Here is a 56084-nt window from a genome sequence, read left to right on the forward strand (position 1 = left end):
GTACCCCTTTAAACGACCGGTCCCATCTGCGGGTTCCCGACGCCAACGGATACAGTCACGCCGAGGCAACGACGGGGACAGGAGAGGGTCATTACCGGCAACCGGCAGACGAGCTGGGCGTTCGCCGACGCCTATGTCGCCGAGGACGACGCGCTGCGCTGGGCACGCGACCGGGCCTGCGAGGCGGGCCTGCGCTCGGTGACACCCGGCACCGGGTCGGCGCTCGGGTTGCTCGCCGCCGCCGTGGACGCCAAGGCGGTCGCGGAGATCGGTACCGGCTGCGGCGTGTCGGGGATCCATCTGCTGCAGGGCATGCGGCCGGACGGGGTCCTGACCACCGTCGACCCGGAGCCGGAGCACCAGCAGTTCGCCCGGCAGGCCTTCCGGGCCGCGGGTTTCGCCAGCAACAGGGCCCGCTTCATCCCGGGCCGCGCCCTGGACGTCCTGCCCCGGCTGGCGGACGCCGGCTACGACCTCGTCTTCTGCGACGGCGACCGGCTGGAGTACCTGGACTACCTCGCCGAATCGTTGCGCCTGCTGCGTCCGGGGGGTCTCGTCGCGTTCGAGGGCGTCTTCGGGACCGGCAGGACGATCGACTCCGGACCGCAGCCCACCGAGGTGCTGCGGCTGCGAGAGGTGCTGCGCGCGGTGCGGGAGAGCCAGGAACTGGTGCCGTCATTGCTGCCGGTGGGCGACGGGCTGCTGTGCGCGGTGAAGCGGTAGCCAGGCGGGGAGAAGCAGCGCGGGACGCATGAAAACGTTATGAAACCGTCCGGGAGAAACCCGGAAAGCCGGAGAAAAACCGGGAAATCAATCGCCCCGGCACCAGGTACGGCACCGGGGCGACTGAACGGGTATGGTCGCTTGCGCGTCAGCCGACGACCTTCTTGAGGGCGTCGCCGAGCGCGTCGGCCTCGTCGGGGGTCAGCTCGACGACGAGTCGACCGCCGCCTTCGAGCGGAACGCGCATGACGATGCCCCGCCCCTCCTTGGTCACCTCGAGCGGGCCATCGCCCGTCCGCGGCTTCATGGCCGCCATGCTCGTTCCCCTTCCTGATACCAGCTCACCGTCACCGCCGACGGCCCGTGAGGGCACGCGCAGTCCGGCTTGGACGCGCGACACCGGCATCGAACACATTGCTTCCCAGCCATTATCCCGCATCCCAGGACCCGATGACCAACATCGGTCGGCATCGCTTGGGCAACGCGCGCGAGCAAAACCACTCAATTCGGCGATGTGACTGCGATACTGCGCGCCCCGACCCACTCCCGCCGAATGGATACGGACCGGAATTCTTTGACGGAGGTCACACCCCTGCGGCGGTCCGCCGCCGGTGATCTCCGTCATGCTGTCCTGCAGACACAAGCCGCGACGCGGAGGGGATATCCATGGCCGACACCGTGCTCTACGAGGTGAGCGACGGGCTCGCGACGATCACGCTGAACCGCCCCGAGGCGATGAACGCGCTGAACATCGAGACCAAGGTCGCGCTCCGGGACGTGGTGCGGTCCGCCGCGGCGGACGACGCCGTGCGGGCGGTGCTGCTGACGGCGGCCGGGGAGCGGGCGTTCTGCGTCGGCCAGGACCTCAAGGAGCACATCGGGCTGCTGGCCGCCGACCGGGAGACCGGCGAGGGCCGGACCATGAGCACGGTCCGCGAGCACTACAACCCGATCGTGCGGGCGCTGGCCGAGGCGCCCAAACCGGTGGTCGCCGCCGTGAACGGGGTGGCGGCCGGGGCGGGCTTCGGTTTCGCGCTCGCCGCGGACTACCGGATCGTCGCGGAGACGGCGGCGTTCAACACGTCGTTCGCGGGCGTCGCGCTGACCGCCGACTCGGGCGTCTCCTGGACGCTGCCGCGCGTCGTCGGCCCCGGGCGCGCCGCCGACCTGCTGCTGTTCCCGCGCAGCGTCAAGGCCCAGGAGGCGTACGAGCTCGGCATCGCCAACCGGGTCGTCCCGGCCGCCGACCTGCGCGCCGAGGCCGAGCGGACGGCACGGGCCCTGGCCGAGGGGCCGACGGTGGCCTACGCGGCGCTGAAGGAGGCGATGGCCTACGGGCTGACGCACTCGCTCTCCGAGACGCTGGAGAAGGAGGACGAGCTGCAGGCGCGGGCGGGGTCGTCGCAGGACCACGGGATCGCGGTGCAGGCGTTCGTCGACAAGGAGAAGCCGGTCTACCTGGGGCGCTGAGCCGGGCGCGGCGGGCGGTGCGGTCGCGGGCCGCGCCGCTCACGCCCGCCGGGCCACGCAGGCCGCCAGGTGGTCGTCGACCAGTCCGCACGCCTGCATCAGCGCGTACGCCGTCGTGGGGCCGACGAAGCGCAGGCCCCGCTTCTTCAGGGCCTTCGACAGGGCCGTCGACTCCGGGGTGACGGCCGGGACGTCGGCGAGGGTCTTGGGCACCGGGCGGCCGTCCGGGTCGGGGGCGTGGGACCAGATCAGCTCGTCCAGCTCTCCGGGGGCCCATGCGGTCAGCACGCGCGCGTTGGCGAGGGTCGCGTCGATCTTGGCGCGGTTGCGGATGATGCCCGGGTCGGCGAGCAGCCGCTCGCGGTCCTCGTCGGTGAACTCCGCGACCTCGGCGATCCGGAAGTCCGCGAAGGCGGCACGGAAGCCGGGGCGGCGGCGCAGGATGGTGATCCAGGACAGGCCGGACTGGAAGGCCTCCAGGCTGAGCCGCTCGAACAGGGCGTCGTCGCCGTGGACCGGGCGGCCCCACTCCTCGTCGTGGTACGTCACGTAGTCCGCGGTGGACAGGGCCCAGGGGCAGCGCGGCGCACCGTCCGGACCGGCGACGGCCTCACCGGCGCTCACTGCTGCTCCTCCTGGGCCGGCTTCTCCATGGTGACGTGGTGGGCGGCGGCCCGGGCGCCCGCGAGCGCGGACTCCAGGTCGGCGATGCGGGCGTCGCGCTCGGAGAGCTCGGCGCCGAGCCGGCCGAGGGCGTCGTCGACGTCCGCCATGCGGTAGCCCCGGACGACGAGCGGGAAGCGGAGCCGCTCCACGTCCGCGCGGGCCACCGGACGGTCCGGGGGCAGGGAGTCCCGCAGCTGCTCGGGCGCGGCCTCGGGCAGCGGCCCGCTGTCGCCGCCGCTCACCACGGCGAGCGTCACCGCGGTGACCACGACGGCGAGCGCGACGACGAGGAAGAGGAACATGACCACCGCTGGGCCCCCATGGTCGGCTGGTTGGATCGGAGTCGTTGTGTCGGGTCCGATCGTGCCATGCGAGTCTGACAGTCGGGATCGCAGGCGGACGATCGCAGGCGGTCGAAGGACGCGGCGGACGCCGAAGAGCGGGACGTCGGAGCCGGAGCGGGACGTGAGGGACGGTATGGACGAGGAGATGTCACAGGGGATGCTCAGGCTGGGCACACGTGAGTTCGCGCCGCACGAGCCGGTGATCATGGCGATCGTGAACCGGACCCCGGACTCCTTCTACGACCAGGGCGCCACCTTCCGCGACGAGCCGGCGCTCGCGCGCGTGGAGCAGGCCGTGGCCGAAGGGGCCGCGATCATCGACGTCGGCGGGGTGAAGGCCGGGCCCGGCGACGAGGTGTCGGCGGCGGAGGAGGCGCGGCGGACCGTGGGCTTCGTCGCGGAGGTGCGGCGGCGGTTCCCGGACGTCGTGATCAGCGTGGACACCTGGCGGCACGAGGTCGGCGAGGCCGTGTGCGAGGCGGGGGCGGACCTGCTGAACGACGCGTGGGGCGGGGTCGACCCGAAGCTCGCCGAGGTCGCGGCGCGGTACGGGGTGGGGCTGGTGTGCACGCACGCCGGTGGCGCCGAGCCGCGGACGCGGCCGCACCGGGTGACGTACGACGACGTCATGGCCGACATCCTCGACGTGACGGTGGGGCTGGCCGAGCGGGCGGTGGCGCTGGGGGTGCCGCGGGAGTCGGTGCTGATCGATCCCGGGCACGACTTCGGGAAGAACACGCGGCACAGCCTGGAGGCGACGCGGCGGCTCGGGGAGATGGTGGAGACGGGGTGGCCGGTGCTGGTGTCCCTGTCCAACAAGGACTTCGTCGGGGAGACGCTGGACCGGCCGGTGAAGGAACGGGTGCTGGGGACGCTGGCGACGACGGCGGTGTCGGCGTGGCTGGGGGCGCGGGTGTACCGGGTGCACGAGGTGGCGGAGACGCGGCAGGTGCTGGACATGGTGGCGACGATCGCCGGCCACCGGGCACCCGCGGTGGCTCGGCGGGGGTTGGCGTAGGGGCGTAGGCGGCGCGTGGGGCGGCGTGGGGGTTTTCTCGCCCCCGCCGCCCTTACCCGTTCCCGTCCCCAGGGGCTTCGCCCCTGGACCCCGGCGGGTACTGCGTCGCACCCCTGCCGTGCGCGCGTCCGCTGCACCCCTGCGGGCGGCACCCTCGGTTCAGCGGCCTGCCTCCTTGGAGACCAGGGCGACGGCCTCGTCCACGTCGTCCGTGACGTGGAACAGGAGCAGGTCCTTCTCCGCCGCCTTGCCCTGGGCGACCAGGGTGCCCCGGAGCCAGTCGACCAGGCCGCCCCAGTACTCGGAGCCGAAGAGGACGATGGGGAAGCGGGTGACCTTCTGGGTCTGCACCAGGGTGAGCGCCTCGAAGAGTTCGTCGAGGGTGCCGAGGCCGCCGGGCAGGACCACGAAGCCCTGGGCGTACTTCACGAACATCATCTTGCGGACGAAGAAGTAACGGAAGTTCAGCCCGATGTCGACGTACGGGTTGAGGCCCTGCTCGAAGGGCAGCTCGATGCCGAGGCCGACCGAGATGCCCTTCGCCTCCAGCGCGCCCTTGTTGGCCGCCTCCATCGCCCCGGGACCGCCGCCGGTGATGACCGCGAAGCCCGCGTCGACCAGGCCGCGGCCCAGCCGGACGCCGGCGTCGTACTCCGGCGAGTCGACCGGTGTGCGGGCGGAGCCGAAGACGCTGATCGCGGGCGGGAGTTCGGCGAGCGTGCCGAAGCCCTCGATGAACTCCGACTGGATCCGCAGGACGCGCCAGGGGTCGGTGTGGACCCAGTCCGTGGGGGCACGCTCGTCCAGCAGGCGCTGGTCCGTGGTGCTCCCCTGGACCTGGTCGCGCCGTCGGAGGACCGGGCCCAGGCGCTGTTCCTCCGGCGGCTGCTTCTTGCCCTCGGGGTTGCCTGTAGGCATGTGCGCTCCCTCCGTTTGCAGGTGGTTCCACCTCAGCGTAGATCGACGCGGGTTACGTACGGGGGACCTCAGCATGTCCGGCACGCAGCGGCGTAAACCCGGACCGGATCATGCCGTCAGCCAGGACCGCAGCCGCTCCTCCCCCGCGAGGATCTTCGCCGTCTCGACCCGTTCGTCCCGCTTGTGCGCCAAGTGGGGGTTGCCCGGGCCGTAGTTGACCGCCGGGACGCCGAGCGCGGAGAAGCGCGACACGTCCGTCCAGCCGTACTTGGGCTGCGGGGTGCCGCCGACCGCCTCGATGAAGGCCGCCGCGGCGGGGTGGGACAGTCCCGGCAGGGCCGCGCCGCTGTGGTCGTCGACCACGAACTCCGCGACCCCGCAGTCCGCGAAGACCTCGCGGACATGGGCGAGGGCGTCCTCGGGGCTGCGGTCCGGGGCGTAGCGGAAGTTGACGGTGACCACGCACTCGTCGGGGATGACGTTGCCCGCCACCCCGCCCGTGATGCCGACCGCGTTCAGGCCCTCGCGGTACTCCAGGCCGTCGATCACCGGGTAGCGCGGCTCGTACGCGGCCAGGCGCGCGAGGATCGGGGCGGCCGCGTGGATCGCGTTGGAGCCCATCCAGCTCCGTGCGGAGTGCGCGCGCTCCCCCGTCGTCCTCAGCAGGACCCGCAGGGTGCCCTGACAGCCGCCCTCCACCTGGCCGTCCGACGGCTCCAGGAGCACCGCGAAGTCGCCCTCCAGCCACTCGGGGTGCGCCTCGGCCACGTGCTTCAGGCCGTTCAGCTCGGCGGCGACCTCCTCGTTGTCGTAGAAGACGAAGGTCAGGTCGCGGTTGGGGGCCGGGACCGTGGCGGCGATGCGCAGCTGCACGGCGACGCCCGCCTTCATGTCGCAGGTGCCGCAGCCCCACAGGACGCCGTTTTCGTCCAGCCGGGAGGGGACGTTGTCGGCGATCGGCACGGTGTCGATGTGCCCGGCGAGGATCACGCGCTCCGCCCGGCCCAGGTCCGTGCGGGCCACGACGTTGTTGCCGTACCGGTCGACCGTCAGGTGCGGCAGGGCGCGCAGTGCGCTCTCGATCGCATCCGCCAAGGGCTTCTCGGAGCCGCTCTCGGAGGGGAAGTCGACGAGCCGCGCGGTGAGCTCCGCGGCGTCCAGCGTGAGGTCAAGCGGGGTATCGGCCATGCCGTCGACCCTACCCGCCGGGTCGTGGACGGCGTCCTCGCGCATCATCCGCACCCGGCACACCAGGAGCCCTACTCTCCAGTACCTTGTACGCGTGTCTGAGCCGTCCCCCACCCGCAAACGCCGCGGCCGCCTCCTCCGTGCCGGGGCTGCCTTCGTGGTCCTGCTCGCGGTCGCCGGTTACCTCACGGTCCAGTACGTCACCGGCGGCGCGCCGGGCTGCAAGGTCGTCTCGGGCGACGACGACCGTACGGTCTACGAGTTCACGCCGGAGCAGGCGGTGAACGCGGCGACGATCACCGCCGTGGGCACCGCACGCGACCTGCCCGAACGGGCGGTGACGATCGCCCTGGCGACCGCGCTGCAGGAGTCCGCGCTGCGCAACATCGACTACGGCGACCGTGACTCGCTCGGCCTGTTCCAGCAGCGGCCCTCGCAGGGCTGGGGCACCCCGAAGGAGATCATGGACCCGGCGTACTCGGCGGGCATGTTCTACGACCACCTGGTCGAGGTGCCCGGATACACGCGCCTGCCCCTGACGGTCGCCGCGCAGCGCGTGCAGCGCAGCGGCTTCCCCGACGCGTACGCCAAGCACGAGCCGGACGCGACGCTGCTGGCGGCGGCCCTGACCGGCCGGTCCGCGGCGACGCTGACCTGCGAAGGGCGCCCCGGCGCGCACCGGGCCGAGGGGCCGGACGCGGTACGTGCGGCGCTGGTACGGGACTTCGGACGCGATGTGCTCCAGCCGGCCGGCGCGGAGGTGGGCACCTCGACGGAGCCCGGTCGCGCGGCGTCCCCGGGCGCCCGCGGCGGCTCCGACGGACGGACCGTGACCCTGCCCGTGGACGGCGGCCACGGCTCGGGCGCGGGCCGGAGCGCCGAGCGGCGCGGCTGGCAGCTGGCGCACTGGGCGGTGGCCAACGCGTCCGCGCTGCGCATCGAGCGGGTCACCTACGCCGGCCGGCAGTGGACCGCCGGGAACACGGACAGCAAGTGGCACGCGACGGGCAAGGCCGGCACCCACGGTGCGGAGCAGGGCACGGGTTCGGTCCGGATCACGTCCGCGCGGTAGTACGAGCCGTCACCCGCGAGAGGGAGTCGCACCGGCACGAAGTCGACGGGGTGCGCAGGTTTTCGCGTCGTCACCCCCGAATCTCCCGGAACCCGGGAAAACAAAGCGCTGTAAGGATTCAGCAGGCTTTCCGGCGGGAGCCTTTTTGCCCGCTTTTCTGTGCAACCGATAATGCGACGCATTGCCAACTCTTTACGTCGCGCCGCCGCAACCTTCGTGGGCTTCGAGCGGTAGTCACTGCGTCCGAGCCCGGCGATCACCCGCCGGGCGAGGTCGGAACCTCATCGTTGACTTCCGTCGAAGGAGCATCATGTCCCTCCCCCTGACCCGCCGGATCGCCCGTGCCGCGCTGCTCGTCGCTGCGGGAGCGGCTGCCGGGGTCGGTGCGGCCGGCTCCGCCAGTGCGGCTCCCGAACTGCCGGCCACCCCGAACCTCGGCGGGCTGACCGCGCTGGACGGGGCGAACGTCGGCAAGGCCGTCGACGGCGCCGCGAAGGACGCCACCAAGGTCGCGGGCGACACCGGCGGCAAGGCCGTCAAGAAGTCCGTGCCGGCCGCGGGCAAGACCGGTGGTTCGCTCGTCAAGAAGGCCACGCCCGTGGCGCAGAAGGCCGCCGGCGACGCGACGGGCGTCGTCGGCGAGACCGCCTCGACGGCCACGAAGGGTGGACTGCCGGCGGGTGACGCGCTGCCGGTGAAGGGGCTGCCGGTGCGCTGACGGCCGGCCGACGCCGGCTGCTGCGGCGACGGGGTCCGGGTTCGCTCCCGGGCCCCGTCGCTTCGTTGCGCTACAGGCGGGAGACCGCCGCTGCCACGCGGGCGTCCGTGGCGGTGAAGGCGACGCGGACGAAGTTCTCGCCGGCCGGGCCGTAGAAGTCGCCCGGGGCCACGAGGATGCCGCGTTCGGCCAGGTGGGCGACCGTGTCCCAGCAGGACTCGTCGCGGGTGGCCCACAGGTAGAGGCTGGCCTCGCTGTGCTCGATGCGGAAGCCGTGGCCGAGGAGCGCCTCGCGCAGGGCCGCGCGGCGGGCCGCATACCGCTCGCGCTGGACGCGGACGTGCTCGTCGTCGCCGAGGGCCGCCACCACGGCCGCCTGCGTCGGCGCCGAGGTCATCATGCCGCCGTGCTTGCGGATCTCCAGGAGCGGGCCCAGGACGGACGGGTCGCCGGCCAGGAAGGCCGCGCGGTAGCCCGCGAGGTTGGAGCGCTTGGAGAGGGAGTGGACGGCGACGAGGCCGTCGTAGGAGCCGCCGTTGACGTCCGGGTGCAGTACCGAGACCGGGTCGGCCTCCCAGCCCAGCTCGAGGTAGCACTCGTCGGAGACGACGAGGATGCCGTGCTCGCGGGCCCAGGCGACGATCCGGGCCAGCTCGGCCTGCGAGAGGACCTTGCCGGTCGGGTTGGACGGGGAGTTGAGCCAGAGGAGCTTCAGCCCCGCCGGGTCCAGCTCGGTCGGATCGTCGTACGCCTCGTACTCCGCGCGGGCCAGGCGCGCGCCGACCTCGTACGTCGGGTACGCGAGGCGCGGGAAGGCCACGCGGTCGCCGGGGCCGAGGCCCAGCTGGGTCGGGAGCCAGGCGACGAGTTCCTTGGAGCCGACGATCGGCAGGACGTGGCGGTGGGTGACGTCACGGGCGCCGAGGCGGCGCTCGACCCAGCCGGTGATCGCGTCGCGCAGTGCCGGGGTGCCCCAGACGGTCGGGTAGCCCGGGGAGTCCGCCGCGTCGATCAGGGCCTTCTGGATCAGCTCGGGGACCGGGTCGACCGGAGTGCCGACGGAGAGGTCGACGATGCCGTCCGGGTGCGCGGCGGCCGTCCTCTTGTACGGCTCCAGCTTGTCCCAGGGGAAGGTGGGCAAGCGGTCGGAGACTGCGGACACGTTACTGGCTCACTTTCGTCGGGGCGCCCGGTACGGCAAACGCCTCGGTCCCGTGCGGCGCCGATCGGGGTGACCGGGCCGTACGGGACCGAGGCGGCGCGCGTGCGGGCCGCCGTTACTGGTTCTGCGGCGGCAGCGCGGCGACGAAGGGGTGGTCGCGCTCGATCAGACCCAGCTTGCTGGCGCCGCCGGGCGAGCCGAGCTCGTCGAAGAACTCGACGTTCGCCTTGTAGTAGTCCTTCCACTCCTCCGGAGTGTCGTCCTCGTAGAAGATCGCCTCGACCGGGCAGACCGGCTCACAGGCACCACAGTCGACGCATTCGTCCGGGTGGATGTACAAGGACCGCTGGCCCTCGTAGATGCAGTCGACCGGGCACTCCTCGATGCACGCCTTGTCCTTCACGTCGACACAAGGCTGCGCGATGACGTAGGTCACGCTGTCGTTCCTCCTCGATAGGGCGCTGGCGGGCCTCCTCAGGCTCCGCCGCCTGGCGCGCGGGAGCGCGGCGTCGTCGATGCCCGCCCCTAGTATCTCCGTTCTTGGGCATGATCCGAACAGGAGGGGTGGACCGACCCGTGGAAATCTCTGCCGCCGGCCGACTCGAGGTCCGCATTACGGCCGCTGACGTGGGCAAACGAGTCTCCGTTCGGCGCTTGAGCGAACCTGGTGTCGCAGGTGAGAAGTTCACCGACACGGTCGGTGTTCTCACATCATGGGACAACGGTGTGCTGCTGATCACACGCAAGAGTGGCGAGTCGGTCCGGATCCCGGAATCCACCCTGGTCGCGGCCAAGGTCGTACCGTCCGCCCCGGCGCGTCGGCGCGGTCCCGCCGCGTCCTACGAGGAACTGGCGCGGGTCGCGGCGAGGGCCTGGCGGCCGGTGGAGAGCGAGTGGCTCGGCGAGTGGGAGCTGCGGGCCGCCGCCGGGTTCACGCGGCGGGCCAACTCCGTGCTGCCGCTCGGCGATCCGGGGATGCCCCTCGACGACGCGCTGACCGCCGTACGCCGCTGGTACGGCGCGCGTGGACTGCCCGCGTACGTCCAGACCGCCACCGGCGCCGAGGGCACGCAGGAGCTGCTGTGCGCGGAGCTGGAGCGGCGGGGCTGGGTGCGGGAGGTGACGGCCGAGGTGTGGACCGGCGGGCTGGCGCCGGTCGCCGACCGGGCCGAGGGGGCCGGTGTGGTGCTGTCCCGGGAGGCCGACGAGGCGTGGCTGTCGCGGTACCAGCGCAAGGGGGTGAGCGAGGTGGCGCTGCGGGTGCTGGGCGGGGGGCCGTCGGTGTGGTTCGCGACGGTGCCCGGTGCGGAGGCGCCGGCCGCGATCGGGCGGTGTGTCGTGGACGGACGGTGGGCCTCCTTCGCGGCCGTCGAGGTCGATCCCGGGCAGCGGCGACGGGGGCTCGCCACCGAGGTCATGGCCGCGCTGGCCCGGCGGGCGCTCGACGAGGGCGCCTCGGCGGCGTGGCTGCAGGTCGAGGCGGACAACGCGGGGGCGCGGGCGCTGTACGCCGGGATGGGGTTCTCGGCGCACCACGCGTACCACCACTACCGCGCGCCCGAAGGCGCCGCCGGGGCGGGGCAGGGCTGAGTGCCGGCCGCCTGGTGTCGTTCGCCGTTCGCTGACCGCCGTGAGAGGGCACGAGCCTGATATGCGTCACCTCCCCCATCCGCCGTCGCCCGAGCGTTCCGCCGAGGTACGGCGTCGGTTCGCCGAAGAGGCGCGGTCCGAGCGGCCCGATCTGTCGACGCTGTGCCTCCTGGTGGGCGCCGTGGCGGACGAAGGGCTGGACGAGGCGGGTCTGGACGCCGCGCAGATGGAATTCGACCGGCTGGCCGGGCAGGTGCCGTTCCGGCCGGGCTCGCCGCGGGCCTGGGCGGTCGCGCTGCGGGACCTGCTGGGCGAGCGGTACGGGTTCCACGGGGTCGCGGCGGACTACCGGCGCCTGGAGTCGTCGCTGTTGCACGAGGTGCTGCGGCGCCGGCGGGGGCTGCCGATCCTGCTGTCGGTGGTGTGGCTGGAGGTGGCCAGGCGTGCGGGGGCTCCGGTGTACGGGGTCGCGCTGCCGGGGCATTTCGTGGTCGGCTTCGGGCCGGAGGGGGACCGGGTGCTCGCCGATCCGTTCGACGGCGGGCGGGTGCTCAGCGGGAACGACGCGGAGATGCTGGTCGCCGGGGCGACGGGGGCGGGGCTGCATCCGTCGATGCTGGAGCCTGCGGCGCCGTTGGACGTGGTGTCGCGGATTCTGAACAACGTCCGGGCGTGGGCGGCGGCTCGTCCGGAGCGGTCCGACGTGGGGCTGTGGGCGATCGACCTGGCGTTGCTGTTGCCGTCGCATGCGGCGCGGTTGCGGTACGAGCGGGCGCAGTTGCTGGTGCAGCGGGGGGAGTTCGTGGCGGGGGCGGTGGAGTTGGACGCGTATGCCGACGTGGTCGGGGCGGTGGATGAGGGGGCGGCGGAGAGGGTGCGGGGGGAGGCGCGGGCGGCTCGGGCGCTGTTGAACTGAACGCCGGTGCGGCGCGGGGCAGGTGGGTGCGCGGCCCTGAGGTGCGGGGTGCCAGGCCGTTCAGGCACTGGGGGAGGCACGGCCGCCCGCAGGCTGGTGGGCTGGTGGGCTGCGTTACAGCCAGCCCTTGTCCCTCGCTGTGCGGACCGGCTCCGCCCTGTCGCAGGCCGTCAGTTTCTGGACGGCTGGGGAGAGGTAGTTGCGGACCCTGCCCTGGGACAGGTGCAGGGCCTTGGCGAGTTCCGCGTTGGTGGGCCGTCGGACGCGGCGCGCAGGATCTCGCGTTCGCGGTCGGTGAGGGGGTTGGCGCCCTCGGCGAGTGCCGTTGCCGCCAGGGTGGGGTCGATGCCCCGCTCGCCCGCCAGGACCTTCCGTACCGCCTGCGCCAGTTGGGCCGCCGGGGCGTCCTTGACCAGGAAGGCGTCCGCGCCGAACTCCATGGCGCTGCGCAGATGGCCGGGCCGGCCGAAGGTGGTGAGGACGATCACCGGCGAGGACGGCGGGATCCTGTGCGTGCGGGGCGTGACTCGGTTCGATCGCCTGCCCCGGGGCAGCGTACGCGCGCGTGGGCAGCCATGGGGCGATGTTCCGGAGCCGGCCCGGGAAGGTGGTCGTGGGCATCCACAGGCCGCCGAGCATGGACAGGCCGAAGTACACGATCACCGTGACGGGCGGACCCCGTACCCGGCCGCCAGGTGTCCGATGGCGACGCCGAGGACGGCGAAGACCAGGCTGCCCGCTCAGAGGCGCCGGTCAGGGCGAGCCACGACGAGGGGGCACCCGGTGTCCGCCGGGTGCCCCCTCGTCGTGTCGGCCGTGCGTCAGCTGGGGTTGGTGTCGATGACCCCGACCCGGTTGCCGGTGCTCTTCAGCGCCGGGCGCAGGGCGCCGATCACGTCCTGGACGGTGACCGGGGTCTTCTGGCCGGTGGCGCGGGTGATGAGCACGCCGTCGAAGGTGTCGCCGTACAGCTCCTTCAGGGCGGCCAGGTCGTAGTACTCGACCAGCTTGCCGTTCTGCGGCTTGACGGCGAGGAACTTCCACAGCGACTTGCCGGGGCTGAAGGAGACCGAGTGCGCGGCGTCGGTGCGGACCGTCACCAGGCCGGACATCGCCGGCTCGGCGAACTCCTTCATCATCCGGTCGACCTCGGCGTTGGAGACCGTAGGCCGGCGGTCGGTCGTCGGCACGTTCACCGCGGTGGAGGCGCCGGTCTCCACCTGGGCGCGGTACGCCTTCTCCACCGCGTCGGTCGACTTGGCGACGTCGATGCCCTTGCCCGCCTTGCCGTACACCGGGACGGCCTTGCCGGACTCGAACCTGATCGTGCCCTCGGTCGCCGAGCCGGCGCCGCCCGCCGCGTCCTGGAGGGCGGCGTGCAGCTTCTCCTCGTCGACGGGCATCACCGGATCGACGACACGGTGGTTGCCGAAGAGCGAGCCGATCACGGAGACCGGGTTGTAGTCGCTGGTCGCCGCCGCGCTGGCCGTGGCCTGGGTGTCGAACTGGAGCCCCGCCTGATCCGGCTTGAGGGAGACGGTGTCGCCGCCCACGGTGAGCTTCAGCGGCTTGTTCACCCGGGCGCCGAGGGCGTCGTCCAGCTTCTCGACGGCGTCGTCGCGCGTGCCGCCGCCGATGTCGACGCCGAGCACGGTGGTGCCCTTGGGCACGTCGGAGTGGTTCATCAGCAGGCCGGCGCCGTAGGCACCGCCGGCGAGGACGATCAGGCCGCCGACGAGCAGCGGGAGCTTCTTGCGGCCCTTCTTCTTGGCGGCCGGCTTGGCGGAACCCGCCGGGGGCACGGGGGCCGGGGCGGGCGCCTTCGGGGGCGTGTGCGGGCGCGGGCCGTCGGGGGACGCGCCGGGGAACGGGGTGTTGCGGTCGCCGGGTACGACGGGGATGCCGCTGGTGACGGTGTTGCCGGAGACGTTGTCCGGGTTGCCGTAGCGGGCGCCGCCCGGCGGTTCCGGGGCGGGCCGCTGCGGGGTGAGGATCGCGGTGTCGTCGCTCAGCCCGCCACCGGGGCCGGGACGGGCGGTGCCGGGGCCGTTGCCGGGCCCCTGGGGTCCGCCCGGAACGCCCGGTACGCCGAGGGCGCCGGGGGCGCGCGGGCCGGTGGGTGCGGGGCCGCGCTGGGCGTCGGTCCGGCCCGGTGCGCCCAGCCCGTCGAGCGGGGGCACCGGCGGGGGGCCGTCCCCGGTGACCGGCCCGGTCGTCGGGCCCGCGGGCGCCTTGGGACCGCCGGAAGCGGGCTGCCCGTTCCGGCGGTTCTGGCCGCTCTGCTGGTTCTGCCCGTCCAGTCCGTCGAAGACGCTCCGCGCGCCGCGCCCGTCCTCCGGGGAGAACGGCAGGCCGTCACGGCCGCGTTCGGCGGTGCCGTTGCCGCCCGGGCGCGTCCCGTTGCCGCCGAGCGGTCCGGCCGCCAGCGCCTCGGTCACGTCGAAGGAACCGGTGCCGCCGCCGTGTCCGGGCGCCACGGGTCCGCCGGTCGCGCCGGGCAGGCCGGCGCCGTTGGTGGAACCGGGCCGGGAACCACCCGGCACGCTCATGGAGCCGACCACGCCACCGGGGCGGCCACTCCCGCCGCCCGGGCGCGCACCGCCGGCCGTACCGGCACCCGAGGACGCTCGGCCCGGACCGGTGCCCGGGCCGGCGCTGCCGGCCCCGGAACCACCGGGCAGACCCGCACCGTTGGTGGAGCCGCCGCCCTGACCGGGTGTGCCCGGCGCGGACTTGCGGGGCGCGAACCAGTCGCTGGTCGGCTTGTCCTCGGCCGGCTGGGCGGGCTCGGCGGGAGGCTCGACCGCGCCCGCGGGCGCGGTGGCGCCCGGCTCGGGCTGCTCGGCCGTCTCCGTGTCGGCGGCGGCGCTCTCGGCGTCCGCGACGGGCTTGCGCACGACGACCGGCGGAATGGGCCGCGACCCGGGGATGTTGATCCGGATCCGGGTCGTCAGCGTCGTCTCGGTCTTGCGCTCCTCCGGCCGCGTGGCCGAACGGCCCGCGTCCGCACCGGCGCCGGAAGCCACGGGGGTCCCGTAGGGCGGGGTGCCCGACGGGTACGCGGCTCCACCGCGCCCGTGGGGCCCGGAGGACGGACTGTCAGTTTCACGACTCAAGGCAGGTTCTCCCGGTTGGCTCCGCCGCCCGGCACACCAGAAAGCGGGCGGCTCGGCGGCGCGCACCACCATACTGGCCACTTCTCACGCGTATCCCATGACTGCCGGGGAAACCCGCACCGGACTCGCACGTCCGTGCCACGGCGAAGTAGTACGTCATTTGCCAAGTCGGGCGCCGCCGCCGTCCGGTTGCCGCACCGGCGCGAGGGTGGCACACATCACAGCGATGGCGATGCCGCCGAGCAGGAAGAGATAGGAGCCGGCGCCCGCGGCGAAGACGAAGTCGCCCTCCGGGCGGCTGGCGGTGAGCAGCACCACGGCGACCGCCCAGCCGACGGCGGGGGCCACGGCCCCGCCGCGACGGCCCATGGCGCGGCCGGCACCGAGGCACAGTCCCGCCTCGGCGGCCAGCGCGAGCAGCAGCCCGCCCGGGAACCAGGCCGGCTGCACGAGCGCTCCCGCGACGCCGGTCACCGCGCCGAGGACGAAGAGCCCGAGGTAGAGGGCTGCCCGCCCGGGGGACGGCGGCCGCAGCGGCTGGGCCAGGGCGGAGGCCGGCGGTTCGGTACGCCCGCTCACGACGCCTCCTCGATCCGGATCCCGGCGAACAGGTCGCTCTCGCGCCCGCCCCCGTCACCGGCCCGCTCGCCGCGCACCAGTTCGTAGTACTCGGTGGTGAAGATCGGCTGGGCCAGTTCGTTGGAGAGGACGAAGTACGGCTCGGCCACGGTGATCTGGGTGGCGTGCGCGCGCATGGCCGCGGCCTTGGCGGCGGCGTACGGGGTGCCCTCGGCGCGGATCTCGGTGGTGATCCGCTCGTCGTCCACGACGCCCGGTACGTCCTCGACTCCGGCCGCCTTCTCGAACGCCAGGCCGGGCAGGTCGTCGCGGAGCCGGGCGAAGGCGCCCTCGGCGACGGTGCGCGGCACGCGGTTCCAGTAGACCTTGGCGACCGGGCAGCCCGCCTCGGCCGCCAGCTCCACCGCGCGCATGGCGATGCGGTGGGCCTGGATGTGGTCGGGGTGGCCGTAGCCGCCGTCGGGGTCGTAGGTGACGAGGACCTGGGGCCGTACCTCGCGGATCACCTCGGCGAGGAGGGCCGCGGCCTCGTCGAGTTCGGCCTGCCAGAGGCAGCCAGGGTCGTCGTTGTCGGGCAGGCCCATCATCCCGGAGTCGGCGTACCGGCCGGGCCCGCCGAGCAGCCGGAAGTCGTCCACGCCGAGCGCGCGCATCGCCTCCGCCAGCTCGCCCCTGCGGTGTCCGCCCAGGGCGGCCCCGGTCAGGTGCGCGAGTGCGGGCGGGATGACCTCGCCCCGCTCGCCGAGGGTGCAGGTCACCAGCGTCACGTGGGCGCCCTCGGCCGCGTACCTGGCCATGGTGGCGCCGTTGTTGATCGACTCGTCGTCCGGGTGCGCGTGCACCAGCAGCAGACGCCGGGCGGGGAGTTCCGTCATGGGGCCACCCTATGAGGCCGCGCGCTCGTCCTCGTAACGCGGGAGACGTCCGTGGGGACGGTCCGGCGCCGGTGCCGTTGCGGGGCGCGCTCCACAGCGGCCCATCAAGGTCTCTGCCGGATAATCCGTCACGGATCGAATTGCCCTACGCTGGCGGACATGACCGCCATGACCCCCTCGCGCACCGAACCGGACCTGTCGTTCCTGCTCGACCACACCAGCCACGTCCTGCGCAGCAAGATGGCCGCCGCTCTCGCCGAGATCGGCCTGACCGCCCGCATGCACTGCGTGCTCGTGCACGCCCTGGAGGAGGAGCGCACCCAGATCCAGCTCGCCGAGATCGGTGACATGGACAAAACCACCATGGTGGTGACGGTGGACGCCCTGGAGAAGGCGGGCCTGGCCGAGCGCCGCCCCTCCAGTACGGACCGGCGGGCCCGGATCATCGCCGTCACCGAGGAGGGCGCCCGTGTCGCCGGACGGAGTCAGCAGATCGTCGACCGCGTGCACCGCGAAGCCCTGGCCTCGCTCCCCGAGGGGGACGCGCAGGCCCTTCTGCGGATCCTCAACCGCCTGGTCGACGACGGCCTGGCGACCCCGGTCGAGACTCCCCGCCCGGCCCGCCGGGCACGCCAGGCCAAGTAGGACCGAGAAAAATAGTCTGCAACAAAACCATCTGCTACGGTCTCTCCTGTCGCCCCGACTGACAGGAGAGCGCCATGTCTGCCGTATCCGGTCCCGCACCGTCGCCCGCTCCTCCCGCTCCTCCCCCCGACCCGCGTACACGCCGGCTCGCCCTCGGAGTCATCGCCACCGGGATGCTGATGATCATCCTCGACGGCTCCATCGTCACCGTGGCGATGCCGGTCATCCAGAACGACCTCGACTTCACCCCCGCCGGCCTCAGCTGGGTCGTCAACGCCTACCTCATCGCGTTCGGCAGCCTGCTCCTCCTGGCCGGCCGGCTCGGCGACATGATCGGCCGCAGGCGCATGTTCCTGGCCGGCGTCGCCGTCTTCACCGCCGCCTCGCTGCTGGCCGGCGTGGCCACCTCGCCCGCCGCGCTGATCGCCGCCCGCTTCCTCCAGGGCATCGGCAGCGCGATGGCCTCCGCCGTCAGCCTGGGCATCCTCGTGACCCTGTTCACCGAACCCGGGGAGCGCTCCAGGGCCATCGCGGTGTTCAGCTTCACCGGCGCGGCGGGCGCGTCCATCGGACAGGTCCTCGGCGGGGTCCTCACCGACGCGCTGACCTGGCACTGGATCTTCTTCATCAACCTGCCGATCGGCATCGCCGCCCTCGCGATCGCCGTACGCGTCCTGCCCCGTGACCGCGGCCTGGGTCTCGGAGCGGGCGCGGACGTTCTCGGCGCGGTGCTGGTCACCGCCGGCCTGATGCTCGGCATCTCCACCGTCGTCAAGGCCGAGGAGTACGGCTGGGCCTCGGGGCGCACCCTCGGCCTCGGCGCCCTCGCCGCCGTACTGCTCGCCGCGTTCCTCGTCCGTCAGGCCACCGCGAAGAACCCGCTCATGCCGCTGCGGGTCTTCCGCTCACGCAGCGTCTCCGGTGCCAACCTGGTCCAGGTCCTGATGGTCGCCGCGCTCTTCTCCTTCCAGATCCTCGTCGCCCTCTACCTGCAGAAGGTGCTCGGGTACGGCGCCGCCGAGACCGGTCTCGCGATGCTCCCGGCAGCCGCCGTCATCGGCGCGGTCTCCCTGGGAGCCTCGGCCCGCCTCAACGCCCGTTTCGGTGAGCGCAACGTCCTGCTGGCGGGCATCGTGCTCCTCATAGGCGTCCTCGGCCTCCTCGCCCGCGTCCCCGTCCGGGCCGATTACGCCGTCGACCTGCTCCCGGTCATGCTGCTCGCCGCGGGCTTCGGCCTCGCGCTGCCGGCGCTGACCACGCTCGGCATGTCCGGCGCGAACGAGGAGGACGCCGGTCTCGTGTCCGGCCTGTTCAACACCACCCAGCAGATCGGCATGGCCCTGGGCGTCGCGGTCCTGTCCACCCTGGCCGCCTCCCGCACCGAGAGCCTGACGGCACACGGCCGGACCGCCGCCGAGGCGCTGACCGGCGGCTACCGCCTCGCCTTCGCGGTGGGCGCGGGACTCCTGATCACCGCGTTCGCCGTCGCCTTCACGATGCTGCGCCGCCCCGGGCGGCAGGCTCCCCAGGAGCCGGCTGCCGGCGCACCGCGGCCCGGCCGCTCCGCCGCCGTGTGACCCGCCCCCTCACCCCGCCCCGCACCGACGAAAGGCCGATCCCCATGAGCGAGAACACCGCCACCGAGGCCCCCGCCGGCACCACCAGGAACGACGGCCCGGCCCCCCGGGCGCTCACCGACCAGGAGCTCTCCCGGTTGCTGCGCGGGCAGCGGTTCGGCGTGCTGGCGAGCGTCAGGAGCAGCGGCCACCCGCACCTGTCGACCGTCCTCTACGACTGGGACGCCGAGGAACGCGTCCTGCGCGTGTCCTCCACCGCGGACCGCCTCAAGGTCCGCCAACTGCGCCGCGACCCGCACGCCTCACTGCACGTCAACGGCCCGGACGTCTGGTCGTTCGCCGTGGCGGAGGGCGAGGCGGAGATCGTGGACCCGGCGGACGGAGCGGCCCCCGGCGAGCAGCCGCTGCCCGACCGCCGTGTGGTGATCCTCCTGAGGGTCTCCCGGCTGTACGGGACCGCCCTGGACGTCGCCGCCCAGGGCTGAGCCGGCCGTCAGAAGTTGATGCTCCCGATCATCCCCGCGATGTTCGACGTCACCTCACTGATCGTGGGGGCGACGGTCGACGAGGCCAGGTAGAAGCCGAGCAGCATGCAGACGACTGCGTGCCCTGCCTTCAGTCCTGACTTCTTGACCAGCAGGAAGACGATGATCGCCAGCAGCACCACCGCCGAAATCGAGAGTGCCACGGCGGCTCACCTCCAAAGAACCCAGGGACATGGGAAGGTCGGACGCGGTCGGACTATCGGAACGCTTCGGTACGCAGGAGCAGATAAATCCACGCAGCGGGCACCCAGTTGATACCCACTATGCGCTAGTGATCATAACTATCCGTACGCGCGCATCGATCGGCGCACGGCCGCACAAGGGGGCGCATGGCCAATATGGTCAGGGCATGACGACCGAGTCCGACTCCTTCCCCAAACGGCACGCCCGCACCCAGCGGTTCACGCTCGGCGCGCCGCGTTCGTTCACCGTGGCACCCGACGGTTCACGGGTCGCCTTCCTGCGCTCCGGCTCCGGTACGGACCGGGCCAACTCCCTGTGGGTCCTCGACGTCGCGGACGGCGGGGAGCGCGTCGCCGCCGACCCGCGCGCCCTCCTGGGCGGCGCCGAGGAACGCCTGTCGGCCGAGGAGCGAGCGCGGCGGGAGCGCAGCCGCGAGGGCGGCGCCGGCATCGTCGGGTACGCCACCGACGCGGCCGTCGAACTGGCCTCCTTCGCCCTGTCGGGGCGGCTCTTCACGGCCGAGCTGCGCGCGGGGACGGCACGTGAACTCCCCACCCCCGGCCCGGTGATCGACCCGCGCCCCTCCCCCGACGGACGGCACGTCGCCTACGTAGCCCGGGGCGCCCTGCGGGTGGTGGGCGCCGAGGGGGACGGGGACAGGGCGCTGGCCGAGCCGGACGCCGAGGGCGTCTCCTACGGGCTCGCCGAGTTCATCGCCGCCGAGGAGATGGGGCGGGCGCGGGGCTTCTGGTGGGGCCCGGAGTCCGACCGGCTGCTGGTCGCGCGGGTGGACGACACGCCGGTCAGGCGGTGGTGGATCTCCGACCCGGCCCACCCCGGGCGTGATCCACAACACGTCCCGTACCCGGCGGCGGGCACCGCCAACGCGGACGTACGGCTGTTCGTGATCGGGCTGGACGGGGGGCGCACGGAGGTCCTCTGGGACCGGGCGCGGTACCCGTATCTGGCGCGAGTGCACTGGTCAGCGGCGGGCGCGCCACTGATCCTCGTACAGGCGCGCGACCAGCGCAGCCAGCTGTTCCTGGCCGTGGACACCGCGTCCGGGACGACCCGGATGGTGCACGCGGACGAAGATCCGATTTGGCTGGAACTCTTCCCCGGTGTGCCCTGCTGGAGCCCGTCCGGGCAGCTGGTGCGGATCGCCGACGAGGGCGGGGCGCGGGTGCTGGCGGTCGGCGAACGGCCGCTCACCGGACCGCAGTTGCACCTGCGTGCGGTGCTGGACGTCTCCGGCGACGACGTGCTGGTCTCCGCCTCCGCGGGCGAGGACGCGGCCGACGCGGAGACCGGCGAGGTCCACGTGTACCGGGTGAACGAGCTCGGCGTGGAGCGCGTCTCGCAGGAGCCCGGCGTGCACTCGGCGGTGCGCGCCGGGGGCGTGACCGTTCTCGTCTCCGCGACGCTCGACCGGCCGGGGGCCCGTGCGCAGGTTCTGCGGGACGGGAAGCAGGTGGCGACCGTCGCCTCGCACGCCGAACACCCCGTTTTGTCCCCGCGCGTGACACTCACCCAAGGGGGCGCACGCCGTGTCCCGTGCGCCGTGCTTATGCCGACGGACTACCACGGTGACACCTCCCTCCCGGTGCTCCTGGACCCGTACGGCGGTCCGCACGGCCAGCGCGTGGTGGCCGCGCACAACGCCCACCTCACGTCCCAGTGGTTCGCCGACCAGGGCTTCGCGGTGGTCGTCGCCGACGGGCGGGGCACGCCGGGGCGCTCGCCGGCCTGGGAGAAGGCCATCAAGGACGACGTGGCCGCGGTCGTCCTCCAGGACCAGGTGGACGCGCTCCAGGCCCTCGCCGCCGACTTCCCGCTCGATCTGAACCGGGTGGCCGTGCGCGGCTGGTCCTTCGGCGGCTATCTGGCGGCGCTGGCGGCACTGCGCCGACCGGACGTCTTCCACGCGGCGATCGTGGGCGCCCCCGTGACGGACCTGCGGCTGTACGACACCCACTACCAGGAGCGCTACGTCGGCCACCCGGACGAGCAGCCGGAGGTCTACCGCCGCAACTCGGTGATCGACGACGCGGGCCTGGTCGACGCCGCCGAGCCGCACCGCCCCATGATGATCATCCACGGGCTGGCGGACGACAACGTGGTGGTCGCGCACTCCCTGCGCCTGTCCTCGGCCCTGCTGGCGGCCGGACGCCCGCACGAGGTGCTCCCGCTCTCCGGCGTCACGCACATGACCCCGCAGGAGGAGGTCGCCGAGAACCTGCTGCGGCTCCAGGTGGACTTCCTGAAGCGGTCGCTGGCCTGACCTCACCCGAAGGCAGCAACCGCCGTAACACGCGGGCAACTTCGGCGAAGCGGTACCGATATACGGACGCGTCACGCTGATCGGCGTACGGCCGTGCGGGTGCCGTAAGCGGGCCGGGGAGCGCCATGTCACCCCGGCCCGCTGCCGTTGCCGTCGCCTTCCGTCTCGGACGGGACCACCTGTTTCTCCTCCGCGAAGTGGCACGCCGAGTCGTGGGCGGCGGGGCCCGGGACGTCCCGGAACTCGGCGGGCACGGCCAGCGCGGGCACCTCCAGGGCGCACCGCTCCCGGGCCTTCCAGCAGCGGGTGCGGAAGCGGCAGCCGGAGGGGATGTTGGTGGGAGAGGGCACGTCACCGGCCAGGATGATCCGTTCGCGGTGTTCCCGGGCCTCCGGGTCGGGCACGGGCACGGCGGACAGCAGCGCCTGGGTGTAGGGGTGCGTGGGATGGTCGTAGATCTCGGCGTCGCGCCCGGTCTCCACGATGCGGCCGAGGTACATCACACCGACCCGGTCCGAGATGTGCCGGACGATCGACAGGTCGTGGGCGATGAAGATGTACGAGAGCTCGAACTCGTCCTGGAGCCGGCCCATCAGGTTGATCACCTGGGCCTGTACGGAGACGTCGAGGGCGGAGACCGGTTCGTCCGCGACGATGATCTCCGGGCGCAGGGCGAGTCCGCGCGCGATGCCGATGCGCTGGCGCTGGCCCCCGGAGAACTGGTGCGGATAGCGGTTGATGTACTCCGGGTTGAGGCCGACCACGTCCAGCAGGTGCTGGACCCGTTTGCGCCGGTCCCCCTTCGGGGCCACCTCCGGGTGGATGTCGTAGGCCTCCCCGATGATGTCGCCCACCGTCATCCGGGGGTTGAGGGAGGTGTACGGGTCCTGGAAGACCATCTGGATGTTGCGGCGTACGGCCTTGAGGGCCTTGCCCGACAGGCGGGTGATGTCCTCGCCCTTGTAGCGGATCTCCCCCGCCGTCGGCTTCTCCAGGTTGACCAGCATCTTGGCGACCGTGGACTTGCCGCACCCGGACTCGCCGACGATGCCGAGGGTCTCGCCCCGGGCCAGCTCGAAGTCCACGCCGTCGACCGCCTTGACCGCACCGACGTGCTTCCTGAAGAGGATGCCGGAGGTGAGCGGGTAGTGCTTGACCAGACCGCGGACCTCGAGGATCGGTTCGGTGGCCTCAGCCATGCAGGCACTCCCTCCAGTAGTGGCAGGCGCTCCCGCGTTCCGCGCCGCTCCACTCCGGCTCCGTCACGTCGTACAGCGGCGGCACGTCGGTGCGGCAGACGTCCTGGACCATCGGGCAGCGCGGGTGGAAGGCGCAGCCGGGCGGGATGCGGGTGAGGTTGGGCGGCAGGCCCTTGATGGCGTACAGCTCCCGGCCCTTCTGGTCCAGGCGCGGGATCGACTCCAGCAGGCCGCGGGTGTACGGGTGCGCCGGGGCCTTGTAGATGTCGTGGACCGGGGCCGTCTCCACGATCCGGCCCGCGTACATCACCGCGATCTTGTCGGCGACGTCGGCGACCACCCCGAGGTCGTGCGTGATGAGGATCAGGCCCATGTGCAGCTCGCGCTGGAGTTCCGCGAGCAGGTCCATGACCTGGGCCTGGACCGTGACGTCGAGGGCGGTGGTGGGCTCGTCGGCGATGATCAGCTTGGGTTCGAGGGCCATCGCCATGGCGATCATGATGCGCTGGCGCATGCCGCCGGAGAACTGGTGGGGGTACTGCCTCACCCGCTCCCTGGCGGCGGGGATGCGCACCCGGTCCATCAGCTCGACGGCCTTGGCGCGGGCGTCCTTGCGGGACATGCCCCGGTGCACGGTGAACATCTCGCCGAGCTGGTCGCCGACGGTGAGGACGGGGTTCAGCGACGACAGCGCGTCCTGGAAGATCATCGCCATCTCGGCGCCGCGGACCTTCCGGCGTTCCTCCTCCTTCAGCTTCAGCAGGTCCCGGCCCTCGAAGAGCACCTCGCCCGCGGTGACCCGGCCGGGCGGGACATCGAGGATGCCCATGATCGTCTGGGCGGTGACGGACTTGCCGGAGCCGGACTCGCCGAGCACGGCCAGGGTCTCGCCCGCGTCCACGCCGTAGCTGACGCCGTTGACGGCCTTGGCGACGCCGTCCCGGGTGTGGAACTCCACGTGCAGGTCGCGCACTTCGAGCAGCATGGCGGCGGCTCACCTCAGCTTCGGGTCGAGGGCGTCGCGCACCGCGTCGCCGAGCATGATGAACGCGAGGACGGTGATGGCCAGGGCTCCGGACGGCCAGAGCAGCGCGTGCGGGGCGTTGCGGACGTAGGGGGCGGCGGCGGAGATGTCGATGCCCCAGGAGACGCTGGGCGGCTTCAGGCCGACGCCGAGGAAGGACAGGGTCGCCTCCAGGGAGATGTAGGTGCCGAGCGCGATGGTCGCCACGACGATGACGGGGGCGACGGCGTTGGGCGCGATGTGCCGCAGCAGGAGACGGGAGTTGGAGGCGCCGAGGGCGCGGGCGGCCTGCACGTAGTCGTTCTGCTTGGCCGTGATGACGGAGCCGCGGGCGATGCGGGAGATCTGCGGCCAGCCGAGCAGCACGATGAAGCCGATGACGGGCCAGACGGTGTTGCTGGTGATGACGGAGAGCAGCACCAGGCCGCCGAGGACGACCGGGATCGCGAAGAAGACGTCGGTGATCCGGGACAGGACCGCGTCCCCCGCTCCGCCGAAGAACCCGGCGAGTCCGCCGAGGACGCTGCCGAGGACGGCGACCCCGAGCGTGGCGAGGACGCCGACCTCCACCGACGTACGGGCGCCGTAGACGGTGCGGGTGTAGACGTCGCAGCCCTGGCCGTTGAAGCCGAAGGGGTGGCCTGGCTGGGAGCCCTCCTGGGCCTTGGCCAGGTCGCACTTGAGCGGGTTGCCGGAGGCGATCAGGGACGGCCAGACGGAGATGACGATCAGGAAGAGGATCACCAGGCCCGAGATGATGAAGACGGGGTTGCGGCGCAGGTCGTGCCAGGCGTCGGACCAGAGGCTGCGCGGCTTGTCCTGGGGTTCGCCGCCGTCAGGGCCGCCGGGGGGCTTCTCCAGGGTGACCGCCTCGCTGGACGCGAGGTCCATCGTCCCGCCCGTGCCGGTGGCCGCGATGGCGCGCTTGGGCTCGTAGGGGTCGTCAGACATAGCGGATCCTCGGGTCGAGTACGGCGTACAGGAGGTCGACGACGAGGTTGGCGACGAGGAAGACGAGGACCAGGACGGTGACGAAGCCGACGACGGTCTGCGTGTTCTGGCGCAGGATGCCCTGGTAGAGCTGGTAGCCGACGCCGTGGATGTTGAAGATCCGCTCGGTGACGATGGCGCCGCCCATCAGGGCGCCGATGTCGGTGCCGATGAAGGTGACGACCGGGATGAGGGAGTTGCGCAGCAGGTGCCGGGTGATGACCCGGTGGCGGGGCAGGCCCTTGGCGATGGCCGTGCGGACGTAGTCGGAGCGCCGGTTCTCCGCGATCGAGGTGCGGGTCAGCCGGGTGACGTACGCCAGGGAGACGGAGGCGAGGACGAGGCCGGGGACGATCAGCTCGTCGAAGGGTGCCGCGGTGGAGACGGCCGGGTCGATCCAGCCCCATTTCACGCCGAGCAGGAGCTGGAGCAGCAGGCCGGTGACGAAGGTGGGGACCGAGATGACGACGAGGGTGAGCAGCAGCACCCCGGTGTCCACGGGGCGTCCGCGACGCAGGCCGGTGACGACGCCGAGCACGATGCCGACGACGATCTCGAAGAGGATCGCCACGATGGTCAGCCGGATGGTCACCGGGAACGCCGTCCCCATCAGCTCGGTGACCGGCTGGCCGTTGAAGGCGGTGCCGAAGTCGCCGGTGAAGACGTTGCCCATGTAGGTGAGGTATTGCTGCCACACGGGCTTGTCGAGGCCGAACTCCCTTCTCAGCTGGGCCGCGGTGGCCGGGTCGCACTCCCGGTCGCCGCACAGGCCCGCGATGGGGTCGCCCATCACGTTGACCATCAGGAAGATCAGCAGCGTGGCCCCGATGAAGACCGGGATCATCTGGAGCAGCCGCCGGACGACGTACCGTCCCATGGCGCCTCCTCAGCTGACCTTGATCTCGTTGTAGACGGGGACGCTGAAGGGGTTGAGCTTCACGTTGGACAGCCGCTGCGAGTAGCCGGCGCTGCCGTTCTGGTACCAGAGCGGGATGGCGGCCATGTTGTCCCGTACGACCTCCTCGGCCTGCTGGAAGGTCTGGACGGCCTTGGCGGTGTCGGACTCGCCGTTCGCCTGGTCGACGAGGCCGTCGAACTTCTTGTCGGACCACTTGCCGTCGTTGGAGGAGGCGTTGGTGTAGTAGAGCGGCTGGAGGAAGTTCTGGATGAGCGGGTAGTCCATCTGCCAGCCGGCGCGGAAGGGGCCGCTCATCTTCTTGCCGGTGATCTGGTTGCGGAAGTCGGCGAAGGTGCCGACCGGGTTGCCGACGCAGGCACGGTCGTTGTCCAGGGCGTTGTTGATGGAGTTGCAGACGGCGTCGACCCACTGTCCGTGGGAGCCGGTGTCGGCGTTGTACGTGATCTTGACCTGGCCGCCGGGCAGGCCGCCGCCCTCCTTGATCAGCTTCTTGGCCTGGTCGGGGTTGTACTCGCAGGCCTCCCCGCACAGCCCGGCCTTGTAGCCGCCGTCCTCGCCGAGGACGGGCGAGGTCCAGTCGGTGGCCGGGGTGCGGGTCTGCTGGAAGATCGTGTCGGTGATCTGCTTGCGGTCGATCGCCATCGACAGGCCCGTGCGGACCTTGTCGGAGCCGGGCTTGTTCCAGTCCTTGTCGTAGTACGGGAAGGCGAGGGTCTGGATGATGCCGGCGGGGGTGTTGATGTACCGGTCGCCGAGGTCGTTCTTGACGTTCTTGAGCTGGGCGGCGGGGACGTCGTCGACGAGGTCGAGGTTGCCGGCCATCAGGTCGGTGTAGGCGGTGTTGTTGTCGGTGTAGACCTTCAGGTCGACGCCGCCGTTGTCGGCCTTGTCCGGACCGGGGTACTGCTCCCACGTGCGCAGGGACATCTGGGAGCCGCGGGCGTAGTTGTCGACCTGGTACGGGCCGTTGCCGACCGGCTTCTTCAGCCAGGCGTCGTGGTCGTCGAAGAACGCCCTGGGCAGCGGGGCGAAGGCGGGGTAGCCGAGGGTGTCGGGGAAGGTCGAGAACTTCTGGCTGAGCTTGACCGTGAAGGTGCGGGGGCCGGTGACCTTCAGCCCGGAGAGGGTGTCGGCGCTCTGCTTGCTCCCGTCCTCGGGGTGCACCTTGTCGTAGCCGTCGATGTACGCGAAGAAGTACGCGTTGCGCTGGTTGTTCTTCAGGCTCGCGCCGTAGTTCCAGGCGTCCACGAAGGACTGGGCGGTGACCTTCTCGCCGTTGCTGAAGGTCCAGCCGTCCTTGACCGTGACGGTGAAGTTCCGCGAGTCGGAGGTGTCGATCTTCTCGGCGAGCATGTCCTTCGCCTCGCCGGTCTCCGGGTCGTACTTCTTCAGCCCCCGGAAGATCATGTCGAGGACCTTGCCGCCCTGCACCTCGTTGGTGTTGGCCGGCTCCAGCGGGTTCTGCGGGTCGCCCCAGGAGGAGCTGAGCACGGCACCACTGTCCGACCCGCTGTCGCCGCCCCCGCCCCCGCAGGCCGTCACCGCGAGGGCTACCGCCGCCGCGCATGCGGCCCGTTTGGCGTGCGTGGCTCCGCGCATGGAGTGCCTCCCAGTGCCTGACTCGTCCGCTGGTCCCTTGTCGGCCAGCATCGGGGGGCGAATCCTGTGGCGCACATTCGTCCGGTCCGTACGGGTTCGGGGGTCCTCCGGACGGACGTACGGCGGAAGGGCGGCGGTCCGGCGGCATGCGAAGGACCGGGGGCGGGAGAGATCTCCTCCCGCCCCCGGTCCATGGGCCGTCAGGTCCCCGGCCGCCGGGGCCGGACCTGCCGGGTCAGCTCTTCGAGGCTCCCGCCCCGCCGTCGGTGCCCTCCTCCAGCGCCGCGAGAGCCGGGTCGAGGACGATGTCCTCGGCGCGGGCCTCGACGGTCGGCTCCTCCGGGAAGTGGCAGGCCGTCAGGTGGCCGGCCTTGCTGCCCTCGATGCGGACGAGCGGCGGCTCCTCGGTCGCGCACTTGTCCTGGGCCTTCCAGCACCGCGTGCGGAAGCGGCAGCCGGACGGCGGGGAGATCGGCGACGGCACGTCACCCTGGAGGCGGATGCGCTCCTTCTTCTCCGCGTCGATGTCCGCGTCCGGCACGGCCGACAGCAGCGCGTGCGTGTACGGGTGGCGGGGCCGGTTGTAGAGGGAGTCGCGGTCGGCGATCTCCACGATCTTGCCCAGGTACATCACCGCGACGCGCTGCGAGAAGTGCCGCACGATCGACAGGTCGTGGGCGATGAAGACGAAGGCGATGCCCATCTCCCGCTGCACCTCCTGCAGCAGGTTCACCACCTGGGCCTGGATCGACACGTCGAGGGCCGAGACCGGCTCGTCGGCGATGATCAGCTTCGGCTGGAGGGCGACGGCACGCGCCACACCGATGCGCTGGCGCTGGCCGCCGGAGAACTCGTGCGGGAAGCGGTTGTAGTGCTCCGGGTTGAGCCCGACGATCTCCAGGAGCTCCCGGACCCGCTTCTCCCGGCCGCCGGGCGGGTTGATGCCGTTGATCTCCATCGGGCCCGAGATGATCGTGCCCACGGTCTGCCGCGGGTTCAGCGACGCGTACGGGTCCTGGAAGATCATCTGGATCTCGGACCTGATCGGCGCCAGCTGCGCCCGGTTCGCCTTGGTGATGTCCTGCCCGTTGTACTCGATGGTGCCCTCGGTGGGCTCGTACAGACGGGTGATCAGCCGGCCGGTCGTCGACTTGCCGCAGCCGGACTCGCCGACCAGGCCGAGGCTCTCCCCCGCGAAGACCTCGAAGTCGACGCCGTCGACGGCCTTGACCGCGCCGACGGTGCGCCGGATCGGGAAGCCGCCCTTGATCGGGAAGTGCTTCTTCAGGCCCTTGACCCGCATGAGGGGTGCGCTGCCGCCGTCCCGCTGCTGCGGGATCGAGTCGGCGACCGCCGTGTTCGTCTTGCTGTTGTCGCTCATGGTGATGCCCCAGTCGCCGGTTTCCGCTCAGCCCAGCCGGGGCTGAATCGTCTCGATGAACACCTGCTGCCGCTGTTCCCCTGTCAGGTGACAGGCGGCCGCGCGGCCCGGGGCGAGCGTCGGGCGCTCACCCGAGCAACGGCCGCCGGAGACCTTGTCGGTGAACGCGCACCGCGGGTGGAACGCGCAGCCCGAGGGCGGGTTCAGCAGCGAGGGCGGCGATCCGGGGATCGGCATCAGCGGCTCGTCGACGTCGGAGGCGAGCCTCGGCATCGATCCCAGCAGGCCCCAGGTGTACGGGTGCTGAGGCGACTTGAGCACCTCGCGCACCGTGCCGCGCTCGACGGCCCGGCCGGCGTACATCACCATGATGTCGTCGGCCATGTTGGCGACCACGCCCAGGTCGTGGGTGATCATGATGATCGCGGAGCCGAACTCCTGCTGCAGGTCCTTGAGCAGGTCGAGGATCTGCGCCTGCACCGTCACGTCGAGCGCCGTGGTCGGCTCGTCGGCGATCAGCAGGTCCGGGTCGCACGCGAGCGCCATGGCGATCATCGCGCGCTGCCGCATGCCGCCGGAGAACTGGTGGGGGTAGTCGTCCACCCGCTGCTGCGGGTGCGGGATGCCCACCTTCTCCAACAGGTCGATGGCGCGCACCCGGGCGTCCTTCTTGGAGGCGCCGGTGTGCTTCATGAACGGCTCGCCGATCTGGCGGCCGATCGTGTAGTACGGCGACAGCGCGGTCAGCGCGTCCTGGAAGATCATCGCCATCTTCTTGCCGCGCAGCTTTTCCATCTGCTTCTCACTGGCGTCGGTCAGCTCCTGACCGTCCAGTGTGATCGACCCGTCGATGGCGGTCTTCTTGCGGTTGTGCAGGCCGAGGACGGCCAGGTTGGTCACCGACTTGCCGGAGCCGGACTCGCCCACGATGCCGAGGGTCCTGCCGCGTTCCAGATCGAAGGAGAGCCCGTCCACCGCCTTGACGATGCCGCCCTCGGTGGAGAAGTGGACCTTGAGGTCGCGCACCGACAGGAAGGCGTCCCCCGCGGCGGCGGGCGCGGCCTCTTCGGGCTTGGTCTGAGTGGTCACGGTGGTTCTCCTAGGACAGGCGCACGCGCGGGTCGATGACGGCGTACAGGGCGTCCACGATCAGGTTGAAGACGATGATGAGCGCGGCGCTGATCAGCATGACGCCCATCAGCATCGGCAGGTCCTTGTTGGTGACGGAGTCCAGCGCCAGCCGGCCGAGACCGGCGAGGCCGAACGTCAGCTCGGTCACCATGCCTCCGGACAGCAGCGCGGACAGGTCGATGCCGAGGATGGTGACGATGGGGATGAGAGAGCCGCGCCAGGCGTAGCGGAAGAAGACGTAGTTGCCCGACATGCCCTTGGCGCGGGCCGCCTTCACGTGCTCTTCCTGGAGCTGCTCGATCATCGACGAGCGGCTCATGCGGGTGTAGTTGGCGGTGAAGATCGTCGCCATGACGAGCCAGGGGATCAGCAGACCCATGAACCAGCCGCCGAGGTCCTCGGAGAACGGCACGTACTTCGGCTTGTCCAGCCAGCCGGTGTTGTAGACGAACAGCAGCAGGACCAGCGGACCGAGGAAGTAGATCTGCATGGAGCTGATGACCAGAGAGCCGGAGCTGAACGTCTTGTCCAGCCACGTACCGCGGTTCTTCGCCGCCAGCATGCCGGCGCCGAGACCGACGATGAGGAAGACCAGGAGGCTGCCGACGGTCAGCGAGAGCGTCAGCGGGAAGCGGTCGACGATCGTGTCCCAGACGTTCTGGTTGTTCGCGAACGAGACACCGAAGCAGGGGGCGGAGCAGTGACCGACGGCGAAGTCACGGCCGGCGAAGATGCCGACGATGAAGTTCCAGTACTGGACGGGGACCGGCGAGTCGAGGCCGAGGTTCTTGTGGATGATCGCCAGCGCGTCCGGCGTGCAGTTCTTGCCACAGGCCAGCATGGCCGGGTCCTGCGGGATCGCGAAGAACATGAAGAACGTGAACGCACTGATCAACAGCAGAATCAGCGCCGCGCCGAACGTCCGGCGAATGAGGAATTGAAGCATGGCAGGCAGCTGCTCTCAGGACGGCGGCAATCGGTTGGGAGGTCTAAAAGGGGATCCGGGCCCCGGTGGTGGGCGCTCCGCCGCGCACCCACCACCGGTTTCCCGACAGGGCGGATTACTTCTTGAGGAAGATCCGGGTGACGTCCACGTAGCTCGAGTCGGAGCTGTAGCGGATGCCGCCGATGTTCGAACCGAAGATCTGGAAGACCTTGGTGTAGTAGATCGGCGCGGCCGGGTTGATCTTCTCGGTGATGTAGGTGCTCAGCTCACCCCACGCCTTGGTGGCCTCGGCGGTGTCGGTGATCTTCTGGATGCGGGCGATCTCCGAGTTGACGTGCTTGTCGTTGATGTGCGAGTAGTTCGACGCGCCGTCCTGGATCTGCGTGCCGTCGTACACCGGCGGGAAGACGGTGGACGCGGACGGCCAGTCCTGGCCCCAGCCGGTCATGTACAGGTCCAGACCGTTGTTGACCTTGCCGACCTGCTCGTACCAGGTAGCGGCGTCGATCTCCTTCTTCTGAATGTCGAGGCCGATCTTGCCCAGCGCGTCGGCGATCAGGACGGCCTGCTGCTGACGGGTCGGCGTGTTGCCGTAGGCGTAGACGAGCTTCTTGCCCTCGAAGCCGCCTTCCTTGATCAGCTTCTTGGCGGCCTCGATGTCACCGTTGGGCTTCTTGGCGCGGTTGAACGGGTCGTAGCTCTCGTCGTAGCCCGGAGTGGTGGGCGACATCAGCGAGTTGGCGACCTCACCACCGTAGGCGCCACCATCGGCCTTGAAGACCGAGGAGGCCGGCAGGGCCAGGGCGATGGCGTCACGGAGCTTCTTGTCCTTGACGCGGTCCATGTTGAAGTTGAGCTGCCACACGTAGGGCGCGTAGCCCTGGATCGTGCGGTTCTTCATGGCGTTCTTGTCGCTGACGACCTTCTGCAGCTGCGTGGTCGCGACCTGGCCCGTGAACATCATCGCGTTCTTGGCCTCGCCCTGGTCGGCGAGCAGGGTCTTGGTCTGGTCTTCGTCATCGTGGTTCATCTCGATGTTGAAGCCGTCCACGTACTGGTGGCGCACCGAGTCGGACTTCGCGTCCCACTGGGTGTTCTTGACCAGCTTCATCGACTTGCCCGGCTTGAAGTCCGCGATCTTGTACGGACCGGTGGCGACCGGGTCGGTGTCGTACTTCTCCTTGGTGTCCGTCTCCTCCGGGACGACGCTGTAACCGGGCATGGTCAGCATCTGCGGAAGGTCGGGCTGCGCGTCCTTGAAGTGGAAGACGATCGTCTTGTCGTCCGGCGTCTCCAGGACGTTGTCGGGCAGGTGCTTGCCCTTGTCCGGGCCCTCGTACGCCTTGCGGTACGTGGTGCCGGCACCGGACAGCCACTGCTGGAGGTAGACCGGACCGTCCGTGATGTAGGACGCGTACAGGCGCTCGACCGTGTGGCGGATGTCCGCCGAGTTGATCGGGTTGCCGTTCTCGTCCTTCAGGTTGTCCTTGAGGGTGTACGTCCAGGTCTTGCCGCCGTCGGACGCCTTGCCCGCGTCGGTGGCGAGGTCGCCCACGACGGTCAGGTTGCCCTTGTCGTCCTCGGAGTACTGGGTCAGGCCGCGGTAGATGAGGCGGCTGAGCAGCTTGCCGTCCGAGACGTAGATCTGGCCCGGGTCCAGGTGGGAGAAGTCGTCCTCCTGGTACACGGTCGCGACGCCACCGGGCTTGGCACCGGGAACCTCGGCCGCCGGACCGGTCGACGCCGCCGCGTCACCGATCTGCACCGGCTTGGACTGCGACGCGGCGTCCTTCTTGCTCTTGCTGTTGTCCTTGGACGAGTTGCCGCTGTCGCCGCCGCCGCAGGCGGTGAGGGTCAGGGCGCCCGCCGCCACCGCGACGAGCGCGGCCGTAGCGGTGCGGTTTCGGAAGATGCTCATGGAGTCGAATCCACCTGCCTGTGAGTAGTGAGCACTGCTGTTACGCGGCCGGAGACGGGCTGTGTGGCACCGGGCCCGACCTGGGGCAGAGCGAGGAGTCCCCGTGGGGGCTCAGCGGCCCGTCTTGGGATCGAAGGCATCCCGTACCGAGTCGCCGAGGAGGTTGAAGGCCACGACGAAGATCACCATGGCGATGCCGGGGAAGAGCATGTAGTACGGGTCCTGCTCCACGATGTTCGCGCCGATGGCGAACATCCGTCCCCAGTCCGGCGTGGGTTCGACGTATCCCACACCCACGAAGGAGAGGAAGGCGATGCTCAGGATGGTGCTCGGCAGCGTGAGGGTCGCCTGCACGAGCGTCGGCGTGACGATGTTGGGCAGCAGCTCCTTGCGGATGATCCGCCAGGACGAGGCGCCGGAGATGCGCGCCGCCTCGACGAACTCCCGGTCACGCAGGGACAGCGTGGCGGCCCGGACGATCCGCGCCATGCTCATCCATCCCAGGAAGGCCATCACGATGATGATCGCGCAGGTGCGCACGTAGGTGGGCGTCTCCTCGTCGGGGGCGACGAACACCGTGGTGATCACGGGCATCGCGGCGACGAAGAACAGCTGGCTGGGCAGGGCCATGAAGAAGTCGGTCACCCGGCCGAGCCAGTAGTCGGTCTTGCCGCCGAAGTAGCCTCCGGCGAGGCCGATCAGCACACCCACGATCGTCATGATGATCGTCGCGGCCAGTGCCGTGGCGATCGAGGTCCGCATGCCGTACAGCAGCTGGGTGAAGACATCGCGGCCCAGGCCGGGTTCGATGCCGAACCAGAACTCGCCGTCGATGCCGCCGGCCGGCTTCGCCGGCATGGTGAACATGTCCAGGAGGTCGGGGTTGTCCTGACCGTAGAGCGTATACGGGTTCTTGCCGTACACCTTCGAGATCAGCGGCGCCGCTGCCGCGACCACGAAGAAGAACAGGACGACGCAGGCAGAGACGACACCGGCGCGGTCGCGCTTGAAGCGACCCCACATCAACTGCCCCGGGCTGCGCCCCTCAGACTTCTTCGACTCCTGGGCGTCACCCTGCGGTGCGCTCTCTTTGTCCAAGACGGAAGAGGCTTCAGCACCCTCAATCTCGATTGGACTCGTCATGATTCGTCCATTTCACAGGTGTTGGAGACCGTCGGTAGTGCACGAGTGGTCCGACGGCCTTCGCACGGCGTATGTCATTCGAAGCGCGCGAGGGGAACAACGACTGGGCGGCGGACCCGCCCTCGGGGAACCCTGGCTCGCGGCCGGCACCGGCCGGCCGCGGGAACGAGCCGTCAAGGAAGTTCGCGCCACCGGATCGCCACTGCGGCGAAGGCAACGGAACTGAACCCACCCACGGGACCTGCACCTGCCACCGGGGACGACGCGACCCATATGGCGCTTGTGGCACCTCGCATGGGTTCCTCCTCATGAATCCGCTGGTTCACCGCAAAGAGGAGCACACGACAGCTTCCGGCCCCGTCACCGGTGCCCGATATCCGTCAAGTGCCCCCGCGCTCGCGAGTCTGCGCCGTCAGCGCGTGACCCGTTCATACGAGCTCTACGCGCCTAACTATCTGCCATTCGCCAGGGACCGAACCACACTCTCGAGGTCTCGGTTCGATCACAGATAGGGGCTAGATCTTCCAAAATCCGGACAAAGGGTTTGGTGAGAGATCACTGCGAAACGGACTTGTTACACATCTATCGGGAGGCGGCGCCCGAATAGCGGACACCTGTGTCAGGAAAAGAGATTGCGAGTAACGTGCCCGCCGTGCAGGGTGCCCCACAGGCATGCCCCGCGCTCAGCACGCTCCGTGTGCAAGGCCGTTGACCTCGGTGACGCGGACCCCGGCCCCACCGGCCCGTGCCGCCGCGTGACTTGCGGGCAGGGTAGTGCGAGCCGGCGCCCCGGACGGCGTCTCCCCACGAAATCGAGGGTTTTCCCTACGCTTTCGCGAGCCCCTCTCCAGATGGTCGCACCACGAACGCGAAAACGGCGCCGGGCACCCCTCTCGTCGAGGGGTGCCCGGCGCCGTCGCGGCGGTGCGATCAGCCGTGCTTGGCGCGGCTCGCGGCGCGGGCGCGCTCACGGGCGTCCAGGTTCACCTTGCGGATGCGGACGGCCTCGGGAGTCACCTCGACGCACTCGTCGTCGCGGCAGAACTCCAGCGACTGCTCCAGCGAGAGCTTGCGCGGCGGGACGATCGCCTCGAACGAGTCGGCCGAGGACGACCGCATGTTGGTGAGCTTCTTCTCCTTGGTGATGTTCACGTCCATGTCGTCGGCACGGGAGTTCTCGCCGACGATCATGCCCTCGTACACCTCGGTGCCGGGCTCCGTGAAGAGCACGCCGCGCTCCTGGAGGTTCGTCATCGCGAACGCGGTGACGGCGCCGGAGCGGTCGGCGACCAGCGAGCCGTTGTTACGGGTCGTGAGGGTGCCGAACCACGGCTCGTGGCCCTCGTGGATGGAGTGGGCGATGCCGGTGCCGCGGGTCTGGGTCAGGAACTCCGTGCGGAAGCCGATCAGGCCGCGGGAGGGGACCACGAACTCCATGCGGACCCAGCCGGAGCCGTGGTTGGACATGTTGTCCATCCGGCCCTTGCGCACGCCCATGAGCTGCGTGACGGCGCCCATGTGCTCCTCGGGCACGTCGATCGTCATGCGCTCGACGGGCTCGTACGTCTTGCCGTCGACCTCCTTGGTGACGACCTGCGGCTTGCCGATGGTCAGCTCGAAGCCCTCGCGGCGCATCTGCTCGACCAGGATGGCCAGCGCCAGCTCACCGCGGCCCTGCACCTCCCAGGCGTCCGGGCGCTCGGTGTCCAGGACGCGGAGCGAGACGTTGCCGATCAGCTCGCGGTCCAGGCGGTCCTTGACCTGGCGGGCGGTGACCTTGCGGTCCTTGACGACCGCCTTGTTGTCGGCGCCCTTGCCGGTGGCGCCGCGGCCGACCAGCGGGGAGGTGTTGGTGCCGATGGTCATGGAAATCGCCGGCTCGTCCACCGTGATCAGCGGCAGCGGGACCGGGTTCTCCGGGTCGGCCAGGGTCTCGCCGATCATGATCTCCGGGATGCCGGCGACCGCGCAGATGTCACCGGGGCCGGCCTTCTCGGCGGGCTTGCGGGTGAGCGCCTCGGTCATCATCAGCTCGGAGATCCGCACGTTCTGCACGGACCCGTCGCGCTTCATCCACGCGACCGTCTGGCCCTTCTTCAGCTCGCCCTGGTGGACGCGCAGCAGCGCGATGCGGCCGAGGAAGTTGTCGGCGTCCAGGTTGGTGACGTGGGCCTGGAGCGGGGCGTCCTCGTCGTAGGTCGGGGCCGGGATGTAGTCCAGGATCGTCGAGAAGAACGGCTCCAGGCTGGTGGAGTCCGACGGGACCGTGCCGTCCTCGGGCTTGGTGAGGGAGGCGACGCCGTCCCGGCCGCAGGCGTAGACGATCGGGAACTCGATCTGCTCCTCGTCGGCGTCCAGGTCGAGGAAGAGGTCGTACGTCTCGTTGACGACCTCGTCGATCCGGGCGTCCGGACGGTCCGTCTTGTTGATGCAGAGGATGATCGGCAGCCGCTGCTGGAGCGCCTTGCGCAGCACGAAGCGGGTCTGCGGCAGCGGGCCCTCGGAGGCGTCCACGAGCAGGACGACGCCGTCGACCATCGACAGACCGCGCTCGACCTCGCCACCGAAGTCGGCGTGGCCCGGGGTGTCGATGATGTTGATGGTGATGACGTCGCCGCCATCCTTCGGGTGGTACTTCACCGCCGTGTTCTTGGCCAGGATCGTGATGCCCTTCTCACGCTCCAGGTCGTTCGAGTCCATCATGCGGTCGTCGACGGAGTCGAGCTGGTGCGCGGCGAAGGCACCGGCCTGCTTGAGCATCCCGTCGACGATGGTGGTCTTGCCGTGGTCGACGTGGGCGACGATGGCGACGTTGCGGATGTTGTGACGCGTAACAGACACAGCCATGTGTGGCGTACTCCCGGAGGGTGTGAGGACGGCCCTCGCGGACGTCCGTGTCACGCGGGCCTGCCGGGCGATACATGCCACGGCCTCACCCAATGGTACGGGGCCGCGAGGGCGGGGGCTTGCCGGGCCGTGTCCGGGGGCCGGGGAACCCGGTCAGGAGGACGGGCTCGCCGACCGCGGCGCGCCCTCGGCGCCCTTCTTCAGGAAGCCCATGTCCTCGTAGACCGGGGTGGCGAAGCCGAAGGCTCCCGCGTTGACGAGGTTGTCGCGGGCGGCGGTCAGCTGGGGGCGCTGATAGAGGGGAATGGAGCCCGCCGCCGCCCAGATCCGCGAGTCGGCCTTGCGCAGCAGGTCGCGGGCCTCCTTCTCGTCCAGCGTCGCCAGGGCCTGGTCGAAGAGCTGGTCGACCTGGTCGGTGCCGACCCGGGTGTAGTTCTGCGCGACGTTCAGGGAGCCGTCGGCGGCCGGGACGGGCTTGGCGTAGATGGGGCGGGCGTCGGTGGCGGGGAAGGCGGTGGTCGGCCAGGAGTAGAGCGCCAGGTCGTACTCGCCGGAGGCGATGTGGTCCTTGAAGTAGCTCTCGTCGGAGACCTTGGTGATGTCGGTGCCGATGCCGACCTTCTTCAGCATGCCGGAGATGCGGTCGGCCACGGTGCGCAGCGCCCCGGAGCCGGGGCCGGAGGGGAGCACGAAGCGCAGGGTGAGGGCCTCGCCGTCCTTGGCCAGCGGCTTCACCGCCGAGCCCACCGGGGCGGCGGTGCCCTTGGGGGCGTAGGCGCCGGGGGCACCGCCCTGGGCCGTGTTCTTCCCGCTCCGGTGCTTCTCGCCGCTCTCCTGGTCGGTGTCGTCGTTCTTGTTGTCCTCGCCGACGATGTAGGTGCCGTCGTCGCCGCCCTCGGACTTCTCCGTCTCCTGGTCGTCCTTGTCGTCCTTGGTCTTCTCGCCCTCGGAGCCGGCTGCCTCCTCCCCCTTCTCCCGCTTGTCCACGGGACCGCCGGACACCCACCCGGCGTCCGCGAGGAGGGCGCGGGCCTCCTTGGCGTCCTGGCCGCCGAGCGCTCCGCTGTTGTCGGCGTACACGGGCTGGCCGGCCAGGGCGAGGTGGCTGCCCACGGGCTCCGCGGGCAGGCCCAGCGGCCCCAGCACCGCCTCGGCCAGCGCCTCCCGGTCCAGGGCGCGGGCGACGGCGCGGCGCACGCGCTCGTCGGCGAGGGGGCCGTCGGCGCCGTTGAGGGCGAGCTGGGTGTAGGCGGGCTCCAGCGACTTGCGGAGCTCGAATCCGCGCAGGGCCTGCTGCCGGCGCCGGTGCTTCTCGACGGCCTCGCGGCGCTTCTCACGGGCGAGGGTCTCGTCGTCGGCGGCGTCCTCGTCGGAGCCGTTGGCGACGGCCCAGGAGCGCAGGTCGTCGGCGGCGGACCGCTTGCCGTCCGGGCCGGGCAGCGGCGCACCGCCCGCTCCCGGGGCCGGGCTGCCGCTCGCGCCCATGACCGGAGCGCCGGTACCCGCGTCCCGGGGCCCGGCGGCGAGCGCGACCTGCTCGGCGGTGTCCGGGTCGATCTCGGCCAGGTCGACCTCGCCGCCGGCCAGCGCGGAGACCCGCTTGTCGCGCGGCACGGCGCGCAGCACGATCTCGGAGAGCTTGGGCTGGTCCCCCCACCAGCGGGGGTTGCGGGTGAGGACGACCTCGTCGTCCTTGGTGTCGACCTTCTTCAGGGCGAAGGGCCCCGCGGTGACCTTGACCTTGCGCCGGGCTCCGTCGTTGAAGGCGTCCGGGGTGCCCATGACGTCCTTCGGGTACAGCGGTGTGAACAGCGACTTCCAGTCGGCGTAGGGCCGGCTGAAGGTGACCTTGACCTCCAGGTCGTTGTCGCCGCGCTCGATCTTCTGGATGCGGTCGTAGCCGGCGTTGCGGGCGGTCCAGTAGGCGCTGTCCCGGCCGGACAGGGCGCGCCACTGGGCGGCGAAGTCGGCGGCACCGATCTCCCGGCCGTCGCTCCAGACGGCCTGCTGGTTGAGCTTGTACAGGACGACCTGCTTGGGCTCGGTGTCGACGACCTTCGCGGATTCCAGGTAGTCGGGGTTGCGCACCGGGCGCCCGGTCGCGTCCGTCCGGTACATCGAGGGCAGCACGGCCTGCGCGACGCGGGTCGTGGTGGCGTCGGCGTCCGACTGGAAGGTGTTCAGGGTGTCCGGCACGGAGTCCACGGCCCAGTGCAGGGTGCCGCCGTCGGCGATCCGGGCGCGGGCCGCGGGGGCGATGTCCTGCCCGGCGAGCGGCTTCCCGGACGGGTCCTCGGAGCTGCAGCCGGCCAGCGCGGGGAGCGCGAGCACACCCGAGGTGAGGAAGGCGACCGAGCGCATGACCGCGCGGGGTCCGACGCCGACGTGGGACATCTCTGCTACCTCCGGTAGGCCGCGGGAGTGGTGATCACGTCCGTGGTGATCGCTTTTGCGGTATATGGAGTTGATCATTTGTATTGGTGCGCTATGCGGCCACTGAAGAGGAAACGGTTCGGCGACACGGGGAGACACGGCGGTGACGGTGCGCAAGCCCACCCGTGCGGCGCAACGCACCGCATCGCGCACCTGTACGCCCCGGCCAATCGGTGCACGTCCCTTCCCAGCGGCAGGTGTGACGCGCGACACTCGCAGGCGCATGAACGTCGCCATCCAGGGCCGGCCGCGTGCCGGGTCCTACGGAAGTGAGGTCACGTCATGTCCGTGCACGACGACCTGTCATCCCTCCAGCGCTGCCTCGACGACCTGTCCCGGTCGGTGAGCCGTCTGGCACAGCAGCTCGGCGGCGACGGCCTGGAGATGCGCCGGGTCCGCACCGACGCCGACCATCTGCGGGAGAGCGTCGCGCTGCTGCGGGCGGCGGCGGTCTCCCCCGACGCGGCCAAGCGGCCCGACCTCGTCCCGATCCCCGACACGCCGTACGACGGCTCCCTGTGGACGGACTCGGACGACGAGGGCCTCGGCGCCCGCGATCGCCGCGCCCCCTGACACCGACCCGGAGCCGACCCGTGGCCACTGGAACGGAACCATCCGACACGGAACCCCGTCCCCGCGGCGGTGTGCACGCCCCGACGCGCGCCGCCATCCGCGCCCCGCACCTGCGCACCGACCGCTGGTGGCTGGCACCGGCCGCCACCGCCGCCGGGCTGCTGGCCTTCGTCGTCTACTCGACCTGGCGGGCCTTCGCGAACGCCGACTACTACGCGGCCCCGTACGTCTCGCCCTTCTACTCCCCGTGTCTGGCGGAGAACTGCGAGCCGATGCGCGCCGGCCCGAACTGGGAGCTCTTCGGCCCCTGGTGGGGCGTCTCCCCCGCGATCATCATCCTGATCTTCCCGCTCGGCTTCCGCCTGACCTGCTACTACTACCGCAAGGCCTACTACCGGGGCTTCTGGGCGTCCCCGCCGGCCTGCGCGGTGGCCGAGCCGCACCAGAAGTACACCGGCGAGACCCGCTTCCCGCTGATCCTGCAGAACGTCCACCGGTACTTCTTCTATGCGGCGCTGCTGGTCGCCGGCATCCTCACCTACGACACCGTGCTCGCCTTCCGCGACGAGCACTACGCCTGGGGACACATGGGTCTGGGCAGCCTGGTGTTCCTGGCGAACATCGTGCTGATCTGGGCGTACACCCTCTCCTGCCACTCCTGCCGGCACATCGTCGGCGGCAAGCTCAGGCACTTCTCCCGGCACCCCGTGCGCTACCGGATGTGGCGGCTGGTCGGGAAGCTCAACGCCCGGCACATGGCCCTCGCCTGGGCGTCGCTGGTGAGCGTGGCGCTCGCCGACTTCTACGTGTACCTCGTCGCGTCCGGTGTCTTCGACGATCCGCGCTTCTTCTGATGAGTGAGGGCTACTGATGTCCGTGGTCGACCGGCAGGAGTGGGACGTCGTCGTGGTGGGCGCGGGCGGCGCCGGACTGCGCGCCGCGATCGAGGCCCGCGAGCGGGGCGCCCGTACGGCCGTCGTCTGCAAGTCGCTGTTCGGCAAAGCGCACACCGTGATGGCCGAGGGCGGCATCGCCGCGGCCATGGGCAACGTCAACTCCGGCGACAACTGGCAGGTCCACTTCCGCGACACCATGCGCGGCGGCAAGTTCCTCAACCAGTGGCGGATGGCCGAGCTGCACGCCCAGGAGGCCCCGCAGCGGGTGTGGGAGCTGGAGACCTGGGGCGCGCTGTTCGACCGGACCGGGGACGGCCGGATCTCGCAGCGCAACTTCGGCGGCCACGAGTACCCGCGCCTCGCGCACGTCGGCGACCGCACCGGCCTGGAACTGATCCGCACGCTCCAGCAGAAGATCGTCTCCCTCCAGCAGGAGGACGCCCGGGAGACCGGGGACTACGAGTCCCGCCTCAAGGTCTTCCAGGAGTGCACGGTGACGCGGGTGCTGAAGGAGGCCAACCGGGTCTCCGGGGTCTTCGGCTACGAGCGCGAGTCGGGGCGCTTCTTCGTCCTGGAGGCGTCCTCGGTGGTGATCGCCACGGGCGGCATCGGCAAGTCCTTCAAGGTGACGTCGAACTCGTGGGAGTACACCGGCGACGGCCACGCCCTGGCGCTGCTGGCCGGTGCGCCGCTGCTGAACATGGAGTTCGTGCAGTTCCACCCGACGGGCATGGTCTGGCCGCCGTCGGTCAAGGGCATCCTCGTCACCGAGTCGGTGCGCGGCGACGGCGGGGTGCTCCGGAACTCCGACGGCGAGCGGTTCATGTTCGACTACGTCCCCGACGTGTTCAAGGAGAAGTACGCCGAGTCGGAGGAGGAGGCCGACCGCTGGTACGACGACCCGGACCACAACCGGCGTCCGCCCGAACTCCTCCCCCGCGACGAGGTGGCGCGCGCGATCAACGCCGAGGTGAAGGAGGGCCGGGGCTCACCGCACGGCGGGGTCTTCCTCGACGTGTCCACCCGGATGCCGGCCGAGGTGATCAAGCGCCGGCTGCCCTCGATGTACCACCAGTTCAAGGAGCTGGCCGACGTCGACATCACGGCCGAGCCGATGGAGGTCGGGCCCACCTGCCACTACGTGATGGGCGGTGTCGCCGTCGACTCCGACACGGCCGCCGCGCGCGGGGTGCCGGGGCTGTACGCGGCCGGTGAGGTGGCCGGCGGCATGCACGGCTCCAACCGGCTCGGCGGCAACTCGCTGTCCGACCTGCTGGTGTTCGGGCGCCGGGCGGGCCGGCACGCGGCCGAGTACGCGGCGGCCCGGGAGGCCGGTGACCGGCCCCGGGTGGACGACGACCAGGTCGCCGCCGCCGCCGCGGAGGCGCTGCGGCCGTTCTCCGCCGAGACGGAGCGGCCCGACGAGGGGCCGCCGGAGAACCCGTACACCCTCCACCAGGAACTCCAGCAGGCGATGAACGACCTGGTCGGCATCATCCGCCGCGAGCCGGAGATGAAGCAGGCCCTGGAGAAGCTCGCGGAGCTGCGGCTGCGGGCCCGCCGGGCCGGAGTGGAGGGGCACCGGCAGTTCAACCCGGGCTGGCACCTCGCCCTGGACCTGCGCAACATGCTGCTGGTCAGCGAGTGCGTGGCGCGGGCCGCGCTGGAACGCACCGAGTCGCGCGGCGGGCACACCCGCGAGGACCATTCGTCGATGGAACCCCGGTGGCGTCCGGTCAACCTGCTGTGCACCCTGGCCGACCCGACCGGCGGCCTGGCGGCGACGGACCCGGAGCGCGGCCAGATCAGCCTGGAGCGGCAGACCACCGAGCCCATCCGCCCCGACCTGCTCGCCCTCTTCGAGAAGGACGAGCTGGTCAAGTACCTCGCCGAGGAGGAGTTGTCCGAATGAGCGGCTACGAGGCCGGCTTCAGGGTGTGGCGGGGCGACGTGGAGGGCGGTGGGCTGGAGGACTTCCGCGTCGAGGTGAACGAGGGCGAGGTGGTCCTGGACATCATCCACCGCATCCAGGCGACCCAGGCCCCCGATCTCGCCGTGCGCTGGAACTGCAAGGCCGGCAAGTGCGGTTCGTGCTCGGCGGAGATCAACGGGCGTCCCCGGCTGATGTGCATGACCCGCATGTCGGTCTTCGGCCGCGAGGAGACGGTCACCGTCACCCCGCTGCGGGCCTTCCCGGTCGTCCGGGACCTGGTGACGGACGTCGGCTTCAACTACACCAAGGGCCGGGAGGTCCCGGCGTTCGTCCCGCCCGCCGACCTCGGGCCGGGTGAGTACCGGATGATGCAGGAGGACGTGGACCGCTCGCAGGAGTTCCGCAAGTGCATCGAGTGCTTCCTGTGCCAGGACACCTGCCATGTCGTCCGCGACCACGAGGAGAACAAGCCGGCCTTCGCCGGTCCGCGTTTCCTCATGCGGGTCGCCGAGCTGGACATGCACCCGCTGGACGCGGCAGCGGAGACCGGCCTGGACCGCAAACGCACGGCCCAGGACGAACACGGCCTCGGCTACTGCAACATCACCAAGTGCTGCACGGAGGTCTGCCCCGAGGGCATCAGGATCACCGACAACGCGCTGATCCCGCTGAAGGAGCGGGCCGTGGACCGCAAGTACGACCCGCTGGTGTGGCTGGGCTCCAAGATCAGGCGCCGCTCCTAGCGCCTCGCGGCCCGCTCAGCGCACCCAGCCCTCGCGGTACGCCGTCCAGTCCTCCTCCGTCGCCGCGAAGTCGATGTACGCGGCGACACCGAAGCGGGCCCGGTCGGCGTCCGTGCGGGACAGGCCCAGGCGGACGCCGCGGACGGCGGCGGCGACGGTCTCGGCGTGATTCCAGTGGCCGAAGCGGTTCTCGTGGTAGAAGGGCAGGCCCATCAGCAGGTGGGTGGTGGGCGGCGTGACCTCCAGGGCGAGGGAGGTCTGCTGGGCGACGTAACCGCCGTACAGGCTCTCCAGGGGCTGCATGGTGTCGTACGACATGACGGCGATCTGGTCGACCCGGCGGGCGACCTGGCCGAAGAACTCCTGCGACCACCACTTGGGGTGCCCGGCGACCGTGCCCCAGAAGGAGTGGAAGGCGGGGAGCGGGTCGATCTGGTGGGCGGCCACCGAGAGCTGCGCGCCCTCGGCGCGGGTCACGGCGCGCACGTCGTCCAGGAGGGACAGGTAGTTCCGGTCGCCGGAGTGCAGCGGCTCCAGGTCGAGGTGGACACCGTCGTAGCCGGCGTGCAGGACCTGGCGGGCCGAGCGGACGACCGCGGCCCGGGTGGCCGCCCTCTCCAGGCGCATGCCGTGGGGGCTCTCGGTGGCGAGGACGTCGCCGAGGAAGGCCTGGACGCGGACGCCGGGCATCTCCCGGTGCACGGCGTCGGTGAGCCAGCGCGCCTTCGGGTACAGCGACTTCGGCAGGGTGCCGTCGTGCTCCATCGGGCCGGTGTGGACGTACAGGTCGCGGATGCCGGTCGTCTTCAGGCGGCGGGCGAGCGCGGTGACGTCCGCGTCGTCCTTGCGGCCGTCGACCCAGGCGTGGCCGAGCCAGATCGCGTCGCGGTTCCTGGTGTAGGTGCCGTCGGCGGGGTCGCCCATGTAGTTGACGCGCAGGGCGGCCTCGGCGGTGAGCAGGGGGACGAGCAGGACGAGGAGAACGACGAGGGCGGTGCGGCGGATGCGACGGAGCCGTCGTTTCCCCGCGGGTGGCTTCTGTGGGGTCCGATCGCCGTCGGCGGCAGCCGGTTCGGTGCGTGCCGGATCGGTCGTTGCCGGTTCGGTGGCTGTCGGCTCCGTGTCCTCCACGGTGTCCCCTCCCTGTGGCCGTCCCCGGTCGCGGTGGCCGGTTCCGGCGCATACGCTCCGAGCGTGTTGCCACCGGGGACGACTCGAACCGGTGTTCCGGTTGCGGTCAGGGGTGCGTCGCGATGATCTCCGCCGACCTGGTGCCGCCCCTGGTCACGGCCGGGGCGGTGCTGCTGCTGGCCGGGTACGCCCGGATGCGCCGCACCCGGCGCGCCCGGTCCCGGACGACACCGGGGCGCGTCAGAAGAGGCTGAGCAGGGCCTCCGCCGGGTCGGTCAGCTGGGTGTCGCCGCCCGGCAGGGGCAGCTCGAACCACACCGTCTTCCCGCGCGGCGTACGGCGTGAGCCCCAGGCGGCGCTGAGCAGGCCGACCAGTTGCAGGCCGCGGCCGCCCTCGTCGGTGTCGCGGGCGCGGCGCCGGCGGGGCTGGACCAGGCCGGAGTCCCAGACCTCGCAGACCAGGGTGCGGTCGAGCAGGAGGCGGAGCCTGATCTCGCCCTCGCCGTACCGCAGCGCGTTGGTGACCAGTTCGCTGACCAGCAGCTCCGTGGTGTCGACCAGGGGTTCCAGGTCCCAGCTGAGCAGCTGTGCGCGGGCGTACTCGCGGGCCCGGCCCACGCTGCGCGGCTCGCGCGGCAGGGTCCAGTCGCCGACGGACTCGGCGGGCAGTCCCTGGACGCGGGCCATCAGCAGGGCGATGTCGTCCTCGCCGTGGTGGCTGTCGAGGGTGTTGAGGACCTGGTCGCAGACGTCCTCGAGGGGACGCGTGGGATCGGTGAGCGCACCGACGAAGGCCTGGAGGCCCTCGTCCAGGGGGTGATCGCGGCTTTCGACCAGTCCATCCGTGTAGAGCGCGAGCAGGGCGCCCTCGGGCAGTTCGACCTCCACCTCCTCGAAGGGCTCGCCGCCGACGCCGAGCGGCAGGCCCGGCGGGACGTCCAGCATCAGCGCGGACTCGCCGGGCTCGACCAGGACGGGCGGCAGATGGCCCGCGTTGGCGAAGGTGCAGCGCCGGGTCACCGAGTCGTAGACGGCGTAGACGCACGTCGCGAGGTAGACCTCGGACAGGTCGGCCTCGCGGGGGCGGCGGGCCGCCCGCGTCGCCTGCTGCACCCCGCCGGGGGCGCCGAGGCCCCGGGCGATCTCGTCCAGGTGGGAGAGCACCTCGGCCGGTTCGAGGTCGAGCTGCGCCAGCGTCCTCACGGCGGTGCGCAGTTCGCCCATCGCGACGGCGGCGCGCAGTCCGCGTCCCATGACGTCGCCGACGACCAGGGCGGTGCGGTGGCCGGGAAGTTCGATGACGTCGAACCAGTCGCCGCCGACCTCGCTGGGCCGGCCGGTGGCCGCGTTGCCCGGCAGGTAGCGGCAGGCGATGTCGAGTCCGGAGGCCTCCGGGTCGCCGGGCGGGAGCAGGGAGCGCTGGAGGATCAGCGCGCGTTCGTGCTCGCGCCGGTAGAGGCGGGCGTTGTCGATGCAGACGGCGGCCCGCGCCGCCAGTTCCACGGCGAGGTCGCGGTCGCGGTCCCCGAACGGCTCACTGCCCTTGGTCCGGGCGAACTGCGCGAGTCCCACGACCGTGTCGTGGGCGACCATGGGGACGGCGAGCGTGGACTGCACGAGACCGCCGTCCTCGGCGGGCACGGTGCGCGGGCGGGCCGTGCGCAGGGCGTCCGCGCAGGGCGAGTTGAACGGGTAGTGGTGGACGGCTCCGAGCTTGACCCGCTCGCCGGCGCCGTGGAAGGGCGCGTCGGAGACGGCGCTGGAGAAGGCGACGCGGCGCAGTTCGGCGCTGCCGTCGGCGAGCCCGGGCGGCGTCTCGTCGCCGGCCAGCATCCCCTGGTAGAGGTCGACGGTGGCCAGGTCGCAGAAGCCGGGGACGACGACGTCGAGGAGCTCGCGGGCGGTGGTCTCCAGGTCGAGGGAGTTGCCGATGCGGGCGCCGGCGTCGTTGAGGAGTGCGAGGTTGCGCCGGGCGGCGGCGGCCTCGCGGGCGGCGGCGCGGCGGGCGGTGATGTCGGTGCCGAGCCAGGCGATGCCGATGGGCCGGCCCGAACCGCTGTGCACCCGGTAGAGGTTGACGGACCAGTGGCGGCGCTCGTCGGAGCCGGGCACGAAGCCCGTGACGTGCATGTCGGTGATGGACTCGCCGGTTTCCAGCACCCGGCGCAGGGTGGCGGAGACCCGGTCGGCCTCGGCGCGCGACAGGTAGTCGTGGACACCCTTGCCCCGGTGGGTGTCGGGGGTGCCGCCGAAGATGGAGGCGAACCGCTGGTTGGCGCGGCGCACCCGCAGCTCGGGGTCGATCAGCAGGAACCCGAACGGGGACTGGCCGAAAATGGCCTGCGAGGCGGCGAGGTCGGTCTCGATGCTGCGCAGGGTGCGGACGTCGACGACGATGCAGACGGCGGCCTTCTCGCCGTCCTCCGTCCGCGTCGGCATGACGTACACCTCGGCGAGGCCTCGCGGCCCGCGGCGCTCGTGCTTCCCGTCCTCGGTCACCACGGCCGGTGCGCGGAAGGGGACCACGCCGGTCCACTCGCGTCCGTCGAGGATCTCGGCCATCTTGCGCTGGCCCCGTTCCCGCAGGTCGGGGTCGATGAACGTTTCGATGGGGTCGGTGCCGACGGCGTGTTCGGCGGGGATGCCGAGCAGTTGCTCGGCGCGCAGGCTCCACTGGTCGACGAGGCCGTCGGGGCCGATGGAGAAGGACGCGACCTTGATGTAGTCGTACATGGAGCCGGGCGGGCTGCTCTGCCACACGGCGTCACCGGACGGCGCGTCTCCGTGGGGGCCACCGCCGGGACCGGTGCCCGCCGGGACCCCGGCAGCGCCCGCGGCGCCGGCCCCGGCAACGGCCGACGGACCCTCGGACCCCGTGGCCCTCGCTGGTATCTCGCTCACGCGAACCGTCCCCTCCAGCTCACCGCACCCGGCACCGGTCACCGGGGGCGGCTGCCCGCAGTATCCAGCACTACGGCGCCGCACGACACGGTGTTCACGATCACAGCACGGTCCCGATGCTTTTCGGTCCGGACCGTGACAACACTTCCAGTCTTCTAACCAGCGGACACGGCATCGAATCACGTACTTCGACAACTGCCACTGGCCTGAACCGGTCGGCCGACGGGACGGTACCGGATGTCGGGACATTTCGGCGCGGCCCTCGCCCGTCACTCCGGCACCGCGAGTTCGAACCAGACGGTCTTGCCGGTCCCACCTGGGCGGGTACCCCAGCGGCGGGCGGAGGAGGCCACCAGTTGCAGCCCGCGGCCGCCCTCGTCCTCGGGCCGGGCGGCACGCTCGCGGGGCGGGTCCGGGAGCGGGTCGGAGACCTCCACGAGCAGGACGCCGTCCAGGCCGTCGGGGCGGAGCACGAGACGGACGCCGATGGGGCCGGTGGCGTGCCGCAGGGCGTTGGTGACCAGCTCGCTGACCAGCAGGGCGGTGATGTCGCCGACACTGTCGAGGTCCCAGCCGCGCAGCCGGTCGCGGACGAGGGAGCGCGCGGTCCGCACGGCGCCCGGCTCCCCGGGAAAAACCCATTCGACGCAGTCGCCTTCGGTCCCGATCACGCCGATCACTTCCCCGGCCGGCAACCCCACTCTGTCCGGTTTCATGGGGTTAATGGGCCCATACCCGATATGAGGGGCCCGTTACCGTCCACGAGGACACCTGAGGACCCGCGGGCGCATGGAAGCACCGGCGGCGTACGGGGGCGCCCGCACCGGCTCCCCCTACGCGCCCCGCGCGTCGTTCGCCTCCGGTGTCAGGTGTGCGAGCGCCCGCTCGACGGCCGGCACGTCCTGGTCGAGCCAGGGCACGTCCCAGATCTCGCCGGGGGTGAGCCAGCGCAGGGCGTCGTGGTCCTCGAGGGGTTCAGGGGCGGCGGAGCCGGGCAGCAGGCGGGCGGTCCACACCTGGAGGACGTACGGGGGCCTCAGCGGCCACTGGCCCGGGACCCGCTCGCCGGTTTCGGCCGCCACGCCGAGTTCCTCGCGCAGTTCGCGCACGAGGGCCGCCTCGGGCGTCTCGCCCGGTTCGACCTTGCCGCCGGGCAGCTCCCAGCGTCCGGCCAGCTCGGCCGGCGCGCTGCGCCGTGCGGCGAGCAGACGCCCGCCGTCGACCAGCGCGGCGCCCACCACGATCCGTTCCGTCATACGGCGGAGCCTAGTTGCCCCGCGGGGCCCGACGACGCGGCGGTACGCCGGATCAGTCGGCCGGGCCGGTGGTGTTCGGGCCGAGTTTCTCGACCCAGTAGAGCTGTTTGTGACCGCGACCGTCGAGCGCGTCCGCGACGTTCTGGGCCTCGGCCCGGGTCGCGTACCGGCCCACGCGATAGCGATTGCCGTTGTCGTCCTGGCGGAAGACCAGCCAGGGAAGAGTGACCGTGCTGTCGTTCATCGCGCCCCTCCGCTTCCCACCGCGGCCCTCGTCACGCCCCGCCCGTCGAGGAAACCGCAATCCGCATATGCCCGACCCTACGCCTAACCTTCACGCAGCGAATACGGCTTTTCACAAAGAGGGACGCAACCAGCCAGAACGCAGGGGGCGCACGATGCCCGATGCGCCGTCCTGGGCCACCGATGCTTCCGGTCAGGGGCGTACGCGGCACGAGGAGGCGACCTGCGAGAACGACCGGAATTCCGCGGTGCGGGACGGTGCCGCGGAACAGGGAAGGGGCCCCGGACGCGGTGCCGACGCGGATGAGGGGGCGCGAGAGGCGCACGGAGGCGTGCGCCATCTCACAGAGCGGCGGGGCCCGTTGACGGCGGACGTCCGCCGCCGACGGGCCCCGGCCCTACTTGACGGGCAGGTGGTACGCCACCCGGTACCGGTCGGCCGGGACGACCACGTCGGCCGTCTCGACCGCGCGGCCCGAGGCGTAGAAGGTGCGCCGGACGACCAGCACCACGTGCCCGGGGACACCGCCCAGGGCGAGCAGCTCCTCGGCGAGGCCGGGGCGGGCGCCGACCTCCTCGGTGACGTTGTCCACGACGACGTCGATGGCGGCCATCCGCTCGACGACGCCCATGCCGCCGAGCGGGCCCTCCTCGGGCAGCATCACGGGCGTGCGGCCGGTGAGATCGAGCGGCTCCCAGGAGGTGGAGAGCATCATGGCCTCGCCGCCCTCCCGGAAGACGTACCGCGTGCACATCACCCGGTCCCCGGGCTTGATCCCGAGCCGCTCGGCGACGGCACCGCTCGCCTCGGCCTGTTCGCTGCGGGACTCCCACGTGCCGCGGGCCCCGGCGTCGGCCTGCTCCTGCCGGAAGGGCGTGGCACCGCCGGCCGGACGGTACCCGGAGCGGGCGATGCGCCGGGGCTCGGGCCGCTCGCGCACATAGGTTCCGGATCCCGAGCGTCCTTCGACCAGTCCTTCGGCCATGAGCACCTTGCGCGCCTCCAGGGCGACGGTGTCCGAGACGCCGTACTCCTCGCGGATCCGGGCCTGGGAGGGGAGGCGGGTGTGCGGCGCCAGCAGGCCGTCGACGATCTTCTTGCGGAGATCACCCGCGACACGCAGGTACGCCGGCTGCTCACCGAATGTCACTGGCCGCTCCCATCAGGTTGTACAGACAGCAACAGCGTGGCAACCGTAGGTTGTGCCAGGCAAGCGAAGGCCAGAGATTCACTCGAAGTGATGACGTGTGCCGTCGAGGGCTTCACGCAGGCACTTTCTCCCCACTGGGGACGCCGTCACACCTCCATGCCGGTGCCGTCTCCCCCGTCGGCGCCGCCCTCCTCGTAGTACGGCGGCGTCGTGGGCAGTCCCAGGGCCTTGCGTGCGGTGACCGTCGTGTCGGCCTCGATGAGGTCGAACCCCTTGTCGTAGTGCTCGTAGTACGTGTCGACGTCGGTGGCCCTGGCCGCCTCGCCCCACTCCTTCTGCGCCGTGTCCAGGTCCTCGATCAGGGCGGCGACCTGCCGCTCGGACCCGGCGGGCCAGTCGTGCCGGCGCAGGAGCCCCAGCTCGTGGCGCAGCGCCTCCGACACCTGCCCCGCCCAGACCCCGTACGCCGGGAAGTCGTCCTCGACGGCTTCCGCCTCGGGCATCTCGTCCATGGCCCGGTTGAGGGCGCCTTCCCCCGTCAGATAGGTGACCTGGTGCGGGTCGAGCGTCCTGGCGTCATTGCGCAGCGAGCCGGTGAGCGTGCCCTGCTCGTCCGTGTTGCCGAACAGGCAGGTGATCTCCCGGTCGCCCGCGCGCCAGCTCTGCCGGGTCGGCGTCAGGTAGTACACGTCGACGTCGGCGGGCAGGGCCCAGCGGTCCATGGCGTAGGTGTCCTGGAACGCGTAGCACCGGTCGTCGGCGGACCGGGTGATCTCGTCGTCGCCGGGGTAGGAGCCGCCGGGCAGATCGAAGACGGCGAACACCTCGCCGTCGTGTTCGTCCTGGCAGGGCACCACGTCGACGTCGTAGGTGACCCCTTGCAGGGATCCGCTGGGCGTGGTGAAGCACTGGCCCTCGGAGAGCGCGTACGCGGTGCCCTCGCCCCGTGCGGCGTCCCTGAAGCCCTGCCAGAAGTCGGCGGCGGCACCCGTGGAGAGCGACACCACCCACAGGGCGAGACCCACGGAGGAGAGCACGGAACCGGCCACGGCGAGCCCCTTGCCCCGCTCGCCCTTCCTCCTGATCTGACGCAGGGCGACCAGCCCCAGCACGAGCCCGACCGCAGGGAGGAAGCAGAGCACGCCGAGGACGAGCGCGGCGATGGCCACACCGTTGACGGGTGCCTGCCGCGGGTACGCCCCGTAGGGACCGCCCCAGACCGGCGGAGGCTGCTGCGGGGCGTACGGTCCCTGCGGGTAAGGCCCTTGGGGACCGGGGGGCGGCGGTATGGACACGGGTGCCGTGCTCCTGATCCGTGCGGCGACGCGAAGGCTCCGCGGGGTGAGGGCGACCGCCCGGAACGCACGGCCGCGTGACTGAGCGCATGGTATGCGCGCGCGGGGCGGGGGCGGTACGCGAGATCAGGTACGACGGCCCGGGGACGACGCTTCCCGGCCCGCGTGCGTCTCAGTCGTCGAAGCCCGTGGCCCGGGTGCGCTTCTCCCACGCCGTCACATCCGCCCGGACCTGGTCCAGGTGGCCGAGAACCGCGCTGACGCCGTCGTCGCCGAGCGGCAGCCGCAGCGGGGTGTCGTCGGCCGCCAGCGCGGCGAGCACGAGTGCCGCCGCCTTGGCCGGATCGCCGGGCTGGCTGCCGTCGCCGCCGGTGACGAGCCCACGGGTCTCGCTCACCTTGGCGTACACACCGCTGTCGGCGCTGAGCCCGGCCGCACCGCTCGCGAACAGGCCGGTGCGGAAGGCCCCCGGCTCCACGATCAGCACCTTGATCCCGAACTCCCGCACCTCGTCCGCGAGCCCCTCGCTCATGCCCTCCAGCGCGAACTTCGTCCCGCTGTACGCCGAGAAGCCCGCGAAGGACATCTGCCCGCCCATGCTGCTCATCTGCACGATCGCGCCCGAGCGCCGCTCCCGCATGTGCGGCAGCACGGCCCGCGTCAGTGCAGCCGGCCCGAAGACGTGCACGTCGAACAGGGCACGCAGCTCGTCCTCGCCCGTCTCCTCGAAGGCGCCGACGTGTGTACGGCCCGCGTTGTTGACCAGCACGTCGATCCGCCCGTGCCGCGCCACCACGTCCTGTACGGCGGCCTCGGCGGCGGCCGTGTCGGCGACGTCCAGGCGCACCGCCTCCATCTGGTCGGGGTGGGCGGCCACCAGGTCGTCGAGCCCCTCGGGCCGCCGTGCCGCACCGACGACCACATCACCCTCGGCGAGGGCCGCCTCGGCGATCGCCCGCCCGAAGCCGCTGCTCGCGCCCGTGATCAGCCACACCTTGTTCATACCGTCTCCCTGGCCGTTCGTCCGTCTGCAACCGCCAACCACCCTGCCGGGAAAGCCGGTTGCCCGTCCAAGACCCACAGTGATAGCCAACGGTCATGACGACGGACGTGCATGTGCGGGAGCTGCGTTACTTCGCGGCGGTGGCCGAGGAACTGCACTTCACCCGGGCGGCCGAGCGGCTGTACGTGTCCCAGCCGGCGCTGAGCAAGCAGATCCGGGCGCTGGAGCGGCAGTTGGGCGCCGAACTGTTCCGGCGCGAGCCGCGCGGTGTGACGCTGACCGAGGCGGGCACGGCTCTGCTGCCGCATGCCCGGCGAGTGCTGGCCGACTGGACCGAGGGCGCGGCGGCGGTGCGGGCGTCACAGGCCGCACGGCGCGGCACCCTGGTCGTCGGCATGAGCACCAGCCCAGGACGCGGCGGTCTGCTGCCGGCGATCCGCTCCCGGTTCACGGCCGCCCACCCGGAGGCATTACCCCGGCTGCGGCAGCTGAGCTGGCACGACCCGACGGCGGGCCTGGCCGACGGCACGGCCGACGTCGCCTATGTGTGGCTGCCGCTGCCCGACGCCGACCGCTACGCGTGGACCACGGTCGCCGAGGAACCCCGCCTGGTCGCCCTCCCCGACACCCACCCGCTCGCGGCCCGCACCGAGGTCGACTTCGCGGACCTGGCCGACGAGCCGTTCCTCGCCCTGCCGCCGGAGGCGGGCGTCCTGCGCGACTTCTGGCTGGCGCTGGACGAACGGCGTGCGCTGCCCGGAAACACCCCCCGCCCACCGCGCATCGGCGCGGAGATCGCCGGCACCGAAGAGACGTACGAGGCCCTCGTCGCCGGCCTCGGCATCTGCCTCGTCGCCACGGGCAACGCCCCGCTGATCACCCTGGGCGGCGTCACCACCCGCCCGGTCCGCGGGCTGAGCCCCAGCCGTTACGCGCTCGCCTGGCGCCGGGAGGACGAGGACCACCCGCTGGTACGGGGGTACGTGGAGGCGTGCCGACAGGTGATCGGGCGTGGCTGACGGCCGCCGGACGGACGTTCACACGCGCCTGCCCGAGCGGCCGTTGCGCCACCAGGTGACGAGCCACAGGACTCTGACGCCGCCCAGGACGGCCAGCACCGCCACCGAGTCGGCGTTGCCCGCGAGGCCGTGCTCCGGGCCCAGTCCCCGGGCGGCACCGACCAGCAGGGCGATGTCGACGGGAAGGGTGACGGTGGCCATGAACGCCAGGCAGGCAGCCGTACCTACGACGAGCACGACGCTGTACAGGCGCACGGCCCGGCGTTCGTGCGGGGGGAGCCGGGTGCTCGGGTCGGCCGCCCCTGCGGATTTTCCGTCGCGCGACGGCCGTCGCACCGTCCGCCGAAACCTGTACCGGGCGTAGGCGAGACCGTACGGGCCACGCTCAGCCCCTCGCCGAGGAGTTCCACCGCGCGCGCTCCGACGGCCGGCAGGGCGACGGAGGTCCGGGTGGCCATGCGGCCCACGATCCACTCGTCCCGGTCACGCCGTACCGCGAGGTCGTGCAGGAGGACGCGGGCCTGGAAGGGCTGTTCACCACATGGTGCGCGGACTTCGAGCAGGCCCTGCGTCTGCGCTGGGTACCGGTAGGGCGCCAGGTGGAACACCAGACACACACGGTGCTGGCAGCCGCCTCGAGCGCGCTGCTGAGCTGAGCCGACCGGGACAGCTGCCAGAAAGTGCGGCTGCGCCCCTCGGGCATCGCCCCCGGTCTCGGCGAGGGCTGGCCTCGCCGGTCGCGGCAGCAGAACGGGTGCCGTGCCTGACAGCGTCGTGCGACCGGACGCCCCGCCCGGGGACCTCTCCGGGGCGGGGCGTCCTCGCGTCCGTCGGTCAGCGGTCCGCGGCGCTGCCCCGGACGACGCAGGAGCGGCTGTTCTCCCAGCCCCACCCGTCACCGTCGGGGTCCGAGGCGCTGCCCTTCACGCAGTACGGGTAACCGTTGGGAGCGAGAGCGCCGGGGACGACGCAGGAGCGGCCGTTCTCCCAGCCCCACCCGTCACCGTCGGGGTCCGAGGCGCTGCCCTTCACGCAGTACGGGTAACCGTTGGGAGCGGTACCGCCCGTGCCGCCGTCACCGCCGCCGTACACGGTGGCGGTCTTGGACGTGGCTGCGATGCCGTTGCTGCCGTTGAAGAAGCGGTTGCCCCAGGTGGTCAGCGAGTTCGGGTCGAAGCCGTTGACCATGTCGAGGTACTCGACACCGCTGCCGTTGCCGCTCCACGACCAGCCGATGTAGCCGATGCCGAGGGACTGGGCCGTCGCCATGACGGCGTCCTCGTCGGGGTTGCCGTCGCTGTGCTGGTCACCGAACTCACCGACGACGATGGGCAGTCCCTTGCCCACGAAGGCGTTGAGGTAGTCCCGCACCTCGGTCGCGGTGTCGTAGACCCCGTACATGTGGATCGAGAAGATGGTGTTGCGGTCGGGGTCGGAGGCGAAGACCGAGGCAGCGTTGGAGCGCATCGTGCCGGACCAGTCCTGGCCCCAGTTGGGTGCGTCGACCATCAGGGCGTGGTCGAGGCCGGCGCCGCGGAGCTTGCCGATGGCCGCCTTGGTCGCGTCGGTCCACGCCGCGTAGTCGGTGTTGCCGAAGGGCTCGTTGCCGATGTTGACGACGACGTAGTCCTCCTGGCCCTCCAGCGCGCTCTTCACGCTGACCCAGTAGTCGGCCGCCTGAGCCAGGCTGGTCGCGGCGCCGTCCTCGCCGTAGCCGGTGGTGTCGTGCACCTCCAGGACGCAGATGACCTTGTTCTCCTTGCACTGGCCGATGAGCGTGGAGACCTGGGAGACGCTCGTCTTCGTCCAGCGGCCGCCGCTGCTCAGCACGACGCGGACGGTGTTGGCGCCCTTGGCCGCGATGTCGGCGATGGAGCTGGTGCGCTCGGGATACCAGGTGTAGGCGTGATTGACCCCGCGCATGACGAACGCGTTGCCGTTGCCCTCGACGACACGTCCGTTGCTGACGTGGATACCGCCGTCCGCCGCCTCCGCCTTGCCGGTGGACGGCCCGGCGAGTGCGAGCAGCAGCCCCAGAACGACGGCGAACGCCATCCCCGCGGTCGTGATCAGCGTGCTTCTTGACCTTCGCATGTGTCTCCTCGGGCAGGTCGGACGGGGGGTGCCGTCGCCTGACCGGGCCCGCCGGACGCACTGTGCCGACACGACTGGCTGACAACGATGTCGGACGGCGGAGACTCGTCACCCGAGGCACGCATCGCAATCGTCGGGAGTTGCGGGGAGGGCACCGGACAAGCGGTGTGATGGGTCGGCGAGGCGGCCGGACCGGGCTGCGGCCGCTCGGCGCCACACCATGAGGCACCGGATGTTCCATCCCTGTCAATAGACGGTTCACGATCCGCCTCAGCGAGCCAGGAAGCACGTGAGGACTAAACCGCTAAACCCGCTACCCAGCGCCGGACAGTCCACCGGGGACAGTGGCTGCCAGCAGGAGAACGGTCTGCGCGATCGATTGACAGGCGAAGTGGACGCCTCTACGTTCCTGCCCGGTTAACCGGTACATGCGAGCCATCCCCCGAACGAGAGAGCCGCCATGCAGGGACACCCCTCTCGCGCCGACCGGACGGTATGCGAAGCCTCCGGCGTTCCCGCTCGTGGCCGTGCCGGCGGGCGTGCGCCTGTCGCCCATACCCTCTCCACCGGCCTCGGCCGCCGCCGAGGAACTTCTTCACGGAGCGTCGCGGGATCCGCCGCCGCCTGGACTCCGGCCGTGGATGTCCAGCGGCTCGACGCCGACTTCGGGGCGGCAGACGGTGACGGCAGTGCCTTCCGGTGACATCGGGACCGCTGGATCGACGGGGAG

The 56084-nt window shown here is 71.4% G+C and carries 51 protein-coding genes and 2 pseudogenes; 18 read left to right on the forward strand and 35 right to left on the reverse strand.

All coding sequences use genetic code 11. The features are described from left to right. Positions 1-24 precede the first annotated feature (24 nt). Entirely contained in the window at positions 25-723 is a 699-nt protein-coding gene (locus tag IEZ05_RS05185; RefSeq protein ID WP_308032459.1) for an O-methyltransferase, read from the forward strand. Between the two features lie 148 nt (positions 724-871). On the opposite strand, the gene IEZ05_RS05190 is transcribed toward IEZ05_RS05185, so the two are convergent. Continuing rightward, positions 872-1039 (reverse strand): DUF3117 domain-containing protein, encoded by a 168-nt coding sequence (locus IEZ05_RS05190; RefSeq protein ID WP_003966491.1) that lies wholly within the window; start codon positions 1037-1039, stop codon positions 872-874. Positions 1040-1383: 344 nt separating this feature from the next. Here IEZ05_RS05190 and chcB point away from each other — a divergent pair, with 344 nt between their 5' ends. Next, entirely contained in the window at positions 1384-2193 is an 810-nt protein-coding gene (gene chcB / locus IEZ05_RS05195; RefSeq protein WP_457852738.1) for a 2-cyclohexenylcarbonyl CoA isomerase, read from the forward strand. Positions 2194-2232: 39 nt separating this feature from the next. Here the strand turns inward: chcB and IEZ05_RS05200 are convergent, their stop codons facing one another. After that, positions 2233-2817, reverse strand: a complete 585-nt coding sequence (locus IEZ05_RS05200) for a DNA-3-methyladenine glycosylase I (protein WP_189228804.1) — start codon at positions 2815-2817, stop codon at positions 2233-2235. Beyond that, complete coding sequence (locus IEZ05_RS05205; protein WP_189229212.1) at positions 2814-3161, reverse strand: DivIVA domain-containing protein; 348 nt, start codon at positions 3159-3161, stop codon at positions 2814-2816. The genes IEZ05_RS05200 and IEZ05_RS05205 overlap by 4 nt, the downstream gene beginning before the upstream one ends. A gap of 199 nt (positions 3162-3360) precedes the next feature. On the opposite strand from IEZ05_RS05205, the gene folP reads away from it, so the two are divergent. Continuing rightward, complete coding sequence (gene folP, locus IEZ05_RS05210) at positions 3361-4221, forward strand: dihydropteroate synthase (RefSeq protein ID WP_189229213.1); 861 nt, start codon at positions 3361-3363, stop codon at positions 4219-4221. 159 nt (positions 4222-4380) lie between these two features. On the opposite strand, the gene IEZ05_RS05215 is transcribed toward folP, so the two are convergent. Both IEZ05_RS05215 and dapE read right to left on the reverse strand, forming a co-directional pair. Continuing rightward, on the reverse strand, positions 4381-5139 hold the full coding sequence (locus tag IEZ05_RS05215; RefSeq protein WP_189228805.1) for an LOG family protein: 759 nt from the start codon (positions 5137-5139) through the stop codon (positions 4381-4383). Positions 5140-5247: 108 nt separating this feature from the next. Next, a complete protein-coding gene (gene dapE / locus IEZ05_RS05220) occupies positions 5248-6327 on the reverse strand; it encodes a succinyl-diaminopimelate desuccinylase (RefSeq protein ID WP_189228806.1) in 1080 nt (359 codons plus the stop codon). A 94-nt stretch (positions 6328-6421) separates the two neighbouring features. On the opposite strand from dapE, the gene IEZ05_RS05225 reads away from it, so the two are divergent. Then, positions 6422-7399: a heavy metal transporter gene (locus IEZ05_RS05225; RefSeq protein ID WP_189228807.1), complete on the forward strand. Its 978-nt coding sequence runs from the start codon at positions 6422-6424 to the stop codon at positions 7397-7399. A gap of 310 nt (positions 7400-7709) precedes the next feature. Continuing rightward, on the forward strand, positions 7710-8117 hold the full coding sequence (locus IEZ05_RS05230; RefSeq protein WP_189228808.1) for an ATP-binding protein: 408 nt from the start codon (positions 7710-7712) through the stop codon (positions 8115-8117). 70 nt (positions 8118-8187) lie between these two features. Here the strand turns inward: IEZ05_RS05230 and IEZ05_RS05235 are convergent, their stop codons facing one another. Further along, a complete protein-coding gene (locus tag IEZ05_RS05235) occupies positions 8188-9279 on the reverse strand; it encodes a bifunctional succinyldiaminopimelate transaminase/glutamate-prephenate aminotransferase (protein ID WP_189228809.1) in 1092 nt (363 codons plus the stop codon). 115 nt (positions 9280-9394) lie between these two features. Beyond that, positions 9395-9715, reverse strand: coding sequence for a ferredoxin (fdxA, locus tag IEZ05_RS05240; RefSeq protein ID WP_003973842.1), 321 nt, complete (start codon positions 9713-9715; stop codon positions 9395-9397). 140 nt (positions 9716-9855) lie between these two features. On the opposite strand from fdxA, the gene IEZ05_RS05245 reads away from it, so the two are divergent. Continuing rightward, entirely contained in the window at positions 9856-10869 is a 1014-nt protein-coding gene (locus IEZ05_RS05245; protein ID WP_189228810.1) for a GNAT family N-acetyltransferase, read from the forward strand. A gap of 61 nt (positions 10870-10930) precedes the next feature. Then, positions 10931-11785, forward strand: coding sequence for a transglutaminase-like domain-containing protein (locus IEZ05_RS05250; RefSeq protein WP_189228811.1), 855 nt, complete (start codon positions 10931-10933; stop codon positions 11783-11785). Between the two features lie 114 nt (positions 11786-11899). On the opposite strand, the pseudogene IEZ05_RS05255 reads toward IEZ05_RS05250, so the two are convergent. The 5 genes and pseudogenes from IEZ05_RS05255 to mshB form a co-directional block, all read right to left on the reverse strand. Beyond that, a pseudogene (locus tag IEZ05_RS05255) lies at positions 11900-12273 on the reverse strand (response regulator transcription factor); the annotation flags it as partial. Between the two features lie 4 nt (positions 12274-12277). Continuing rightward, positions 12278-12551, reverse strand: a pseudogene (locus IEZ05_RS36175) (ABC transporter permease); the annotation flags it as partial. 55 nt (positions 12552-12606) lie between these two features. After that, on the reverse strand, positions 12607-14901 hold the full coding sequence (locus tag IEZ05_RS05260; protein WP_189228812.1) for a hypothetical protein: 2295 nt from the start codon (positions 14899-14901) through the stop codon (positions 12607-12609). Positions 14902-15057: 156 nt separating this feature from the next. Next, positions 15058-15480, reverse strand: coding sequence for a DUF6113 family protein (locus IEZ05_RS05265; RefSeq protein ID WP_189228813.1), 423 nt, complete (start codon positions 15478-15480; stop codon positions 15058-15060). Further along, entirely contained in the window at positions 15477-16355 is an 879-nt protein-coding gene (mshB, locus tag IEZ05_RS05270) for an N-acetyl-1-D-myo-inositol-2-amino-2-deoxy-alpha-D-glucopyranoside deacetylase (protein WP_189228814.1), read from the reverse strand. The genes IEZ05_RS05265 and mshB overlap by 4 nt, the downstream gene beginning before the upstream one ends. Before the next feature lie 159 nt (positions 16356-16514). On the opposite strand from mshB, the gene IEZ05_RS05275 reads away from it, so the two are divergent. From IEZ05_RS05275 to IEZ05_RS05285, 3 genes are all read left to right on the forward strand, one after another. Further along, entirely contained in the window at positions 16515-17000 is a 486-nt protein-coding gene (locus IEZ05_RS05275) for a MarR family winged helix-turn-helix transcriptional regulator (protein WP_189228815.1), read from the forward strand. A gap of 74 nt (positions 17001-17074) precedes the next feature. Then, positions 17075-18577: an MFS transporter gene (locus IEZ05_RS05280; protein ID WP_189228816.1), complete on the forward strand. Its 1503-nt coding sequence runs from the start codon at positions 17075-17077 to the stop codon at positions 18575-18577. A gap of 44 nt (positions 18578-18621) precedes the next feature. After that, positions 18622-19062 (forward strand): pyridoxamine 5'-phosphate oxidase family protein, encoded by a 441-nt coding sequence (locus IEZ05_RS05285; protein WP_189228817.1) that lies wholly within the window; start codon positions 18622-18624, stop codon positions 19060-19062. An 8-nt stretch (positions 19063-19070) separates the two neighbouring features. Here IEZ05_RS05285 and IEZ05_RS05290 read toward each other — a convergent pair whose 3' ends face one another. Further along, positions 19071-19265 carry a hypothetical protein gene (locus tag IEZ05_RS05290; protein ID WP_189228818.1) on the reverse strand — a complete coding sequence of 65 codons (195 nt, stop codon included), beginning with the start codon at positions 19263-19265 and terminating at the stop codon, positions 19071-19073. A 206-nt stretch (positions 19266-19471) separates the two neighbouring features. On the opposite strand from IEZ05_RS05290, the gene IEZ05_RS05295 reads away from it, so the two are divergent. Then, positions 19472-21586 (forward strand): S9 family peptidase, encoded by a 2115-nt coding sequence (locus IEZ05_RS05295; protein ID WP_189228819.1) that lies wholly within the window; start codon positions 19472-19474, stop codon positions 21584-21586. Positions 21587-21714: 128 nt separating this feature from the next. Here IEZ05_RS05295 and IEZ05_RS05300 read toward each other — a convergent pair whose 3' ends face one another. From IEZ05_RS05300 to IEZ05_RS05355, 12 genes are all read right to left on the reverse strand, one after another. Next, the gene (locus IEZ05_RS05300) at positions 21715-22785 is read right to left on the reverse strand and encodes an ABC transporter ATP-binding protein (protein ID WP_189228820.1); all 1071 of its coding nucleotides are present in this window, start codon (positions 22783-22785) and stop codon (positions 21715-21717) included. Next, the gene (locus tag IEZ05_RS05305; RefSeq protein ID WP_189228821.1) at positions 22778-23770 is read right to left on the reverse strand and encodes an ABC transporter ATP-binding protein; all 993 of its coding nucleotides are present in this window, start codon (positions 23768-23770) and stop codon (positions 22778-22780) included. The genes IEZ05_RS05300 and IEZ05_RS05305 overlap by 8 nt, the downstream gene beginning before the upstream one ends. 9 nt (positions 23771-23779) lie before the next feature. Further along, positions 23780-24760, reverse strand: coding sequence for an ABC transporter permease (locus IEZ05_RS05310; RefSeq protein WP_189228822.1), 981 nt, complete (start codon positions 24758-24760; stop codon positions 23780-23782). Continuing rightward, entirely contained in the window at positions 24753-25676 is a 924-nt protein-coding gene (locus IEZ05_RS05315) for an ABC transporter permease (protein ID WP_189228823.1), read from the reverse strand. The genes IEZ05_RS05310 and IEZ05_RS05315 overlap by 8 nt, the downstream gene beginning before the upstream one ends. Before the next feature lie 9 nt (positions 25677-25685). Beyond that, entirely contained in the window at positions 25686-27317 is a 1632-nt protein-coding gene (locus tag IEZ05_RS05320; protein WP_189228824.1) for a peptide ABC transporter substrate-binding protein, read from the reverse strand. A gap of 235 nt (positions 27318-27552) precedes the next feature. Further along, positions 27553-28698 carry an ABC transporter ATP-binding protein gene (locus tag IEZ05_RS05325; protein ID WP_189228825.1) on the reverse strand — a complete coding sequence of 382 codons (1146 nt, stop codon included), beginning with the start codon at positions 28696-28698 and terminating at the stop codon, positions 27553-27555. A gap of 27 nt (positions 28699-28725) precedes the next feature. Next, positions 28726-29787 carry an ABC transporter ATP-binding protein gene (locus IEZ05_RS05330; RefSeq protein ID WP_189228826.1) on the reverse strand — a complete coding sequence of 354 codons (1062 nt, stop codon included), beginning with the start codon at positions 29785-29787 and terminating at the stop codon, positions 28726-28728. Between the two features lie 10 nt (positions 29788-29797). After that, positions 29798-30775, reverse strand: coding sequence for an ABC transporter permease (locus IEZ05_RS05335; protein WP_189228827.1), 978 nt, complete (start codon positions 30773-30775; stop codon positions 29798-29800). A 115-nt stretch (positions 30776-30890) separates the two neighbouring features. Further along, complete coding sequence (locus tag IEZ05_RS05340) at positions 30891-32693, reverse strand: ABC transporter substrate-binding protein (protein ID WP_189228828.1); 1803 nt, start codon at positions 32691-32693, stop codon at positions 30891-30893. 111 nt (positions 32694-32804) lie between these two features. Next, positions 32805-33836, reverse strand: coding sequence for an ABC transporter permease (locus IEZ05_RS05345; protein WP_189228829.1), 1032 nt, complete (start codon positions 33834-33836; stop codon positions 32805-32807). 930 nt (positions 33837-34766) lie between these two features. After that, positions 34767-36683 carry a translational GTPase TypA gene (gene typA, locus IEZ05_RS05350; RefSeq protein ID WP_189228830.1) on the reverse strand — a complete coding sequence of 639 codons (1917 nt, stop codon included), beginning with the start codon at positions 36681-36683 and terminating at the stop codon, positions 34767-34769. Between the two features lie 153 nt (positions 36684-36836). Further along, complete coding sequence (locus IEZ05_RS05355; RefSeq protein WP_189228831.1) at positions 36837-39077, reverse strand: ABC transporter family substrate-binding protein; 2241 nt, start codon at positions 39075-39077, stop codon at positions 36837-36839. A gap of 321 nt (positions 39078-39398) precedes the next feature. Here IEZ05_RS05355 and IEZ05_RS05360 point away from each other — a divergent pair, with 321 nt between their 5' ends. From IEZ05_RS05360 to IEZ05_RS05375, 4 genes are read left to right on the forward strand one after another with little or no spacing between them, the layout of a single operon-like run. Then, the gene (locus tag IEZ05_RS05360) at positions 39399-39689 is read left to right on the forward strand and encodes a hypothetical protein (RefSeq protein ID WP_189228832.1); all 291 of its coding nucleotides are present in this window, start codon (positions 39399-39401) and stop codon (positions 39687-39689) included. Positions 39690-39709: 20 nt separating this feature from the next. Continuing rightward, positions 39710-40543: a hypothetical protein gene (locus IEZ05_RS05365; protein ID WP_189228833.1), complete on the forward strand. Its 834-nt coding sequence runs from the start codon at positions 39710-39712 to the stop codon at positions 40541-40543. Between the two features lie 16 nt (positions 40544-40559). Beyond that, positions 40560-42497, forward strand: coding sequence for a fumarate reductase/succinate dehydrogenase flavoprotein subunit (locus IEZ05_RS05370; RefSeq protein ID WP_189228834.1), 1938 nt, complete (start codon positions 40560-40562; stop codon positions 42495-42497). Further along, positions 42494-43261, forward strand: coding sequence for a succinate dehydrogenase/fumarate reductase iron-sulfur subunit (locus IEZ05_RS05375; RefSeq protein ID WP_189228835.1), 768 nt, complete (start codon positions 42494-42496; stop codon positions 43259-43261). Before IEZ05_RS05370 ends, IEZ05_RS05375 begins: the two co-directional genes overlap by 4 nt. 15 nt (positions 43262-43276) lie before the next feature. Here IEZ05_RS05375 and IEZ05_RS05380 read toward each other — a convergent pair whose 3' ends face one another. After that, entirely contained in the window at positions 43277-44392 is a 1116-nt protein-coding gene (locus tag IEZ05_RS05380) for a glycoside hydrolase family 18 protein (protein ID WP_189228836.1), read from the reverse strand. Positions 44393-44514: 122 nt separating this feature from the next. On the opposite strand from IEZ05_RS05380, the gene IEZ05_RS36730 reads away from it, so the two are divergent. Next, a complete protein-coding gene (locus IEZ05_RS36730) occupies positions 44515-44646 on the forward strand; it encodes a hypothetical protein (RefSeq protein ID WP_268255145.1) in 132 nt (43 codons plus the stop codon). Here IEZ05_RS36730 and IEZ05_RS05385 read toward each other — a convergent pair. From IEZ05_RS05385 to IEZ05_RS05415, 7 genes are all read right to left on the reverse strand, one after another. Further along, a complete protein-coding gene (locus IEZ05_RS05385; protein WP_189228837.1) occupies positions 44633-47335 on the reverse strand; it encodes a SpoIIE family protein phosphatase in 2703 nt (900 codons plus the stop codon). The genes IEZ05_RS36730 and IEZ05_RS05385 overlap by 14 nt on opposite strands. A gap of 227 nt (positions 47336-47562) precedes the next feature. Further along, positions 47563-48009, reverse strand: a complete 447-nt coding sequence (locus IEZ05_RS05390) for an ATP-binding protein (RefSeq protein WP_373298727.1) — start codon at positions 48007-48009, stop codon at positions 47563-47565. 117 nt (positions 48010-48126) lie between these two features. Further along, positions 48127-48549: a (deoxy)nucleoside triphosphate pyrophosphohydrolase gene (locus IEZ05_RS05395; RefSeq protein WP_189228838.1), complete on the reverse strand. Its 423-nt coding sequence runs from the start codon at positions 48547-48549 to the stop codon at positions 48127-48129. Positions 48550-48601: 52 nt separating this feature from the next. Continuing rightward, the gene (locus tag IEZ05_RS05400; protein WP_189228839.1) at positions 48602-48793 is read right to left on the reverse strand and encodes an SPOR domain-containing protein; all 192 of its coding nucleotides are present in this window, start codon (positions 48791-48793) and stop codon (positions 48602-48604) included. 397 nt (positions 48794-49190) lie between these two features. Next, on the reverse strand, positions 49191-49943 hold the full coding sequence (locus IEZ05_RS05405) for a GntR family transcriptional regulator (RefSeq protein ID WP_189228840.1): 753 nt from the start codon (positions 49941-49943) through the stop codon (positions 49191-49193). Between the two features lie 146 nt (positions 49944-50089). Then, the gene (locus tag IEZ05_RS05410; protein WP_189228841.1) at positions 50090-51238 is read right to left on the reverse strand and encodes a DUF4190 domain-containing protein; all 1149 of its coding nucleotides are present in this window, start codon (positions 51236-51238) and stop codon (positions 50090-50092) included. 172 nt (positions 51239-51410) lie between these two features. After that, the gene (locus IEZ05_RS05415; protein ID WP_189228842.1) at positions 51411-52241 is read right to left on the reverse strand and encodes an oxidoreductase; all 831 of its coding nucleotides are present in this window, start codon (positions 52239-52241) and stop codon (positions 51411-51413) included. Positions 52242-52336: 95 nt separating this feature from the next. Between IEZ05_RS05415 and IEZ05_RS05420 the strand changes: the two genes are divergently transcribed. Further along, the gene (locus IEZ05_RS05420) at positions 52337-53260 is read left to right on the forward strand and encodes a LysR family transcriptional regulator (protein WP_189228843.1); all 924 of its coding nucleotides are present in this window, start codon (positions 52337-52339) and stop codon (positions 53258-53260) included. A gap of 18 nt (positions 53261-53278) precedes the next feature. Here IEZ05_RS05420 and IEZ05_RS05425 read toward each other — a convergent pair whose 3' ends face one another. Continuing rightward, positions 53279-53515 (reverse strand): hypothetical protein, encoded by a 237-nt coding sequence (locus tag IEZ05_RS05425; RefSeq protein ID WP_229869572.1) that lies wholly within the window; start codon positions 53513-53515, stop codon positions 53279-53281. A 248-nt stretch (positions 53516-53763) separates the two neighbouring features. Here IEZ05_RS05425 and IEZ05_RS05430 point away from each other — a divergent pair, with 248 nt between their 5' ends. After that, positions 53764-53916, forward strand: coding sequence for a hypothetical protein (locus IEZ05_RS05430; protein ID WP_308426884.1), 153 nt, complete (start codon positions 53764-53766; stop codon positions 53914-53916). 178 nt (positions 53917-54094) lie between these two features. Here the strand turns inward: IEZ05_RS05430 and IEZ05_RS05435 are convergent, their stop codons facing one another. Beyond that, positions 54095-55354: a cellulase family glycosylhydrolase gene (locus IEZ05_RS05435; RefSeq protein WP_189228844.1), complete on the reverse strand. Its 1260-nt coding sequence runs from the start codon at positions 55352-55354 to the stop codon at positions 54095-54097. Between the last annotated feature and the right edge of the window lie 730 nt (positions 55355-56084).

This window comes from Streptomyces flaveolus (assembly GCF_014648815.1).
GTDB classification, from domain to species: Bacteria; Actinomycetota; Actinomycetes; order Streptomycetales; family Streptomycetaceae; genus Streptomyces; species Streptomyces flaveolus.

Bases quoted from the DNA above. Each gene is read 5' to 3' on its own strand.
- IEZ05_RS05280 (WP_189228816.1), top strand. From the start codon at position 17,075: ATGTCTGCCGTATCCGGTCCCGCACCGTCGCCCGCTCCTCCCGCTCCT.
- IEZ05_RS05345 (WP_189228829.1), bottom strand. From the start codon at position 33,836: ATGACGAGTCCAATCGAGATTGAGGGTGCTGAAGCCTCTTCCGTCTTG.
- IEZ05_RS05215 (WP_189228805.1), bottom strand. From the start codon at position 5,139: ATGCCTACAGGCAACCCCGAGGGCAAGAAGCAGCCGCCGGAGGAACAG.
- folP (WP_189229213.1), top strand. From the start codon at position 3,361: ATGCTCAGGCTGGGCACACGTGAGTTCGCGCCGCACGAGCCGGTGATC.
- IEZ05_RS05375 (WP_189228835.1), top strand. From the start codon at position 42,494: ATGAGCGGCTACGAGGCCGGCTTCAGGGTGTGGCGGGGCGACGTGGAG.
- IEZ05_RS05335 (WP_189228827.1), bottom strand. From the start codon at position 30,775: ATGCTTCAATTCCTCATTCGCCGGACGTTCGGCGCGGCGCTGATTCTG.
- dapE (WP_189228806.1), bottom strand. From the start codon at position 6,327: ATGGCCGATACCCCGCTTGACCTCACGCTGGACGCCGCGGAGCTCACC.
- IEZ05_RS05300 (WP_189228820.1), bottom strand. From the start codon at position 22,785: ATGGCTGAGGCCACCGAACCGATCCTCGAGGTCCGCGGTCTGGTCAAG.
- IEZ05_RS05435 (WP_189228844.1), bottom strand. From the start codon at position 55,354: ATGCGAAGGTCAAGAAGCACGCTGATCACGACCGCGGGGATGGCGTTC.
- IEZ05_RS05340 (WP_189228828.1), bottom strand. From the start codon at position 32,693: ATGAGCATCTTCCGAAACCGCACCGCTACGGCCGCGCTCGTCGCGGTG.
- IEZ05_RS05250 (WP_189228811.1), top strand. From the start codon at position 10,931: ATGCGTCACCTCCCCCATCCGCCGTCGCCCGAGCGTTCCGCCGAGGTA.
- IEZ05_RS05420 (WP_189228843.1), top strand. From the start codon at position 52,337: ATGACGACGGACGTGCATGTGCGGGAGCTGCGTTACTTCGCGGCGGTG.
- IEZ05_RS05310 (WP_189228822.1), bottom strand. From the start codon at position 24,760: ATGTCTGACGACCCCTACGAGCCCAAGCGCGCCATCGCGGCCACCGGC.
- IEZ05_RS05320 (WP_189228824.1), bottom strand. From the start codon at position 27,317: ATGCGCGGAGCCACGCACGCCAAACGGGCCGCATGCGCGGCGGCGGTA.
- IEZ05_RS05400 (WP_189228839.1), bottom strand. From the start codon at position 48,793: ATGAACGACAGCACGGTCACTCTTCCCTGGCTGGTCTTCCGCCAGGAC.
- IEZ05_RS05295 (WP_189228819.1), top strand. From the start codon at position 19,472: ATGACGACCGAGTCCGACTCCTTCCCCAAACGGCACGCCCGCACCCAG.
- IEZ05_RS05285 (WP_189228817.1), top strand. From the start codon at position 18,622: ATGAGCGAGAACACCGCCACCGAGGCCCCCGCCGGCACCACCAGGAAC.
- IEZ05_RS05390 (WP_373298727.1), bottom strand. From the start codon at position 48,009: ATGAAACCGGACAGAGTGGGGTTGCCGGCCGGGGAAGTGATCGGCGTG.
- IEZ05_RS05190 (WP_003966491.1), bottom strand. From the start codon at position 1,039: ATGGCGGCCATGAAGCCGCGGACGGGCGATGGCCCGCTCGAGGTGACC.
- IEZ05_RS05275 (WP_189228815.1), top strand. From the start codon at position 16,515: ATGACCGCCATGACCCCCTCGCGCACCGAACCGGACCTGTCGTTCCTG.
- IEZ05_RS36730 (WP_268255145.1), top strand. From the start codon at position 44,515: ATGATCTCCGCCGACCTGGTGCCGCCCCTGGTCACGGCCGGGGCGGTG.
- IEZ05_RS05370 (WP_189228834.1), top strand. From the start codon at position 40,560: ATGTCCGTGGTCGACCGGCAGGAGTGGGACGTCGTCGTGGTGGGCGCG.
- IEZ05_RS05395 (WP_189228838.1), bottom strand. From the start codon at position 48,549: ATGACGGAACGGATCGTGGTGGGCGCCGCGCTGGTCGACGGCGGGCGT.
- IEZ05_RS05325 (WP_189228825.1), bottom strand. From the start codon at position 28,698: ATGAGCGACAACAGCAAGACGAACACGGCGGTCGCCGACTCGATCCCG.
- IEZ05_RS05360 (WP_189228832.1), top strand. From the start codon at position 39,399: ATGTCCGTGCACGACGACCTGTCATCCCTCCAGCGCTGCCTCGACGAC.
- IEZ05_RS05205 (WP_189229212.1), bottom strand. From the start codon at position 3,161: ATGTTCCTCTTCCTCGTCGTCGCGCTCGCCGTCGTGGTCACCGCGGTG.
- IEZ05_RS05415 (WP_189228842.1), bottom strand. From the start codon at position 52,241: ATGAACAAGGTGTGGCTGATCACGGGCGCGAGCAGCGGCTTCGGGCGG.
- mshB (WP_189228814.1), bottom strand. From the start codon at position 16,355: ATGACGGAACTCCCCGCCCGGCGTCTGCTGCTGGTGCACGCGCACCCG.
- typA (WP_189228830.1), bottom strand. From the start codon at position 36,683: ATGGCTGTGTCTGTTACGCGTCACAACATCCGCAACGTCGCCATCGTC.
- IEZ05_RS05230 (WP_189228808.1), top strand. From the start codon at position 7,710: ATGTCCCTCCCCCTGACCCGCCGGATCGCCCGTGCCGCGCTGCTCGTC.
- IEZ05_RS05315 (WP_189228823.1), bottom strand. From the start codon at position 25,676: ATGGGACGGTACGTCGTCCGGCGGCTGCTCCAGATGATCCCGGTCTTC.
- IEZ05_RS05305 (WP_189228821.1), bottom strand. From the start codon at position 23,770: ATGCTGCTCGAAGTGCGCGACCTGCACGTGGAGTTCCACACCCGGGAC.
- IEZ05_RS05355 (WP_189228831.1), bottom strand. From the start codon at position 39,077: ATGTCCCACGTCGGCGTCGGACCCCGCGCGGTCATGCGCTCGGTCGCC.